A 56,497-nucleotide genomic window follows, 5' to 3' on the forward strand; every position below is an offset into this window, starting at 1 on the left:
AAGGTGCACGCCGTTCTGGACCGGATGAGCGCCTTCGCCGCGCGGGTCCGCTCCGGTGAGTGGACCGGGCACACCGGCAAGCGCATCCGCAACGTCGTCAACATCGGCATCGGCGGCTCGGATCTGGGCCCCGCGATGGCGTACGAGGTGCTGCGCGCCTACACGGCCCGGGACCTGACGTTCCGTTTCGTCTCCAACGTCGACGGTGCCGACCTGCACGAGGCCGTCCGCGACCTGGACCCGGCCGAGACGCTGTTCATTATTGCCTCCAAGACGTTCACCACCATCGAGACGATCACCAACGCCACGTCCGCACGGGCCTGGCTGCTGGACGCGCTCGGTGACGAGGCGGCGGTCGCCAGACACTTCGTGGCGCTGTCGACGAACGCCGCGAAGGTCGCCGAGTTCGGCATCGACACGGCCAACATGTTCGAGTTCTGGGACTGGGTCGGCGGGCGCTACTCCTACGACTCCGCGATCGGGCTGTCGCTGATGATCGCCATCGGGCCGGACAGGTTCCGCGAGATGCTCGACGGCTTCCGGACCGTCGACGAGCACTTCCGCACGGCGCCGGCCGAGACCAATGTGCCGCTGCTGCTGGGGCTGCTGGGCATCTGGTACGGCAACTTCCACGGCGCCGAGTCGCACGCGGTGCTGCCGTACTCGCACTACCTGTCCAAGTTCACGGCGTATCTGCAGCAGCTGGACATGGAGTCCAACGGGAAGTCGGTCGGGCGGGACGGTCGGCCGGTGGAATGGCAGACGGGCCCGGTGGTGTGGGGCACTCCGGGCACCAACGGGCAGCACGCGTACTACCAGTTGATCCACCAGGGGACCAAGCTGATCCCGGCGGACTTCATCGGGTTCGCCGAGCCGGTGGCGGAGCTGGGCGACGGGCTCAAGGCGCAGCACGACCTGCTGATGGCCAACTTCTTCGCCCAGACCCAGGCGCTGGCCTTCGGCAAGACGCCCGAGGAGGTGCGCGCCGAGGGGGTGCCGGAGGAGCTGGTGGCCCACAAGACGTTCCGGGGCAACCACCCGACGACCACGATCCTCGCGCGGGAGCTGACGCCCTCGGTGCTCGGGCAGCTGGTCGCGCTGTACGAGCACAAGGTGTTCGTGCAGGGCGCCGTGTGGGGCATCGACTCCTTCGACCAGTGGGGCGTGGAGCTGGGGAAGGTGCTGGCCAAGCGGGTGGAGCCGGCGCTCACGGAGGGGGCGGAGGTGGAAGGACTGGACACGTCCACACGCGCGCTGGTCGCGACGTACCGGTCGCTGCGGGGGCGCTGAGGGAGAGCGCCGGCGTGAGGGGACGGAGCCTCTCAGTACCCCGGCTTGAGGGGGACCTCCCCCCTCAAGCCACCGCCCCTCTCAACCCACCGCCCAGGCCTCATGCCACCGCGCTCAACGTGTCCGCCAGGCGGCGGCGGGCCGCTCGCGCCGCCGGGATCGCGGCCAGGCAGGCGGCGCCGGCGATGGCCGTCGCCGCCGTGGTGAGCAGGACCGCCGGGGACGGGGTCTGGGCGATGCCCGCCCCGATGCCGCTGGTGGTGCCCTGGGTGTCGATCAGCAGATGGGCGAGGGGGAGGCCCAGGGCCAGGGCGGCGGCCGTCGCCGTGAGGGCGGTGAGGGCCGTCGCCGTCACGGTGATCGTCGTGATCTGGCGGGGGGAGAGGCCGATGGCCTTCAGGGCGAGCAGGTCCCGTTCGCTCTCGCGGACCGTGGCCCCGATCGCGGTGAGCAGTTCGACGACCCCGATCAGGGCCAGTACGGCGATCAGCCCGGCCACCACGCCGCGCAGCGGCGACAGGCCGTCGGCCGGGTTGGTCACCCGGTGCACGTCCAGGTGCCCGCGCGCCGCCGTGGCCAGCGAGGCGGCCACCGCGTCGGGGTCGGCGCCCTCGCGCAGCCGGAGCTGGTACAGGCTCGGGCGCAGGTCGGGGTCGTTCTCGCGGAGGGTGTCCAGGGAGGTGGAGATGACCCGGCCGGCGTTCTCCGGTTCGATGCTGCGGCCCACGATGTGCAGGATCTGGGGCCGGTCTCCGACGGTCATGCGGACCCAGTCGCCGACGCCGACGTCCAGCAGGTCGAGCAGGCCCTGGCCGGCCACCGCCTCGTCGGGCCCGTGGGCGGGGCGGCCCTCGGCGAGGGTGTACGGGTAGGGGGAGGCATGGGTGCCGAGGCCGCGCAGGGCGATCGTCGCCGTCTGGCCGGGCACCAGCGCGGCCACCTCGACGCCCGGGTAGGCGGCGGCGACCTGCGGCGTGCGGGCGAGCAGGGCCCGGGTGGCGGTGTCGGTCATGCTCGCGTCCGAACGAACGGTCAGCGAGGCCGGCAGCCCCATCCGGTCGGGGGCGGTGTGGAAGCGGTCGATCGTCGTCCAGGCGCTCAGCGCCACCACGACCAGCAGCAGGGGCAGGGCCAGGCGGGCGATCGTCGCCGCTGCGCGCGGGCGGCGGGTGAAGGCGCGGTGCCAGCCGAGGACCAGGGCGGGCGGCACCCGCAGGCCCAGCGCCCGGCGGGCGAGGCGGGGCAGCCGGCCGCCCCCGGGGGCCGCCGGACGCGGCACGGGGACCGGCGGGACCCGGCCCGCCCGCCACGCCGCCAGCCCGGTGACCGCCGCGATGAACAGCACCGCCACGACCGGCACCCCGAGCAGCGAGGCGGTGTGGCCGGGCAGGCCCTGCCACACGCCGACCGCGTCGCCCAGCCGGCCCGGCAGACCGCTGCCCAGGCTCTGCACCAGCACGGCCGCCGCCACCGCGCCGAGCAGGGCGTAGGCCACGTGCTGGAGCAGGAAGATGCGGACCACCTGGCCGGGGGTGAAGCCGATCGCCTTCAGCACGGAGATGTCACGCAGATGGCCGCGGATGCGGGTGGCGAGCGCGCCGTGCACCGCGAGACCGGCCGCGAGCAGCGCGCCCAGCCCGAAGAGTCCCAGCACCTGGCCCAGCAGCCGGGTGTCGCCCTGGGCCTCGGCCCGCGCCTGCTGCCAGGTGGCGACCTCGCCGACCGTGCCGGCGCCCAGCGCGGTCACGGCCCGCTGCACCGCGTAGTCGGTGTCGCCGGGGTCCGTCAGCCGCAGCCCGACGACCTCGCCGCCCGGGGAGCGGACGGCGGACGGCGGGGCCCAGACCAGGCCGGGCCGCTCGCCGGGACGGTAGCCGGGTTCGGCGCTGTCGGCGATGCCCACGACGGTCAGGGTCCGCGTCGTGCCGGGCAGCGTGAGGGTGTCCCCGGGCTCGGCCAGCAGCGCGCGGGCGAGCCGGCCCTCCAGCACCACGCCGTCGGGGTCAGCGGCCCGCAGCCACTGCCCGGAGGTCAGCAGGGGCCGGCCCACCGAGGGGCGGCCGTCGGTGGCGCGCAGTTCGACCGAGGCACGGGTGCCGCGGGCGGCGACGGTGACCGACTCGGTGGCGTAGGGCCCGGCGACGGAGGCGACGCCGTCCAGCCGGGAGAGCCGCTGGGTGTCGGCCGTGGCGGTGGTGTGCAGCCACACATGCGCGCCACGGGACTGGGTGAACACGCGCTGCCAGGGATTGGTGGCGTACCCGAACAGGGCCGTGGCCAGCAGCAGCGACGCGACGATCCCGGCGGTGGCCAGCACGATGAACAGGGCCTCGCCGCGGTGCGTGCGCAGATCGGAGTGCGCCCAGCGCAGAGTCGCTCGCACCGGCCTCAGCTCCTCGTCCCGGACGGGAAGGACGCGTGTGCCGGGCCGGCGGCGGATGCGTGCACCGGGCTCGGGTCGGACGTGTTCACCGGGCTCGGGAGGGACGCGTGCACCGGGCTCATTCCTTCAGCTCCAGCACGCCCGCCGTCCCGCGCCCCCGCGTGGGCGCCGCGCCGTCCAGGGTCGCGTCGTCGACGATCCGGCCGTCGAAGAAGCTGATCACCCGGTCCGCGGCGCTCGCCAGCCGGGCGTCATGGGTGACCAGCACGATCGTCTGGCCGCGCTGGTGGAACCGGGACAGCAGCCGCATCACCTCACGGGTGCCCTTGCTGTCCAGGCTGCCGGCGGGCTCGTCGGCCAGCAGCAGCGGCGGATGGTTGACCAGCGCGCGGGCGAGCGCGACGCGCTGCTGCTCACCGCCGGACAGCTCGCCCGGCATGCTGCGCTCCTTGCCGCTCAGGCCCAGCTCGGCCAGCAGCTCCTCCCGCTCGGCGCGGGCCCGCTTCGGCGGGACGCCGGCGAGCAGGGCGGGCAGCTCGACGTTGTCGGCGACCGACAGGTTGGAGACCAGGTTGAAGAACTGGAAGACGATCCCGATGCGCTTGCGGCGCTCCACCGCCCAGCGGGCCTCGCTCCAGGTGTCGGTCCGGGAGTCGCCCAGCCACACCGTGCCCTGGTCGGGGCGCTGCAGCCCGCCCAGCAGGTGCAGCAGCGTCGACTTGCCGGCGCCGGAGGGGCCCGTGACCGCGACGAACTCACCCCTCGCCACGCTCAGGTCAACCCCGCGCACGGCATGCGCGGGGGCGCCCTCGCCGTGGTGGGTCTTGACCAGGCCCTCGGCGCGCAGCACGGGAGCCGGGGACTGCGTACCCTCGCTCACTCCAGCTCCTCCAGCTCTTCCTGACACCGCTCCAGCCAGTCCAGGTCGGCCTGCAGATGCAGCATCGCGCCCTCGATCAGCAGATGCGCGATGCGGTTCTCCCGGCTCTCCGACGCCGCCAGCTTCGACAGGCTCCGCATGGTGTTGAGGTACTGGCGCCGCTGGCGGTTGATGAGGGCGATCTGGTCGGCGAGACCGGTCTGCGGGGCGAGCGCCAGTTTCATGAAGAACTCGTCCCGCACCCGCGGCTCGTCCTCGGTGTCCTCGAACCAGGTGCTCAGCGCCTCCCGACCGGCGTCGGTGAGGTGGTAGATCTTCTTGTTCGGCCGGCTGGACTGCTCGACCTCCTCGCCCTCGATCAGCCCTTGCTTCTCAAGGCGGCCGAGGGTCACATAGATCTGGCCGATGTTCGGCTGAGGGTACGCGGAGCCCAGCAGCTGCTCAAGGTCCTGCTTCAGCTCGTAGCCGTGGGCCGGACCACGGGCCAGGAGTGCCAGGAGGGGCAGGCGCACGCCGTCGGTCCTCCTGTCTCGTCCAATGTGCTCCAGGCCCTAGTATCGCGCATACCTAACAGGTATACATGGCCTCTGACCCCGGGCGAGGATGCCCGTGGCCGGTGTACAGGGAGGAACCTATGCGGTGGATACGTGCCGCGGGTAGGGGCCTCCTCGTTCTCCTCGTGGTGCTCACCGGCTACGTCGCCTCCGGAGCCCGTGCCGACGAGGGGGCCGCGGGTGGCCGAGGGCCGCTCACCCTGGCCACGGCCGGGGATCTCACCGGCTACCTCGGCCCCCTTCTCCAGGGCTGGAACCGCACCCACCCCGGCGAGAAGGTCACCCTCGTCGAACTGCCCGACTCCGCCGATGAGACCCGCGCCCAGATGGTCACCGATCTGCGCGGGGGCGACCGCGGCCGGTTCGACGTGCTCAACATCGACGTCGACTGGACCTCGGAGTTCGCCGCGGCCGGCTGGATCCGCACGCTGCCGCGTGAACGCTTCCCGCTGGAGAGCTTCCTGCCGCCGGTCGTGGACACGGCGACCTACGACGGACGGCTGTACGCCGTGCCGTACGTGACCAACGCGGGACTGCTGCTGTACCGCAAGGACGTCCTGGCCAAGGAGGGCCTGCCGCCGCCGCGCACCTGGGCCGAACTGGAACGGGACGCGAAGACGGTCGCGCCGAAGTACGGCCTCGACGGCTACGCCGGCCAGCTCCTGCCCTACGAGGGGCTGACCGTGAACGCGGCCGAGGCGGTCTACTCGGCCGGCGGCACCATCCTCGGCGACGAGGGCGCCCGGGTCACCGTGGACTCCGCCGCGGCCCGCGAGGGCATCGGCTTCCTGGCGCGCGGGCTGCGCGAGGGCTGGATCCCGAAGGCGGCGCTGACCTACAAGGAGGAGGAGTCCAAGCAGGCCTTCCAGGACGGCCGGCTGCTCTTCCTGCGCAACTGGCCCTATGCCTACGCCGTCGCCTCCGCCCCCGGCTCCAAGGTCGCCGGGAAGATCGGCGTCGTACCGCTGCCGGGGCCGGACGGTCCCGGCACCAGCGTGCTCGGCGGGTCCAACCTGGCCGTCAACGCCCATGCCCGGCACCCGGAGTCCGCCGAGCGCCTGATCGCGTACCTGACCAGCGAGCGCGTCCAGCGCCAGGTCCTCACCCAGGGCGCGCTGCCGCCCGTGCGCGCCGACCTCTACGACGACCCCGCCCTGGTGCGGCGGTTCCCGTATCTGCCGACGCTGCGCGAGAGCGTGCTGAACGCCGCCCCGCGCCCCAAGAGCCCGCACTACGACCAGGTCAGCCTGGTGGTGCAGGCGGTCGTGCACGACGCGCTGACCGGGCGCCAGACGCCCGCGGCGGCGGTGCGGCGACTGGCCCGGGAACTGGCGGCCGTCTCCCGCTGATAGTTACCTGTTAGGTAACGCGGATATCTCATCTGCCGAAGAAGCGCCCCATTGTGTCCGTGTTTGTCGCGCCAACTCGGCGGTAGCTTCTGTTCTTTTCATTGACACCCTCGCGACACAGATACCTAACATGCATGCATGTTGAGTAAGTACCGCTGGTGGCGTGACGCGGTGATCTACCAGGTGTATGTCCGCAGCTTCCTGGACAGCACCGGCGACGGCATCGGCGATCTCGCGGGCGTGCGGGCCGGACTGCCCTACCTGAAGAAGCTCGGCGTGGACGGGATCTGGCTGAGCCCCTTCTACCCCTCGCCGCAGCACGACCACGGCTACGACGTCGCCGACTACTGCGACGTCGACCCGCTCTTCGGCGACCTCGCCGAGTTCGACCTGCTGATCGCGTCCGCCCGGCGCCTCGGGATCAAGGTCCTGCTGGACATCGTCCCCAACCACTGCTCCAGCGAGCACCCCTGGTTCCGCGAGGCACTGGCCGGTGAGCCCGGCAGCCCGGCCCGCGCCCGGTTCCACTTCGCCGACGGCCGCGGCCCGGACGGCAGCGAGCCGCCCAACAACTGGCACGCCATGTTCGGCGGCCCGGCGTGGAGCCGGGTCGACGACGGCCAGTGGTACCTGCACATGTTCACCCCCGAGCAGCCCGACTGGAACTGGCGCAACCCCGAGATCGCCGCCGAGTTCGAGCGCGTGCTGAAGTTCTGGCTGGACCGGGGCGTCGACGGCTTCCGCATCGACGTGGCCGCCGGCCTGTACAAGCACCCCGAGCTGCCCGACTCCGACGACCCGGAGGCCGACGCCCGCACCCGCGACTCGGTCAACCCGCTCGCCTGGAACCAGCCCGAGGTGCACGACGTGTGGCGGCGCTGGCGGTCCATATGCGAGGAGTACGCGCAGCGCGACGGCCGTGAGCGCCTCCTGGTCGGCGAGGTCTCCGTGCCCACCGCCCGCGAGCACGCCCAGTACGTGCGCCCCGACGAACTGCACCAGGCGTTCTTCTTCGACCTGCTCGGCGCCCCCTGGGACGCGGACGCCTTCCGCAAGGTCATCACCGAGGCCATGCAGGACATCGCCGGCACCGGCTCCACGGTCACCTGGGTCCTCAACAACCACGACCAGGTCCGCACCGTCACCCGCTACGGCGAGCCCACCCCGCACGGCAGCGGCCTCGGCGCCGCCCGCGCCCGCGCCGCCGCGCTGCTGATGCTGGCGCTGCCCGGAGCGGCGTACATCTACCAGGGCGAGGAGCTGGGCCTGCCCGAGGTCGTCGACCTGCCCGACGACGTGCTCACCGACCCGATCTTCCGGCGCACCGGCAGCCGGGCCCGGATCCGCGACGGCTGCCGGGTGCCGCTGCCCTGGTCCGGGCAGGCGTCCCCGTTCGGCTTCACCCCCGGAGCCGAGAGCGCCAAGCCGTGGCTGCCGCAGCCGGACTACTTCGCCGAGTACGCCACCGACCGCGCGCTCGCCGACACCCGCTCCTTCTGGCACCTGTACCGGGACGGCCTGCAGCTGCGCAAGGAACTCCCGCAGCTGGGGGAGGGCCCGCTGCACTGGCTGGACACCCCGCCCGGCGTCCTCGCCTTCACCCGGGGCGACGGCCTGGTCTGCGCCGTCAACTTCACCACCGCCCCGGTCCCCGCCCCGGTCCCCGGCACCCCGCTGCTGGCCAGCGGGGCCTGCCCCACCCCCGGTGAGCTGCCCGGCTCCACGGCCGCCTGGTGGATCGCCGACCACTGATTTACGTCACTCACCCGCCCCCCGAAGGGACATCAACGATGATGCGACGCCGTACGACCCTGCTCGCCGGCTGCACCGCCCTCGCCCTCGCGCTCGGCGCCACCGCCTGCGGCGGCTCCACCCCGGTCTCCGCCGGCGGCGGCGACAAGGCGCTCAGCGGCAAGACCGTCACCGTCGCCGGTGTCTGGACCGGCACCGAGCAGAAGAACTTCCAGAAGGTGCTGGACGCGTTCAGCGAGAAGACCGGCGCCAAGACGCAGTTCGTCTCCACCGGCGACAACGTCTCCACCGTCGTCGGCAGCAAGATCGAGGGCGGCAACGCCCCCGACGTCGTGATGGTCCCGCAGGTCGGCGTGCTCCAGCAGTTCGCCAAGAAGGGCTGGCTCAAGCCGCTGTCACCGACCGCCCAGCAGGCGATCGGCGCCGACTACGCCCCCGTGTGGAAGACGTACGGCAGCGTCGAGGGCACCCTCTACGGCCTGTACTTCAAGGCCGCCCACAAGTCGACCGTCTGGTACAGCCCCGACGCGCTCACCCAGGCCGGCGTCAAGCCGCCGGCGACGTACGACGAGATGCTCAAGGCCGGGCACACCGTCTCCGACTCCGGGCTCGCCGCGTTCGCGGTCGCCGGACAGGACGGCTGGACCCTCACCGACTGGTTCGAGAACATCTACCTCTCCCAGGCCGGCCCCGAGAAGTACGACGCCCTCGCCGCCCACAAGCTGAAGTGGACCGACGCGTCCGTGGTCAAGGCGCTGCAGACGCTGGGCAAGCTGTTCAAGGACAAGCAGCTCGTCGCAGGCGGCCAGAGCGGGGCCCTGAACACCGACTTCCCGGGCTCGGTGGAGAAGGTGTTCGGGCCGAAGCCGCAGGCCGGCATGGTCTACGAGGGCGACTTCGTCGCCGGTGTCGCCAAGGACCAGTACGGCAAGAACATCGGCCAGGACGCGAACTTCTTCCCCTTCCCGGCGGTCGACGGCGGCAAGGCCCCGGTGGTCAGCGGCGGCGACGCGGCCGTCGTCCTCAAGGACGGCAAGAACGCCGACGCCGGCATGAAGCTGCTGGAGTACCTGGCCACCCCCGAGGCGGCGGCCGTGTGGGCGAAGGCCGGCGGCTTCCTGTCCCCGAACAAGAAGCTCGACTTCGCCGAGTACGGCGACGACGTCACCCGCGCCACCGCCAAGTCGCTGATCGCCGCCGGTGACTCCGTCCGCTTCGACATGTCCGACCAGGCACCCGCGGCCTTCGGCGGCACCAAGGGCGTCGGCGAGTGGAAGCTGCTCCAGGACTTCCTGCGCGACCCGTCGAACCCGCAGGCCACCGCCGCCAAGCTGGAGGACGCGGCGGCCAAGGCGTACCAGGGCTGATCGCCGATGACCGCCACCCTCACCCAAGAGGCCAGCCCGCCCCGCGGCGGCGCCCCGGGCGCCACGCCCGCCCGGCGCCTGAAGCGGCGCGGGAAGATCATCGCCGTACTGTTCGTCCTCCCCGCCCTGCTGCTGCTCGGCGCGCTCGTCGTCTACCCGGTGCTGTTCTCGATCGGGCGCAGCTTCTTCGACGCGTCCGGCACCCGCTTCGTCGGCGGCGACAACTACGCCGAGATGTTCCGCGACCCGGCGACCCTCAAGGCCATCCGCAACACCACGATCTGGGTGGTGGTGGCCCCCGCCCTGCTCACCGGGCTCGGCCTGATCCTGGCCGTCCTGGTGGAGAAGGTCCGCTGGGCCACCGCCTTCAAGCTGCTGCTGTTCATGCCGATGGCGGTGTCCTTCCTCGCCGCCGGCATCATCTTCCGCCTCGCCTACGACGAGGACCCCGACAAGGGCGTCCTCAACGCCGCCGTCGTCTCCGTCCACGACGCCTTCAAGGGGACGTCGTCCTACCCCACGGCCCGGGTCCGCGACGGGCAGGGCCTGGAGCAGGGCCGGGACGGCTCCTACCTGACGACCGCGAGCGTGCGGCCGGGGCAGAGCGCCGCGCTCGGCGTGGTCGGCGTCCTCCCCAAGGACCTGCCCGCCGACGCCCGGCCCGCCTACGGCGCCGCCGCGCGCACGGCGGCCGCCGGTGAGGTGCGCGGTGTCGTCTACCTCGACTTCACCCCCGGCGGGGGAGGGCGGCAGGGCCGGGTCGACCCCAAGGAGAGCGGGCTGCCCGGCATGAAGGTCGAGGCGGTCCGCGACGGCAGCACGGTGGCGAGCGCCACCACCGCCGCCGACGGCTCCTTCCGCTTCGCCGGACTCGACGACGGCCCGTACACGCTGAAGCTGCCCAAGTCCAACTTCGCCCCGCCCTACCAGGGCGTCTCCTGGCTCGGGCCGACCCTGGTCACCCCGGCGATCATCGGCGCGTACCTGTGGATCTGGACCGGCTTCGCGATGGTCCTGATCGGCGCCGGCCTGTCCACGCTGCCCCGGGACGCGCTGGAGGCCGCCCGCATGGACGGCGCGAACGAGTGGCAGATCTTCCGCCGCATCACGGTTCCCCTGCTCGCGCCGGTCCTCACGGTCGTCTTCGTCACCCTCGTCATCAACGTGATGAAGGTGTTCGACCTCGTCTACATCATCGCGCCCGGACCGGTGCAGGAGGACGCGACCGTGCTCGCCACCCAGATGTGGCTGGTGTCCTTCGGCGGCGGCAACAACCAGGGCCTCGGCAGCGCCCTCGGCGTCCTGCTGCTGCTCCTGGTCATCCCCGCGATGGTCTTCAACGTCCGCCGCTTCCGAAGGAGTCAGCGATGAACGCGGTCAGGCGCGGCCTCGGCAGCGCTGTGGTGCAGGCCTTCCTGGTGGTGGTCGCCCTGGTCTGGGTGACCCCGCTCGCCGGACTGTTCCTGTCCTCGCTCAGGTCGGCGTCGGACACGGCCAAGGGCGGCTGGTGGACGGTGTTCACCAGCCCCGGCCAGCTGTCCTTCGACAACTACTCCGCGCTGCTGAAGAACGCGGGCATCACCCAGGCCTTCTGGAACACGGTGGCGATCTCGGTGCCGACGACCGTCCTGGTCGTCGTCCTCGCCGCGCTCGCCGGATACGCCTTCGCCTGGCTGGACTTCCCGCTGCGCGAACCGCTGTTCCTGCTCGTGGTCGCGCTGCTGGTGGTGCCGGTGCAGATCGGCCTGCTGCCGGTCGCCAAGCTCTTCGGCCAGCTGGGCCTGTTCGGCACGATCCCCGGCGTCGTCCTCTTCCACGTCGCCTACGGCCTGCCGTTCGCGGTGTTCCTGCTGCGCAACTACTTCGCCGAGATGCCGAGGGAGATGCTGGAGGCGGCCCGCATGGACGGCGGCAGCGAGTGGCGCATCTTCACCCGGCTGGTGCTGCCCGTGGGCCGGCCCGCCATCGCCTCACTGGCCATCTTCCAGTTCCTGTGGGTGTGGAACGACATGCTGGTCGCGCTGCTCTTCGCGGACAGCTCCTCGCAGCCGCTGACCGTACAACTGCAGTCGCAGATCCGGCAGTTCGGAAGCAACATCGATGTGCTGGCGCCGGGCGCGTTCCTGTCCCTGATCGTGCCGGTCGTGGTGTTCTTCGCCTTCCAGCGGCACTTCGTGCAGGGCGTGATGGCCGGGTCGGTGAAGTAGACCGGAGACCGGAAACCGGAGAGGGAGACCGGAGAGCGGAGGCAACACCCCACGGCCCGTGGGGTGTTGCCTCGCCGGTGCTGAGTACGCGTACTCATGTGCCGTGGCGAGCGCCTCCGGAGACTGTCCGCATGCCTCGAACTCCCGCCCCGCGCCGGTCCGGTCTCGCCCTCGCGGTCATCGCGCTCCCCACCCTGGCCCTCGCCGCCTGCGGCACCGACCGCACCGGCGCCACCGCCGCGGGGAAGAGACCCGCCGACGCCGTAGGAGCCCGGCCCGCCGGCGCACCACCCGCCACCGACCCACAGGTGGCCTTCATGGAGCTGCTGAACACGGTCGGCGAGCCCTGCTTCCCGCACCCGCCGACCGGGCCGGAGCCGTCCGCACCGACCGAGCAGCCGCGCACCGCTCCCGTCCCCGTACAGCTGCCGGTCGATCCCGCACCGCCCACCGAGGCCGCCCCGGCGTCCACCCCCACCGGGGCACCGCCCGCCGCCGAACTGACCCCCGCCGAGCAGTGCGCGGCCCGCCGTCACGCCGAGCGCATCACCAAGGCCCTCGGCACTCTGCCCGACCCCACCCCCGCCCAGGTCAGGGCCGCCCTGCGCGGACTGGGCTACCTCGACGAACGCATCCACGGCCCGGAGCGGTCCGGCGCGGTCGCGCGGTTCTTCCTGGACCTGCGCCTCATGGACAGCCCGCTCTGCCTGAAGGGAACGGTGAGGGACGGAAAGACCGTCATCGAGACGTACGGCGTCCCCGCGAACGAGCCCTTCCGCCCGATGTGAGACGAGCGGAAAAGACGCCGGGCGGACCGGTTCCCCGGCCCGCCCGGCGCCTGTGCGTCAGGAGCTTCAGGTGCCCGCGCTCACGGCGACGCCGGCGGGTAGAGCGACCTCGGCAGCTGCGAGGCCGCCGCCGAGTCCAGCAGCCACAGGGTGCGGGAGCGGCCCCGGGCGCCCGCCGCCGGGGCCTGGATCTCGCCCGCGCCCGACAGCGCCATCGCCGCGGCCTGCGCCTTGTCCTCGCCGGCCGCCAGCAGCCACACCTCGCGGGCCGCCCGGATCGCGGGCAGCGTCAGGGAGATCCGGGTGGGCGGCGGCTTGGGAGCGCCGTGCACCCCGACCACCGTCCGCTCGGTCTCCCGCACCGCCGGCAGCTCCGGGAACAGCGACGCCACATGCGTGTCCGGGCCGACGCCCAGCATCAGCACGTCGAACGCCGGGACCGGACCGTGGTTCTCCGGCCCCGCCGACCGCGCCAGCTCCTCCGCGTAGGCGGCGGCCGCCGCGTCCGCGTCGTTGCCGTACGGTCCGTCCGAGGCCGGCATCGCGTGCACCCGCTTGGGGTCCAGCGGCACGGCGTCCAGCAGGGCCTCGCGGGCCTGGGTGACGTTGCGTTCCGGATCGCCCTCGGGCAGGAACCGCTCGTCACCCCACCACAGGTCCAGGCGCCCCCAGTCGATCGCGTCCCGCGCGGGCGCGGCGGCGAGCGCCGCCAGGACGCCGTTGCCGTTGCGGCCGCCGGTGAGCACGATGGACGCCGAACCCCGGGACGTCTGCGCGTCCACGATCTTCGTGATGAGACGGGCCGCGGCGGCCTGCGCCATCAGCTCCTTGTCGTGATGCACGACCAGCTGAGGGGTGCTCACTTCGCCGCCGCCTTCCTCGCCGGGGACTTCCGCGCGGACTTGGCCGTCGCCTTCTTCGCCGGCGCCTTCGCGGCCTCCTCCACGGGGGTCTCGACGGCTACGGCTTCCTCCGCGGCCTCTGCCGTGTGCGGTGCGACCGGGTCCTCGGCGGCCACCGGGTCGTCCGCCGCGGCGGGCTCCCCGGCGGCCGGCGCGTCCTTCGCGGCACCGCTGTCCAGCCGCTCCACCCCGTACCGCAGCGCGGAGGCGTACGTGTCGTCCGGGTCCAGCCGGCGCAGCTCCTCCGCGATCAGCTCGGAGGTCTCCCGGCGCTTGAGCGCCACCGCCCGGTCCGGCTGTCCCTGGATGGACAGCGTGGCCAGCGTGCCGTCCGCGCGGTCCAGGACGATCGGCCCGCAGTCGGTGTCCATCCGGACCGCGGTCAGACCGGGACCGGCCGACAGCGACCGCTTCACCGGCACGTCCAGCCGGTCCGCGAGCCACATCGCCAGCAGCTCGCAGCTCGGGTTGAACTCCTCGCCCTCCACCTCGACGGCCTGGACCCGGCAGGTGACCTGGTCCAGCGCGGCCGCCAGCATGGAGCGCCACGGCGTGACCCGGGTCCAGGACAGGTCGGTGTCGCCCGGCGTGTAGGCGCGGGCGCGCGCCGCCAGCTCCCGTACCGGCTCCTCCGCCGCGTAGGAGTCGGTGACCCGGCGCTGCGCGAGCGCGCCGAGCGCGTCGCCGGCCGGGTCGAGCGGGCCGTTCACCGGCCACCACACCACGACCGGCGCGTCCGGCAGCAGCAGCGGCAGGACCACCGACTGTGCCTGGTCGACGATCTCGCCGTACAGGCGCAGCACGACCGTCTCACCGGTGCCCGCGTCCGCGCCCACCCGCACCTCGGCGTCCAGGCGGGACTGGGTGCGGTCGCGCGGGGTGCGCGAGACCCGCTTGATGACCACCAGCGTGCGCGAGGGGTGCTCGCGTGAGGCGTCGCTGGCGGCCTTCAGGGCGTCGTAGGCGTTCTCCTCGTCGGTGACGATGACCAGGGTGAGCACCATGCCGACGGCCGGCGTGCCGATGGCACGCCGCCCCTGCACCAACGCCTTGTTGATCTTGCTGGCAGTGGTGTCCGTCAGGTCTATCTTCATGGCCGGCGCCAGCTCCGTCCGTCTCGCTGCAGCATCTCGTCGGCCGCGTCGGGCCCCCAGGTGCCGGCCGGGTACTCGGCAGGCCTGCCGTGCGCCGCCCAGTACTCCTCGATCGGGTCGAGGATCTTCCAGGACAGCTCGACCTCCTCCGTGCGCGGGAAGAGGTTGGCGTCGCCGAGCAGCACGTCCAGGATGAGGCGCTCGTACGCCTCCGGGCTGGACTCCGTGAACGACTCGCCGTAGGCGAAGTCCATGGACACGTCCCGGATCTCCATCGACGTGCCGGGCACCTTCGAGCCGAAGCGGACCGTCACACCCTCGTCCGGCTGGACGCGGATGACGATCGCGTTCTGGCCCAGCTCCTCCGTCGCCGTGGTGTCGAAGGGGGAGTGCGGGGCGCGCTGGAAGACGACCGCGATCTCGGTGACCCGGCGGCCGAGCCGCTTGCCGGTGCGCAGATAGAAGGGGACGCCCGCCCAGCGGCGGTTGTCGATGCCCAGCTTGATCGCCGCGTAGGTGTCGGTGGTGGAGCCGGGGTCGATGCCCTCCTCCTCCAGATAGCCGACCGCCTTCGCGCCGCCCTGCCAGCCCGCCGTGTACTGGGCGCGCACCGTGTCCCGGCCCAGGTCCTTGGGCAGCCGGACCGCGCCGAGCACCTTGGTCTTCTCCGCCGCGAGCGCGTCCGCGTCGAAGGAGGCGGGCTCCTCCATCGCGGTCAGCGCGAGCAGCTGGAGCAGATGGTTCTGGATGACGTCACGGGCGGCGCCGATGCCGTCGTAGTAGCCGGCCCGGCCGCCGATGCCGATGTCCTCGGCCATCGTGATCTGCACGTGGTCGACGTAGGACCGGTTCCAGATCGGCTCGAACATCTGGTTGGCGAAGCGCAGCGCCAGGATGTTCTGGACCGTCTCCTTGCCCAGGTAGTGGTCGATGCGGAAGACCTGGTCCGAGGCGAACACCTCGTGCACGATCGCGTTGAGCTCCTCGGCCGACTTCAGGTCGTGGCCGAACGGCTTCTCGATGACCGCGCGCCGCCAGGAGCCCTGCTTCTGGTCGGCCAGACCGTGCTTCTTCAGCTGCTGGATCACGACCGGGAAGGACTTCGGCGGCACCGACAGATAGAAGGCGAAGTTCCCGCCCGTGCCCTGCGCCTTGTCCAGCTCCTCGATCGTGCCGCGCAGCCGCTCGAAGGCCTCGTCGTCGTCGAAGGTGCCCTGGACGAAGCGCATCCCCTGGATGAGCTGCTGCCAGACCTCCTCGCGGAACGGCGTGCGGGAGTGTTCCTTGACGGCGTCGTGCACGACCTGGGCGAAGTCCTCGTGCTCCCAGTCGCGCCGGGCGAAACCGACCAGCGAGAACCCCGGCGGCAGCAGACCCCGGTTGGCGAGGTCGTACACGGCCGGCATCAGCTTCTTTCGCGACAGATCGCCCGTGACGCCGAAAATGACCAGACCCGACGGCCCCGCGATACGCGGGAGCCGTCGGTCTGCGGGGTCACGCAGCGGGTTGCTGCCCGAGAGCAGCGAAGTGCTGCTTGACAAAGTTTCAGCCCTCCGAGGGAGCCAGGCGCTCAAGCTCCGCCTGCGTCGACTTCAGCAGGTCGTTCCAGGACGCCTCGAACTTCTCGACGCCCTCGTCCTCCAGCAGCTGCACCACGTCGTTGTACGCGATGCCGAGCTTCTCGACGGCGTCGAGGTCGGCGCGGGCCTGCTCGTAGGTGCCGGCGATGGTGTTGCCGGTGATCTCGCCGTGCTCCTCGGTGGCGAAGAGGGTGGCCTCCGGCATCGTGTTCACGGTGTTCGGCGCGACCAGCTCGTCGACGTACATCGTGTCCTTGTACGCCTTGTCCTTCACACCGGTGGAGGCCCACAGCGGACGCTGCGTGCGGGCGCCGGCCTTCTCCAGCGCCTGCCAGCGGTCCGAGGAGAAGACCTCCTCGTAGGCCTGGTAGGCGAGGCGGGCGTTGGCGACGGCGGCCTTGCCGCGCAGCGCCTTGGCCTCGTCGGTGCCCAGCGCGTCGATCCGCTTGTCGATCTCGGTGTCCACACGGGACACGAAGAAGGACGCCACCGAGCGGATCTGCGACAGGTCCAGGCCGCGCTCCTTGGCCTTCTCCAGGCCGGACAGGTACGCGTCCATGACCTCGCGGTAGCGCTCCAGCGAGAAGATCAGCGTGACGTTGACGCTGATGCCGAGGCCGATGACCTCGGTGATCGCCGGCAGGCCCGCCTTGGTGGCCGGGATCTTGATCAGGGTGTTCGGGCGGTCGACCAGCCAGGCCAGCTGCTTGGCCTCGGCGACGGTGGCCCTGGTGTCGTGGGCCAGGCGCGGGTCGACCTCGATGGAGACCCGGCCGTCCTGGCCGTCGGTCGCGTCGAAGACGGGGCGCAGGATGTCGGCGGCGTCCCGGACGTCCGCGGTGGTGATCATGCGGATCGCCTCTTCGACGGTCACCTTGCGGGCGGCGAGGTCGGCGAGCTGCTGGTCGTAGCCGTCGCCCTCGGAGATCGCCTTCTGGAAGATCGTCGGGTTGGTGGTGACGCCCACGACGTGCTGCTGGTCGATCAGCTCGGCGAGGTTGCCGGACGTGATCCGCTTGCGCGACAGGTCGTCCAGCCAGATCGCGACGCCTTCGTCGGAGAGGCGCTTGAGTGCGTCTGTCATGGAAATTACATCTCCTACGTGTCGTATGTGAGCGTCAGCGCTGGGCGGCTTCGAGGGATTCCCGGGCCTTGGCGGCCACGTTCTCGGCAGTGAAGCCGAACTCGCGGAAGAGCACCTTGCCGTCGGCGGAAGCACCGAAGTGCTCCAGGGAAACGATGCGGCCGGCGTCCCCGACGTACTTGTGCCACGTGAGACCCACACCCGCCTCGACGGCGACACGGGCCTTCACGGACGGGGGCAGCACGCTGTCCCGGTACCCCTGGTCCTGCTGCTCGAACCACTCCACGCACGGCATGGACACGACCCGCGTCGGGATGCCGGCCGCCTGGAGCTGCTCACGCGCCTCGACGGCCACGTGCACCTCGGAACCGGTCGCGATCAGCAGGACCTGCGCGTCGCCGCCGTCGGCCTCGAACAGCACGTAGCCACCGCGGGCCGCGTCGTCGTTCGGCTCGTAGGTCGGCACGCCCTGGCGGGTGAGGACCAGACCGTGCGGCTGGCCCTTGCCGAACTCCTTCGTCCAGCGGCCGAGGATCTCGCGCCAGGCGATGGCCGTCTCGTTGGCGTCGGCCGGGCGGACCACGTTCAGGCCCGGGATGGCGCGCAGCGAGGCCAGGTGCTCGACCGGCTGGTGGGTCGGGCCGTCCTCGCCGAGGCCGATGGAGTCGTGCGTCCACACGTACGTCACCGGCAGGTGCATCAGGGCCGACAGCCGCACCGCGTTGCGCATGTAGTCGGAGAACACCAGGAAGGTGCCGCCGTAGATGCGGGTGTTGCCGTGCAGCTGGATGCCGTTCATCTCCGCGGCCATCGCGTGCTCGCGGATGCCGAAGTGGATGGTGCGGCCGTACGGGTCGGCCTCCGGCAGCGGGTTGCCCGCCGGGAGGAAGGACGACGTCTTGTCGATCGTCGTGTTGTTGGAGCCCGCGAGGTCGGCCGAGCCGCCCCACAGCTCCGGGATCACCGCGCCGAGCGCCTGCAGGATCTTGCCGGAGGCGGCGCGGGTGGCGACACCCTTGCCCGTCTCGAAGACCGGGATCTTCTCCGCCCAGCCGGTGGGCAGCTCGCCCTTGGCGATGCGGTCGAACTCGGCGGCGCGCTCGGGGTTGGCGTCCCGCCACTCCTGGAAGGACTTCTCCCACTCCGCCTTGAACTGGCGGCCGCGCTCCAGCGCCTGCCGGGTGTGGCCGATGACCTCGTCGGAGACCTCGAAGGTCTGCTCCGGGTCGAAGCCCAGGACGCGCTTGGTGGCCGCGACCTCCTCGTCGCCGAGCGCCGAGCCGTGGGCGGCCTCGGTGTTCTGCGCGTTCGGGGCGGGCCAGGCGATGATCGAGCGCATCGCGATGAAGGACGGCCGGTCGGTGACCGCCTTGGCCTCCTGGATCGCGGCGAAGATCGCCTCCGGGTCCAGATCGCCGTTGGCCTTGGCCTCCACGCGCTGCACGTGCCAGCCGTAGGCCTCGTAGCGCTTGACGGTGTCCTCGGACACGGCCGTCTCGGTGTCGCCCTCGATCGAGATGTGGTTGTCGTCCCACAGCAGGATCAGGTTGCCGAGCTTCTGGTGGCCGGCCAGCGAGGACGCCTCCGCGGAGATGCCCTCCTGCAGGCAGCCGTCACCGGCGATGCAGTAGATGTAGTGGTCGAACGGGGAGGTGCCGGGGGCGGCCTCCGGGTCGAACAGACCGCGCTCGTAGCGGGCGGCCATCGCCATGCCGACCGCGTTGGCGACACCCTGGCCGAGCGGGCCGGTGGTGGTCTCCACGCCGGTGGTGTGGCCGTACTCCGGGTGACCCGGGGTCTTCGAACCCCAGGTGCGGAACGACTTCAGGTCGTCCAGCTCCAGGCCGAAGCCGGCCAGGTACAGCTGGGTGTACAGGGTCAGGGAGGAGTGTCCGGCGGACAGCACGAAGCGGTCACGCCCGACCCAGTCCGCGTCGGCGGGGTCGTGCCGCATCACCTTCTGGAAGAGGGTGTAGGCGGCCGGAGCCAGGCTCATCGCCGTGCCGGGATGGCCGTTGCCGACCTTCTGTACGGCGTCGGCGGCCAGGACGCGGGCGGTGTCCACGGCCCGCTGGTCCAGTTCGGTCCACTCGAAGTCTGTGGTGGTCGGCTTGGTGCTCACCCTTTTCAGGGCTCCTCTCCACATGTCGAATACCGGTCTGGTCGGGCTTGTGCCCACCGGTCGCCGGTGCACTGGGCGCCCACCGGCCGCTGTCGAGCCTACCCCCGTAAAGACGTGCGTTTTTCCCCGTCATTACAGACTGCCGGGACTGAGTGCGATCCGCCTCCTGACTGGGCCGTAAGGCATTCAGCACATGAATACGGAGCCGCTCATCTGACCGCTCAATCGAGCTTCGGTATGCGCGGAAGAACGCATTCCGCAAACGCGCCGGCGAGGCCGGGAACGATCACCGGCGCAGGGCGGTCGCCGGACCCGGACGATCATGCCCCGCCAACACGACCCCACCCCCGCGAAGGCCGGGGTATGGGCAACGTCTAAAGTGGCGTGGTACGCGCGAGCCTTTACCGCCACTTCACACGGGGAGGCTTGCTGGGATGTCTCTGTCAGGGGTGTTCGTGACGGCCGTTGAATCCCGTCCAGCGGGGGTGCTAGGGGAGCACCCGACCCACCGGCCGTTCGGGGCCCGTGTCAAGGCGTTCGTGGCGCTGACCAAGCCGCGGATCATCGAGCTGCTGCTCATCACCACCGTTCCGGTGATGTTCCTGGCGCAGCAGGGCGTGCCCGACCTCGGGCTGGTGCTGCTCACCTGCGTGGGCGGCTACCTGTCCGCCGGCGGCGCCAACGCGCTGAACATGTACATCGACCGCGACATCGACGCGCTGATGGACCGCACCTCGCAGCGTCCGCTGGTCACCGGCATGGTCAGCCCGCGCGAGTGTCTGGCCTTCGGCATCACCCTCGCGGTGGTCTCGACGCTGCTGTTCGGCCTCACCGTGAACTGGCTGAGCGCCTGGCTGTCCCTGGGCGCGCTCCTCTTCTACGTCGTCGTCTACACGATGATCCTCAAGCGCCGCACCGCGCAGAACATCGTCTGGGGCGGCATCGCCGGCTGCATGCCGGTGCTGATCGGCTGGACGGCGGTCAAGGACTCCCTGTCCTGGGCCCCGGTCATCCTCTTCCTGGTCATCTTCTTCTGGACGCCGCCGCACTACTGGCCGCTGTCGATGAAGGTCAAGGACGACTACGCGCGCGTGGGCGTGCCGATGCTGCCGGTGATCGCCTCCAACAAGGTCGTCGCCAAGCAGATCGTGATCTACAGCTGGGTGATGGTGGCCGTCTCGCTGCTGCTGACCCCGCTCGGCTACACCGGCTGGTTCTACACGGCGGTGGCGCTGGCCTCGGGCGGCTGGTGGCTGTGGGAGGCGCACGCCCTGCAGAACCGGGCGAAGGCCGAGGTGACGGGCGCGAAGCTGAAGGAGATGCGGCTGTTCCACTGGTCCATCACCTATGTCTCGCTGCTGTTCGTGGCGGTGGCGGTGGACCCCTTCCTGCGGTAGACGCAGCATTCGGACATTCCGGGCGGTGGGGGTGCCCCCTGCTCGAAGAGCTTGGGGGAGTGGCGCATGCCACGCACCCCGCCCGTCGCCGTTTGATCTACCGCTGAGTAGCATCCTGACCATGGCAGACACGCAGCAGATTGACGCGAAGGCCGAGCGCACGGCTCAGAAGCTGGCCCGGCGGATCAGCGCCTTCGCCAAGGCGCACGGCGGTGCCGAGGGCCAGGTGGCCTACATCGGCGAGCGCGGCGCGCGGATCGTCCTGGTGGGCGAGGACGGCGGCTGGGGCGACGTGGTGGCACCCTCCTACGAGATCGCCGAGAAGGCCGTGGAGAAGTCCGGGATCACGGCCCACGAGTCCTTCGACGGCGAGTTCGCGGCGAAGGTGAAGACGGGCCCGTACGAGTGGAAGCGCATGGCGGGCATTCAGATCGGCGGCTGAGCGACGCGCCCCAAAGGGGCGCGGGGAACTGCGCGATCGACCACAACGGGCCGAGAGCCGCCCAACAACGCGCATTCCCGGGCTCATCCGCGACCTGGGACCCCGTTCACCCGTTAGGCCGGTCAAGCCAGCGCAGCGGGGAGTCCGGATGATCGAAACGCCGTCCCTCGTGGACCAGTACTGTCACGGCGTGCTGAGAACGGAGCTGGGCCTCGGCACCTTCGAGGCCCAGCTGGCCCGTACCGAGGGACCACCCGCCCCCGGCACCACCCTCTTCGACACCCAGACCGGCTTCGCCGTACGCCGCTGGTGTCCGCCCCTGCTCGGCCTGGAGCCGCACTGCCCTCCGGCCCGCTATCTGGCCCGGCGCCGCGAACTGGGCGTCCTGGAGGCCGGCCGCAGGCTGCTGAGGGGCAGCGGCATCACCACGTACCTGGTGGACACGGCCCTGCCCGGAGACCTCACCGGCCCCGCCGAGATGGCCACCGCCGGTGCCGCCACGGCCCACGAGATCGTGCGCCTTGAGCCGCTCGCGGAGCAGGTCGCCGACACCTCCGGGACCGTCGAGTCCTTCCTCGCCAACCTCGCCGAATCCGTGCACGGCGCCGCCGAGCACGCCGTCGCCTTCACCTCGGTGGCGGGCGTACGGCACGGTCTGGCGCTCGCGCCGGAGCCGCCCGGGCCGGGGGAGGTGCGGGGCGCCGCCGGGCGCTGGCTGGCCGGGCGCCGGGCCGGGGACGAGCTGAGCGACCCGGTGCTGTTACGGCACCTGCTGTGGATCGCGGTGGCCTCCGGGCGGCCGCTGCAACTGCACGCGGGGCTGGGAGAGCCGGGCCGGCGCACCGACCGCACCGATCCGGTGCTGCTGACGGACTTCGTGCGGGCGACCGCCGGCCTCGGTACCGACCTGGTCCTGCTGCACGGCTACCCCTACCACCGGCACGCCGCCCATCTGGCCGGGGTCTTCCCGCACGTCTACGCCGACGCGGGCGCCGCACTGGTGCGCACCGGGGCCCGCGCGGCGAACGTGCTCGCCGAGGTCCTGGAGCTGGCCCCGTTCGGCAAGATCCTCTTCTCCAGTGGAGCCAGAGGGCTGCCCGAGCTGCACGTGGTCGCGGCCCGCCTGTTCCGCGAGGCCCTCGGCCGGGTGCTGGGCGGCTGGGTCGCCGAGGGCGCGTGGTCCCTGGCGGACGCGCAACGGGTGGCGAACCTGCTGGCGTCGGGGAACGCGGGGCGGGTGTACGGGCTTCAGTGACCCGGCCCGCCCGGGGGGCGGGTGTGCGGGCTCCAGTGACCCGGCCCCGCCCGGGTAAGGCCACCGGACTTCGGTGGCCTGGCGGCTCAGGCCTTGGCGAGCTTCGCCTCGGCCGACGGACCCGGCAGGTCCGCCTTGACCTCCTCCGGCCTCTCCCGCAGCGCCAGCAGCACGCGCAGCACCCCGATCCACACCAGCGCCGAGCCGAACATGTGCAGACCGACCAGCAGCTCCGGGAGCTTGGTGAAGTACTGGATGTAGCCGATGACACCCTGCGCCAGCAGGATCAGGAACAGATCCCGCGTCCGGGCCAGCGGACCGCGCGGCGCGTCGACCGCCTTCAGCACGAACCACAGCGCGAAGGTCAGCGTGACCACGATCCAGGCCAGGACGGCGTGCAGCTTGGCGACGCCCTCCCAGTCCACCGGGATGCGGTCCACCTCGCTGGAGTCACCCGCGTGCGGGCCGGCGCCGGTCACCACGGTGCCCACCGCGATCAGCAGCGCCGAGGCGGCCACGAGGAACCACACCAGCTGCACGACGGCCTTGCCGACCAGCGGCCGGGGCGCCCCGTCGCCCTCGCGGCTGCGCTGCCACATCAGCGTGGCCACGGCGATCAGCGCGGTGGACAGCAGGAAGTGCGCCGCGACCGTGTACGGGTTCAGGCCCACGAGCACGACGATGCCGCCGAGCACGGCGTTGCCCATGACCACCCAGAACTGGGCCCAGCCCAGCCGGGTCAGGCCGCGCCGCCACGGCTTCTCCGAACGCGCGGCGATGATGGCCCAGCCGACCGCCGCGCACAGCACGTACGTCAGCATGCGGTTGCCGAACTCGATCGCGCCGTGGAAGCCCATCTCGCTGGTCGCGGTGAGGGAGTCGGCGGTGCACTTGGGCCAGCTCGGGCAGCCGAGCCCGGAGCTGGTCAGACGCACGGCGCCGCCGGTGACGACGATGACGACCGACATCACGAGCGCGGACAGGGCCGCCCGCTGGACCGTCCTCGGGGTCGGCGTCCAGCGTTCGGCGATGAAGGCGAGCGGGTTGCGCACGGCCGCGGTGGCGTCGGCGCGGGTCAGCTTTGGCACGGGCTCCATGGTAGGCGCCTGCTTGTGCACGCTTTCACGAGGGTCCATCGCCAGCTACTCCCAGCGGAAGAACTTCCCCGCGGCCGCGAGCCCCGCGACCGCCCACACGGCGAGGATGCCGAGGTCGCCCCAGGGCATCCCGGCCCCGTGCTGGAGCACGTCCCGCAGGCCGTCGGACAGGGCGGAGATGGGCAGCAGGCTCAGCACGTCCTGGACACCGGAGGGGAACTTGTCCAGCGGCACGATCACCCCGCCGCCGACGAGCAGCAGCAGGAAGACCAGGTTGGCGGCGGCCAGCGTGGCCTCGGCCTTGAGCGTGCCGGCCATCAGCAGTCCGAGCCCGGAGAAGGCGGCGGTGCCGGCGATCAGCAGGAGCAGTACGGCCAGCGGGTTGCCGTGCGGCGACCAGCCCAGCGCGAAGGCGATCACCGTCAGCAGGATCACCTGGAGCACCTCGGTGACCAGCACGGACGCCGTCTTGGCGGTCATCAGGCCCCAGCGGGGCAGCGGCGAGGACGCCAGCCGCTTCAGCACGCCGTAGCGCCGCTCGAAGCCCGTGGCGATGGCCTGGCCGGTGAACGCCGTCGACATCACGGCGAGCGCCAGGATGCCGGGGGCGAGGAAGTCGACGGCCTCGCCGGCGCCGGTGTCGACGATGTCGACGGAGCTGAAGAGCGCCAGCAGCAGGGTGGGGATGATCACGGTGAGCAGCAGCTGTTCGCCGTTGCGCAGCAGCATGCGCGTCTCCAGCGCCGCCTGCGCCGCGATCATGCGGGACAGCGGCGCCGCCCCGGGCTTCGGGGCGTAGGTGCCGGTGGCGGTCACGAGCGCAGCTCCTTGCCGGTCAGTTCGAGGCGGTGCTTTCCCGGGGGACGACCCCCGGACCCCCGGCCGATCTCGGTGCTGACCGGAATCATGCGCGCAACTCCTTGCCCGTGAGCTCAAGAAAGACGTCTTCGAGGGTGTGCCGCTCGACGGAGATCTTGTCCGGCATCACCCCGTGCTGGGCGCACCAGGAGGTGACGGTGGCCAGCAGCTGCGGGTCGACCTTGCCGTTCACCCGGTACGAGCCGGGGGTCAGCTCGGCGGCCGAGCAGTCGGCCGGGAGGGCCTTGAGCAGGGAGGCGACGTCGAGTCCGGGGCGGCCGGAGAAGCGCAGGGTGTTCTCGGCGCCGCCCTTGCACAGCTCCTCGGGGGAGCCCTGGGCGATCACCTTGCCGGCGTCGATGACGGCGACGTCGTCGGCGAGCTGCTCCGCCTCCTCCATGTAGTGCGTGGTGAGGATCACGGAGACCCCGTCGGCGCGCAGGTCGCGCACCAGGTCCCAGGTGGCCCGGCGGGCCTGCGGGTCGAGGCCGGCGGTCGGCTCGTCGAGGAACACCAGTTCGGGGCGGCCGACGACGGCCATGGCGAGCGCGAGCCGCTGCTGCTGGCCGCCGGACAGGCGCCGGTAGCTGGTGCGGCCGCAGGAGCCGAGCCCGAGCCGCTCGATGAGCGCGTCCACGTCGAGCGGGTTCGCGTGCAGCTTGGCCATGTGCCGCAGCATCTCGTCGGCGCGGGCGCCGGAGTAGACGCCGCCGGACTGGAGCATCACGCCGATCCGGGGCCGCAGGGCGGCGGAGTCCGCGACCGGGTCGAGGCCCAGGACGCGCACCGTGCCGGCGTCCGGCTTCCGGTACCCCTCGCAGGTCTCGACCGTGGTCGTCTTGCCGGCGCCGTTGGGACCGAGGACGGCGGTCACACCCGCCCGGGCCACCAGGTCGAGGCCGTCCACCGCGGTCTTCGGGCCGTACCGCTTCACCAGGGCCTGCACCTGGACGACGGGCTCACTTCGCATGGGACCCGAGTCTAGGGAGCCGGGAAGGCTCTCGGACGCGCGGGTCCGGTTCGCTCCAGCGGCCCGGTCCCGCGGACGAGCCCCCTCGCCACCGCCCGTTTGATCGATCAAAGATCGTTTCCGCAGGTCACGTTAGGTATGCCTAAGTGACGCAGGGCACCATCGGCTCGTCCGGACGTCGCTTGTCACGCTCGCGAGAATTACGCAACAATGGCGTTGTGAAAAACGTCGGCGAGGTTCGGGAGACCCCCACGGGGGCCCCGCACGAGGAGCTCGCGACCGGGGAGCGCTCGACGCGCAACCGGGTCGCGCGGTCGATCCTGGACCACGGCCCGTCGACCGTCGCAGAGCTGGCCGCCCGGCTGGGCCTGACCCAGGCCGCCGTACGACGCCATCTGGACGCGCTGGTCGCCGACGACGTCGTGGAGGCACGCGAGCAGCGCGTGTACGGCACGCGCACGCGCGGGCGTCCCGCGAAGGTCTTCGCGCTCACCGACTGCGGCCGGGACGCCTTCGACCAGTCGTACGACAAGCTCGCCGCCGACGCCCTGCGCTGGATCGCGCAGCAGGAGGGCGGCCGCGACGCCGTCGCCGCGTTCGCCCGCGCCCGGATCGCCGCGCAGGCCGGCGCCTACCGCGAGGCGGTCGAGGCGGCGCCCCCGGAGAAGCGGACCGAAGCGCTGGCCAAGGCCCTGAGCGGCGACGGGTACGCTGCTACCGCGCGGAGCGCGCCCGTCGGCGAGCAGCTGTGTCAGCACCACTGCCCGGTCGCCCACGTCGCCGAGCAGTTCCCGCAGCTGTGCGAGGCCGAGACGGAATTTTTCGCCGAGCTTCTCGGTACGCATGTGCAGCGGCTCGCGACGATCGCCCATGGCGACGGTGTCTGCACGACGTTCATCCCCAAGAACGACCCCAAGATTTCCACTGACGCATCTGCAAGCACGGCCGGGAGGAACCCCGCATGACTCTCCCCACGGAGACTGCCCACCCTGAGCTGGAGGGCCTGGGCAAGTACGAATACGGCTGGGCCGACCGCGACGAAGCCGGTGCGTCGGCGCGGCGTGGTCTGAACGAGGACGTCGTCCGTGACATCTCGTCCAAGAAGGACGAGCCGGAGTGGATGACGAAGCTTCGCCTCAAGGGCCTGCGTCTCTTCGAGAAGAAGCCCATGCCGAACTGGGGCTCGGACCTGTCGGGGATCGACTTCGACAACATCAAGTACTTCGTGCGCTCCACGGAGAAGCAGGCGGAGTCCTGGGAGGACCTGCCCGAGGACATCAAGAACACCTACGACAAGCTGGGCATCCCGGAGGCCGAGAAGAAGCGCCTGGTCGCCGGTGTCGCCGCCCAGTACGAGTCGGAGGTCGTCTACCACCAGATCCGCGAGGACCTGGAGGAGCAGGGCGTCATCTTCCTCGACACCGACACCGCGCTGAAGGAGCACCCGGAGCTCTTCAAGGAGTACTTCGGCACCGTCATCCCGGCCGGTGACAACAAGTTCGCCGCGCTGAACACCGCCGTGTGGTCGGGCGGCTCCTTCATCTACGTGCCGAAGGGCGTGCACGTGGAGATCCCGCTCCAGGCCTACTTCCGGATCAACACCGAGAACATGGGCCAGTTCGAGCGGACCCTGATCATCGTCGACGAGGGTGCCTACGTGCACTACGTCGAGGGTTGTACGGCCCCGATCTACAAGTCGGACTCGCTGCACTCCGCGGTCGTCGAGATCATCGTCAAGAAGAACGCCCGCTGCCGTTACACGACCATCCAGAACTGGTCGAACAACGTCTACAACCTGGTCACCAAGCGCGCCGTGGCCTACGAGGGCGCGACCATGGAGTGGGTCGACGGCAACATCGGCTCCAAGGTGACGATGAAGTACCCGGCCGTCTACCTGATGGGCGAGCACGCCAAGGGCGAGACCCTGTCCATCGCCTTCGCCGGCGAGGGGCAGCACCAGGACGCCGGCGCCAAGATGGTGCACATGGCGCCGAACACCTCGTCCAACATCGTCTCCAAGTCGGTGGCGCGCGGTGGCGGCCGTACGTCCTACCGCGGTCTGATCGAGATCGGTGAGGGCGCCGCCGGGTCGAAGTCCAACGTGCTGTGCGACGCGCTGCTGGTGGACACGATCTCCCGGTCGGACACCTACCCCTACGTCGACGTCCGCGAGGACGACGTGTCCATGGGCCACGAGGCCACCGTCTCCAAGGTCTCCGAGGACCAGCTCTTCTACCTGATGAGCCGCGGTCTCGCCGAGGACGAGGCGATGGCGATGATCGTGCGCGGCTTCGTCGAGCCGATCGCCAAGGAGCTGCCCATGGAGTACGCGCTGGAGCTCAACCGGCTGATCGAGCTGCAGATGGAGGGCGCGGTCGGTTAATCCCCGGCCCGGGCCGCAGACCGCTGCGGCCCGCCGTCCCCGTCAAGCCCCATACGTAACGGAAAGCGAGCACTACGACAGCCATGGCTGAGGCCCAGAACATCCCCGTGGGGTCGACGACCTCCGGCGCCATCGCGGTGGCCGGGGAGTCCACCGTCGCCACCCGCATGAGCGCCCCGCCCTCCTTCGACGTCGCGGACTTCCCGGTCCCGCACGGCCGCGAGGAGGAGTGGCGGTTCACCCCGCTGGAGCGCCTGCGCGGGCTGCACGACGGCACCGCCACCGCCACCGGCGACGGCGTGAAGGTCGACGTGCAGGCCCCCGAGGGCGTCACCGTCGAGACCGTCGGCCGCGACGACGCGCGGCTCGGCAAGGCGGGCACCCCGGTGGACCGCGTCGCCGCGCAGGCGTACTCCGCCTTCGAGAAGGCCTCGGTCGTGACCGTGCCGAAGGAGACCGTCCTGGCCGAGCCGATCCGCATCGCGGTACACGGCGAGGGCGGCACCGCCTTCGGCCACCAGGTGATCGAGCTGGGCGCGTTCGCCGAGGCCGTCGTGGTCATCGACCACACCGGCGACGCGGTGCTCGCCGCCAACGTCGACTACGTCCTCGGCGACGGCGCCAAGCTGACCGTCGTCTCCGTGCAGGACTGGGACGACAAGGCCGTGCACGTGGGCCAGCACAACGCCCTCGTCGGCCGGGACGCCACCTTCAAGTCGGTCGTCGTCACCTTCGGCGGTGACGTGGTGCGTCTGCACCCGCGCGTCGCCTACGCCGGCCCCGGCGGCGAGGCCGAGCTGTTCGGCCTGTACTTCACCGACGCCGGCCAGCACCAGGAGCACCGCCTCCTGGTCGACCACAACGTGCCGCACTGCAAGTCCAACGTCGTCTACAAGGGCGCGCTGCAGGGCGACTCGGCGCACGCGGTGTGGATCGGCGACGTGCTCATCGAGGCCAAGGCCGAGGGCACCGACACCTACGAGATGAACCGCAACCTCGTCCTCACCGACGGCGCCCGGGTCGACTCCGTGCCGAACCTGGAGATCGAGACCGGTGAGATCGTCGGCGCCGGCCACGCCTCCGCCACCGGCCGCTTCGACGACGAGCAGCTGTTCTACCTGATGGCCCGCGGCATCCCGGAGCACGAGGCCCGCCGCCTGGTCGTGCGCGGCTTCTTCGCCGAGCTGGTCCAGCAGATCGGCGTCGCCGACATCGAGGAGCGCCTGATCGCCAAGATCGAGCAGGAGCTGGAGGCGTCGGTCGCATGACCTTCGTACGCGCCTGTGGCGTCAGCGAGCTGGAGGAGGACACCCCGAAGCGGGTGGAACTCGACGGCACGCCGCTGTCCATCGTGCGGACCGAGGGCGAGGTCTACGCGATCCACGACATCTGCTCGCACGCGAACGTCTCCCTCTCCGAGGGCGAGGTCGACGACTGCCACATCGAGTGCTGGCTGCACGGCTCGCGCTTCGACCTGCGCTCCGGCAAGCCCGACAGTCTTCCGGCGACGCGTCCCGTCCCCGTATACCCCGTAAAGATCGAAGGGGACGACGTGCTCGTCTCCCTCTCCCAGGAGTCCTGAGGCACCCATGGCAACGCTTGAAATCCGAGACCTGCACGTCACCGTCGAGGCCGACAACGCCACGAAGGAGATCCTCAAGGGCGTCGACCTGACCGTGAAGCAGGGCGAGACGCACGCCATCATGGGCCCCAACGGCTCGGGCAAGTCGACCCTCGCCTACTCGCTCGCGGGTCACCCGAAGTACACCATCACCGGCGGCACCGTCACCCTCGACGGTGAGGACGTCCTGGAGATGTCCGTCGACGAGCGCGCCCGCGCGGGCCTGTTCCTGGCGATGCAGTACCCGGTCGAGGTCCCCGGCGTCTCGGTCTCCAACTTCCTGCGCACCTCCGCCACCGCCGTGCGCGGCGAGGCCCCGAAGCTGCGCACCTGGGTGAAGGAGGTCAAGGAGGCCATGGAGCGCCTCAACATGGACCCCTCCTTCGCCGAGCGCAACGTCAACGAGGGCTTCTCCGGCGGTGAGAAGAAGCGCCACGAGATCCTCCAGCTGGAGCTGCTCAAGCCGAAGGTCGCGATCCTCGACGAGACCGACTCCGGCCTGGACGTCGACGCGCTGCGGATCGTGTCCGAGGGCGTCAACCGCGTCCGCGAGACCGGCGAGGTCGGCACCCTGCTGATCACGCACTACACGCGCATCCTGCGCTACATCAAGCCCGACCACGTTCACGTGTTCGCCGGCGGCCGCATCGTCGAGTCCGGCGGTCCGGAGCTCGCGGACAAGCTGGAGAACGAGGGCTACGAGTCGTACGTGAAGGGTGGCGCATCCGCGTGACACAGCTGCCGGGCCTCCTCGACACCGAGGCGCTCCGTAAGGATTTCCCGATCCTGGACCGGGTGCTCCACGACGGCAAGAAGCTGGTGTACCTGGACAACGCGGCGACCTCGCAGACGCCGCGCCAGGTCCTCGACGTACTCGCGGAGTACTACGAGCAGCACAACGCCAACGTCCACCGCGGTGTGCATGTGCTCGCCGAGGAGGCCACGGCGCTGTACGAGGGCGCGCGCGACAAGGTCGCGGAGTTCATCAACGCGCCCAGCCGCGACGAGGTGATCTTCACCAAGAACGCCTCGGAGTCGCTGAACCTCGTGGCCAACATGCTCGGCTGGGCCGACGAGCCCTACCGGGTGGACTCCGAGACCGAGATCGTCATCACGGAGATGGAGCACCACTCCAACATCGTGCCGTGGCAGCTGCTGGCACAGCGCACGGGCGCGAAGCTGAAGTGGTTCGGCCTCACCGACGACGGCCGCCTCGACCTGTCCAACATCGACGAGATCATCACCGAGAAGACGAAGATCGTCTCCTTCGTGCTGGTCTCCAACATCCTGGGCACGGTCAACCCGGTCGAGGCGATAGTGCGCCGCGCCCAGGAGGTCGGCGCCCTGGTGTGCATCGACGCCTCCCAGGCCGCGCCGCACATGCCGCTGGACGTGCAGGCGCTGCAGGCCGACTTCGTGGCCTTCACCGGTCACAAGATGTGCGGCCCGACCGGCATCGGCGTGCTGTGGGGCCGCCAGGAGCTGCTGGAGGACCTGCCCCCGTTCCTGGGCGGCGGCGAGATGATCGAGACCGTCTCGATGCACTCCTCCACCTACGCCCCGGCGCCGCACAAGTTCGAGGCGGGCACCCCGCCGATCGCGCAGGCGGTCGGTCTGGGCGCCGCGATCGACTACCTCAACTCGATCGGCATGGACAAGATCCTCGCCCACGAGCACGCGCTCACCGAGTACGCGGTCCAGCGCCTGCAGCAGGTCCCCGACCTGCGCATCATCGGCCCGACCACGGCCGAGGACCGGGGCGCGGCGATCTCCTTCACGCTCGGCGACATCCACCCGCACGACGTGGGCCAGGTCCTCGACGAGCAGGGCATCGCGGTGCGCGTGGGTCACCACTGCGCGCGTCCCGTGTGCCTGCGCTACGGAATTCCTGCGACCACGCGAGCGTCGTTCTATCTGTACTCCACGCCGGCCGAGATCGACGCACTGGTCGAGGGGCTGGAGCACGTACGGAACTTCTTCGGCTAGGAGCGGGTGTGAAGCTGGACTCGATGTACCAGGAAGTCATCCTGGACCACTACAAGAACCCGCACGGGCGGGGCTTGCGGGATGGCGACGCCGAGGTGCACCACGTCAACCCGACGTGCGGCGACGAGATCACGCTCCGTGTGAAGTACGACGGCACGAAGATCGCGGACGTCTCGTACGAGGGCCAGGGCTGCTCCATCAGCCAGGCCTCGGCGTCCGTCCTGAACGAGCTGCTGGTCGGCAAGGAGCTGTCCGACGCGCAGAAGATCCAGGAGACCTTCCTGGAGCTGATGCAGTCCAAGGGCAAGATCGAGCCCGATGACGCGATGGAGGACCTGCTGGAGGACGCGGTCGCGTTCGCCGGGGTCTCCAAGTACCCGGCTCGGGTCAAGTGCGCCCTCCTCAGCTGGATGGCGTGGAAGGACGCGACGGCTCAGGCGCTGAGCGGCGCCGAGGCCGAAAGGAAGACGGCATGACCGACACCGCTGAGATGAAGCCGGCCTCGGAGGAGGAGCTCCGCGAGGCGTTGATGGACGTCGTCGACCCCGAGCTGGGCATCGACGTCGTCAACCTCGGACTGATCTACGGCATCCACATCGACGACGCCAACATCGCGACCGTCGACATGACCCTGACGTCGGCGGCCTGCCCGCTGACCGACGTCATCGAGGACCAGGCCAAGTCCGCCACGGACGGCCTCGTCAACGAGCTGCGCATCAACTGGGTCTGGATGCCGCCGTGGGGCCCCGACAAGATCACCGACGACGGCCGCGAGCAGCTGCGGGCGCTCGGGTTCAACGTCTGACGCGAGATCGTCTGAAAGGTCGTCACCGACCTGGTGAAAACGGCGAGGTCCGGAGCACGGGCCTCGCCGTTTCGCGTGTGTACGCTCGGCCCATGGGTTACCTGCTGCTGATCGCAGCCATCGCCGCCGAGGTGGCCGGGACGACCGCGCTGAAGTACAGCGACGGCTTCAGCAGGCTGGTGCCGTCGCTGCTCACCCTCGCCGGATACCTGCTCTCCTTCTACCTGTTGGGCCTCACCCTGAAGACCCTGTCCGTGGCCACCGCCTACGCGATCTGGTCGGGGGTGGGCACGGCGGCGATCGCCGCGATCGGCATCCTGTTCCTCGGGGAGGGGATGACCGCCGCCAAGGCCGCCGGGATGGCGCTGATCATCATCGGCGTGGTGGTGCTGAACCTCGGCGGGGCGCACTGACGCCTCGTCACATGCCCTGCCGTACGGCCGACAGCGCGGCGCCCACGCTGCCGGCGACATCGGTGACCGGGTACTGCACATGGCGCACGACGCGGCCCCGGTCCACCACCAGGGTCAGCCGCTTGAGCCGGGTCGCGCCCGCCGCGCGGAACGTCGGCAGCCGCAGCGCGGTGATCAGGGACAGCTCGGCGTCGGACAGCAGCCGCTGGCCCAGCCGCTCCTTCTCGGCGAACGCCCGCTGCTCGTCGGGTCGTTGGGTGGAGATGCCGTGGACCGTGGCGCCGGCCGCGGTGAAGTCGGCGAGCCGGTCGCGGTAGGTGCACGACTCCAGGGTGCAGCCGGGGGCGCCGGGGATGTCGGACCAGCCCGGGGGATAGGCGTCCGCGCGGGCGTAGGCGCCGGGGAAGCAGTACAGCACCGTGAACGGGGTGTCCTGGGCGACCGGGTCGCGGGGTGCGCCGGTGTCGTCGAGGAGCGTCAGCTCGGGCACGCTCGTGCCGACCAGCTCGTGCACCCGGTGGGCTTCCGCCGAGGCCTCCCCGGCCGTGGCCGACGTGGTGCCGTCGCCCAGCACCCAGGCGTCCCCCCAGTCCTGCAGGGCGACCAGCACCGGCAGCAGGGCGCGGCCGCGCGGGGTGAGCCGGTACTCGTGGCGCACCGGGCGCTCCTGGTACGGCACACGCGCGAGGACATCGGCCTCGACCAGCAGGCGCAGCCGCTCGGTGAGGACCTTCCGCGACATGCCGAGCTCGCGCTGCAGCTCGTCGAAGCGGTGCACACCGCGGGCGGTGTCCCGCACGATCAGCAGGGTCCACCAGTCGCCGACCACGTCCAGCGCCTGGGCGATGGCGCAGGTGGAATCCTCCAGGCTCGTTCTGCGGGCCATGACCCTCCACCTCTTCGTCCACCGGTTCGTCGTTGACCCGAGGCTGCCATGCTGACATAGTCAGTTCCCAAAAGAAACTTATTGGGGGGAGCTGGGCGGGGTGCGAGGTCTGAGGGACGTTCCGCGGGCGGTGTGGCTGCTGGCCGCCGGCACCTTCGTGAACATGACCGTGAGCGTGACCTTCGCCTACCTCTTCCTCTACCTGACCGGCCCGCGCGGCCTGGACCCCGGCCGGGCGGGCCTGCTGGCCGGCGTGGGGGGAGCGGGCCTGCTCGCCGGCAACCTCACCGGCGGCTTCTTCGGCGACCGGTTCGGGCACCGCCCGGCCCTGCTCGTCTCCGCCGCCACCGGCGGGCTGCTGCTGGCCGCCGTACCCGTGCTGCCGACCCCCGCGCTGTACGCCGCGCTGCCGCTCGCCCAGTACGCGGCCGGGGTGCAGCGCGCGGCGACCTCCGCGCTGGTCGCGGTGATCGTGCCGGAGGGATCGCGACGGCAGGCGTACGCGGTGATGCGGGCGGCGGGCAACGGCGGCTTCACCGTCGGCCCGCTGCTCGGCGCCCTGGTCGCGACCGGGCTGTCGTACGACTGGCTGTACGTCGCCGACGGGCTCGGCAGCGTGGGGCTGGCCTGGTGGACGGCGCGGGTGGTACCGGCGGCCGTGAGCCCGGTGCGGGTGAGCCCGGTGCGCCGGGAGACGGCGCGGGCCGGGAAGGCGGCGGGCGGTGCGGGGCTGTGGGCGGTGCTGCGGACGCGTCCGGCGGTGCTGCTGCTGCTCGGGGCGATCGGGGTCGTCGACGTCGTCTACCGGCAGCAGTACACGACCTTCCCCGTCTTCCTCGCCGACCACGGCCTGGACACCGGTGTCTACGGCGCGCTGCTGGCCGTCAACGGCGCCGTGCTGCTGTGCCTTGAGCTACCCGCCGCGCTCGCCCTGGGCCGCCGCTCGCCGCTGCCGGTCGTGGCGACGGGGCTGCTGCTGGTCGCGGCGGGGTACGCGGCGCTGCTCGCGGGCGCGGGAGCCGGTGCGGCGGTGGTGATGATGACCCTGCTGACCCTCGGCGAACTGCTGTACAAGAGCACCGCCACGGCGTACGTCGCCGACCGGGCCCCGGCCCATGTCCTGGGCCGCTTCCAGTCGCTGTACGCCGGCGCGTCCATCACGGGCGTGGTCCTGGCCGCACCGCTCGGCGGCGCGCTGTACCAGGCGGCCCCGGACCTGCTGTGGCCCCTGTGCGCGCTCGCCGCCGCGGTGGCCGGCTGCGCGGTGCTGGCCGGGTCGCGGCTGGAGGGCGAGCGGGAGGACACGCGGGAGGTGCCGGAGTGGGCGGTGGAGGTGACCGGGGAGCGGGAGCGGCCCCCGGCGGCCGTGCCCGGCGCGGGCCGACGACGGAACCCGCCGCTGTGAGGACCGCTTCTGGTGACCGCTTCTGAGAACTGCCGGCGAGGGCCGCTTCCGAGGGCCCGCCGAGGAATCCGTCCGCCCGCCACCTGAGACACCGGGCCGCTGGTTGGCCTCCGCGGCCCCCGGCCGGTTAGGTTGCCCTCATGACCGACTCGACTGCTTCTCGCACCACCGGCGCCGTCGCCGCCGGCCTCGCCACCATCGCCTCCGACGGCACCGTGCTCGACACCTGGTTCCCCGCGCCCGAGCTGGTCGAGCAGCCCGGCCCCGCCGGCACCGAGCGGCTGACCGCCGAGCAGGCCGCTCAGCTCCTCGGCGGCGGCGCGACCGCGGCGATCGGCCCGGACGCCCGCCGGGGTGTCGAGGTGGTCGCGGTGCGCACGGTCATCGCCTCCCTCGATGAGAAGCCGATCGACGCGCACGACGTCTACCTGCGTCTGCACCTGCTCTCGCACCGCCTGGTCAAGCCGCACGGCCAGAGCCTGGACGGCATCTTCGGCCACCTCGCGAACGTCGCCTGGACCTCGCTCGGCCCGGTCGCCGTGGACGACGTCGAGAAGGTCCGCCTGAACGCCCGCGCGGAGGGCCTGCACCTGCAGGTCACCTCGATCGACAAGTTCCCGCGCATGACGGACTACGTCGCGCCGAAGGGCGTGCGGATCGCCGACGCGGACCGGGTCCGCCTGGGCGCGCACCTCGCCGAGGGCACCACGGTCATGCACGAGGGCTTCGTCAACTTCAACGCCGGCACCCTCGGCACCTCCATGGTCGAGGGCCGCATCTCCGCGGGCGTCGTCGTCGGCGACGGCTCCGACATCGGCGGCGGCGCCTCCACCATGGGCACCCTGTCCGGCGGCGGCAACGTGATCATCTCCATCGGCGAGCGCTGCCTGATCGGCGCCGAGGCCGGCGTCGGCATCGCGCTCGGCGACGAGTGCGTGGTCGAGGCGGGTCTGTACGTCACGGCCGGCACCCGGGTCACCATGCCCGACGGCCAGATCGTCAAGGCCCGCGACCTGAACGGCGCGTCCAACATCCTCTTCCGCCGCAACTCGGTCACCGGCGCCGTCGAGGCCCGCCCGAACAACGCGGTCTGGGGCGGCCTGAACGACATCCTGCACAGCCACAACTGACGCAGCGCACGCGGCTGAGCGCCCTTCCGCCGATCGGTGGGAGGGCGCTCGTTCGTGTCAGGCGGGTTCGGTCACGACGAGGTGGTCGTATGCCTCCCGGAGGGCCGTCGTCGTGGTCGCATTCGCCGGACGTAGGGGTGGGCGGACCGGGCCCGCGGGGAGGGCGAGGGTTGTCAGGAGGGCCTTGGCTGTGACCGTGCCGGGGAGGTTCGAGGACATCATCCGGTTGATCAAGGGGGTCAGGCGGCGCTGGAGCCGGGTCGCCAGGGCCGTGTCGCCCGCGTCGTAGGCGTCCAGGACGGCGCGGATCTCGCGCGGGGCCACGTTCGCGACCGTACTCACGCAGCCCGCCGCGCCCACCGCGTACAGGGCGAGGTTGTGCTCGTCGCAGCCGGCGTAGTACGCCAGGTCCGTGGCGGCCAGGACCTTCTGGGTGCCGAGGAAGTCGTAGGAACAGTCCTTCACCGCCACGATCCGGGGGTGCTCGGCCAGGCGGATCATCGTCTCCGGCTCGATGCGTGTGCCGGTGCGGCCGGGGATGTCGTACAGCATCACCGGCAGCGCCGTCGCGTCCGCGACCTCGCGGAAGTGGGCCTCGACCGCGTCCTGGGGCGGCCTGCTGTAGTACGGCGTGACCAGCAGGACGCCGTCCGCGCCCGCCTTCTCCGCCTCCAGGGCCAGATTCACCGTGTGCCGGGTGTCCGCCGTGCCCACCCCGGCGACGATCGACGCCCGCTCGCCCACCGCCTCGCGCACCGCGCGGATCAGCTCCGCCTTCTCCGCGTCGCTCGTCGTCGGCGACTCGCCCGTCGTGCCGGACAGCACCAGGCCCTCGCAGCCCTGCTCCACCAGATGCGCGGCCAGCCGCCGCGCCCCTGCGACATCGAGGGCACCCTCCTCGGTGAAGGGCGTGATCATCGCGCACAGGGTGCGGCCGAAGGGCGGCGGCGAGGAGGCTGCGTAGGTCATGGGATCAGTCTCGGCAGCGCGATCGTGAAGCTCCACTTAAATCTGCTACGAGGTATCGGTAAGGAATGCTGCGTCACGAGACATGACCTCGCGGGCCGGCCGGCCGCCGCCCTATGTCCAAGTCGGGGCCCGATGAGTCACCATGGCCTTCACGACGGTCATGCACTCACCGCTACGGGAGGCGTCATGAAGCTCGGCAAGGCATTGGCCACCGGCGTCGCGGAGGAAGAGCCGCAGAGCATCCGCGCCGAGGAACCCGAACCCGCCCAGGAGATCACGGACGTCGAGGTCTCCCTGCCCGAAGAGGTGCCCGCCGCCCGATGAGGCTGCGGCTCCCGCAGGAGCACCCGTCCGAGCCGCCGACCGGCTACAAGATCGCCCACCCGGTGCTCTCCCAGGACGGCACCCGGGCCGGCTTCACCGGCGTATCGCTCGGCGGGGCGCTCCCGTACGGCGTCCTGGCCGACGCCTCCTGCGTCTACGGCCGCCGGCACCGGCCGCCCGCCCGGCTGTGCGACTGCGGCTTCCACTGCGTGCACGACCGCGCGGACGCCGAGGCGCTGCTCAGCACCGCCGAGCACCGGGCCGCCGTCCTGCTGGAGGTGTCGGTGCTCGGCGCCTACATCCGCTTCGAGCGCGGCTTCCGCAGCGCCCGCCAGCGGGTGCGCACGGCGACCGTCGGGCCATGTGCCTGCGGAGCGCCGGCGGTGGCGCTGGCCGACGCCGGCTGGGGCCGGCCCGGGTGGCGCGCGCTCGCCCCGTCCTGCGCGGGCTGCGTGCGCGCCCGTACGTCCCTGTCGCTCACCGCCTTCGCCCGGCTGGCCGGGGAGGGGCTGCGGGTCGTCGCCGCGGCCGGCCCAGAACCCCGGCAGGAGGCCGGGTCGGGGCTCGACGTTCCCGAACTCGTGGCCGAGGCCGCCCTGTTGCAGGCCCGGCTCGACTGGTTCCAGACCCAGCTGGCCCGACTCGGCGAGCGGGGGAGCGGCAGCGCGTCGCAGGGGTAGTGACTGGCGGTAGGGGTACCCGGGAGCCTCCGTGACCGAGAGGAGGCGGAACACCGTGACCGGGACCATGGACACCCGGCCCGTGCGCGAGGAGCGCCGGACGCCGATCGACGGCACGCACCACTCCGTGGGCGAACTCGTGGGACAGGCCACCGAACAGCTCTCCCGGCTCGTACGGCAGGAGATCGGCCTGGCCAAGGAGGAACTGGCAGAGAAGGGCCGCCGGGCCGGACGCGGCGGCGGCATGCTGGGTGCCGCGGGCGCCTTCGCCTACGCCGGCCTGCTCGCCGCTGCGGGCACAGCCATCGCCGCGCTCTCGCTGGTGCTGTCCGTGTGGGCCGCCGCACTCATCGTGACGGCGCTGCTGTTCGCCGTCGCCGGGGTGCTGGCCGTCGCCGGCCGCTCCCAGCTGCGCCGGGCCACACCGCCCGCGCCGGAGGAGGCGCTCGGCAGTGTCAGGGCCGATGTGGAGGAGATCAGGGAAAGGGCGCATCGATGACGGACGCGAGCAACGGCTCCGCCGGCAAGGCCACCGGGGGAGCCAAGGGCCCCGATGAACTGCGCCGGCAGATCGCCGAGACGCGCAGCCAGCTCGGGGACACCGTGGAGGAGCTGGCGGCCAAGGCGGACCTCAAGGGCCGCGCGCGGACCCGTGCCGCCGACCTGCGCGACAAGGCCGGCGCGATGACGGTCCAGCTGCGCAGCACCGCCGCACAGGCCGGGCACGCGATGCAGGACAAGGCGTCCCGGGCCGGGCACGTCATGCAGGAGCGGGCCTCGCACGCCGGCCACACCCTCCAGGAGCGGGCCTCGCACGCGGGTCACACCCTGCAGGAACGGGCCTCCCACGCGGGTCACACCCTGCAGGAGCGGGCCTCCCACGCGGGCCATGCGGCGCGGGACGGGGCCTCCCGTGCCGGTGACGCCGCGCAGGAGCGGGCGGTCCAGGGCCGCGACACCGCCGAGGACCGGCTCCCGCGGCCGGTGCGCACGCTCTTCGTGACGGGACGGCGCCACCCCGGACTGGCGTGGGCCTCGCTGACGGCGATGGCCGCGCTCGGCGCATGGCGGGCGTGGCGGGTGTACCGGCGCACGCGCTAGCGGCGTCGGCGGTCCGGTGGAGCGCCGGCGCCTACCCGACGCGTGCGGGAGCGCGACCGACGGCTGAGCGGACAAGAACCGGTGCGGTGAGTGTCCGCACCGGCGCACACGGGTCGCGGCCCGGGCCGATGGACGTACGGTCCGGGTCGCGGCGCTGTCCTGGTGCGGCCCGCTCTCGCCCCGCGGTTGACCTCAACCGCGCTTGACGTTGGAGGGTGGTCATCGCACGCATCCGATGCCGATCACCGGAGGCCGCCATGACCCGTCGTACCGACGCCCACCCCGATCTCACCGACCCGCGCGTCGGCGCCCCGTTCTTCAGCACCTGGCGCGTCGGCACGCCCGAGCGGCAGCGCCGGACCGTCGAGGCCATCGCCGGCACCTGGGAGCGCCGGCCCTGGCCGGCCGGCGACCTGCTGAGCTACCACGTCTACACCGGTCACGACGGCACCACCCTCATGCACTACTCGCAGTGGACGAGCGAGCAGGCCTACGAGGCGTTCGTGCGCACGCACCGCCAGGAGCGGGTCGACGAGATCGACACGGCCGTGCCGGACATCGAGCGGGTCGGCCTGTCCCGCTACCGGTACCACCGCAGCCGGGAACGCGCGGCCGGCGACCGGCGGGTTCCCGGCCTGATCGTGGCCGTGCGCATCGACTTCGAGCCGGCCGCGGCGGGGGAGCGGCGCGACTGGGTCGACATGGTGCTGAAGGCACTCGACGACGACCCCGTCGGCCACCAGGGACTGATCTCCGCCCACTTCCACCTCAGCACGGACGGCGGCCACGTCCTCAACTACGCCGAGTGGGAGAGCACCGCCGCCTACGACGCGGTGCTGGCCGCGCCCGGCGAGGGCATCGGCGCACCGACCGAGCAGTGGGAGCGGGTCCGGACGTACCCGGGCGTCAGGGGCTTCACCCCCGCCCGCTACGAGCACGCCGTCGGTCTCCTCCCCGCCTGACCCGGGGAGGAGACGGGCGCCCACCGTCACAGGGTGGACCGCCGGCCACCGTCACAGGTGGAGCGACGGCCACCGTCACAGGTGGACCGCCGGCAGCGTCACGGGTGGAAGCGCAGCACCTGCGGGTCGTGGTCACTGATCTGGTCGTGGAACTCCGAGTTCAGATGCACGCTGTCGTACTCGAAGTCACACCCGCGCCGGATCGCCGGGCTGATCAGGATCTGGTCCAGCACCTGGCTGTTGCCCTGGTAGTCGTAGGTGTACCGCTCGCTCTTCGGCAGCGACTTGATCGCCGACCACAGCTCGCCGTCGCCCTCCAGGATCTTCGCCGTGTCGGAGAACTCGAAGTCGTTGAGGTCGCCGAGCGCGATGACGTCCGCGTTCTTCTGCACGTCCAGCAGGTCCTTGACGAAGGCGTTGACCTCCGCCGCCTGCTGGTGGCGCTGCGTCTCGGAGCTGCGCACCGGGGGCTGGTACTGGGAGGTCAGCCCCTGGTCGCCGCCCTTGGAGTTGAAGTGGTTGGCGATCACGAAGACCGTGCGGCCCCGGAAGACGAACTCGCCGACCAGCGGCTTGCGGCTGGACTTCCAGGCGTCGGACGCCGGGTCGATCCGGCCGGGGGAGACCGTCAGCGCCGCCTTGCCGTGCTCCCGGGTGACGCCGACCGCGGTGGTCGCGTCGCCGCCCGGACGGTCGGTGAAGGACACCCGCTGCGGGTTGAAGAGGAAGACCTGGCGGATGTTGCCGCCCGGCTCGCCGCCGTCGGTGTCGTTGGACGGGTCGATGGAGCGCCAGTCGTAGCGCGGGCCGCCCGCGGCGACGATCGCGTCGATCAGCTTGGTCACGGTCACGTCGGCGGCGGTCGTGCCGTCGTCCTTGGCGCCGTTGTTGTCCTGGATCTCCTCCAGCGACACGATGTCGGGGGAGGAGAGGTTGTTCACGATCGCGTCGGCGTGCGCGGCGAAGGTGCCGTCCGACGGGTCCAGGTTCTCGACGTTGTAGGTGGCGACGGCCAGTTCGCCGTTCTGCTGCCGGCGCGTGGCCTCCCGCTCCAGCCCGCCGCTCTCCAGCGTGCCGATGCGGCTCGCGACGAGCGTGTAGCCGCCGAACTGGTTGTAGTCCAGCGGGCCGGTGGTCGCGCCGGCGAGGGTGTCGCCGACGTTCGCGGCGGGGAAGTCGGCGGTGGAGCCCAGGGACTGGATCTGCAGCCGGCCGGTGTTCTGCGAGTCGTAGGAGCCGTAGACGGTGCCGCCGCGCCGGCTCGCGTGCTCGTCCGGCTTCACCGTCACCCACAGCTCGGTGTACGGGTCGCTGGCGCCGACCACCCGGGCGTCGCCGACCTCGACGTTCATGCCCTCCAGGGACTCGTACAGATCGAGGGCGTACTGGCCGGGACGCAGCGGCAGGCCGTTGACCGAGTTGTTCGCCGCGCTGTCCCCGGCCGGCGCGTAAGCGTCGGGTACGGCGTCCTCGTCGAGGACCACGGGGGCCGGGACCGGGTTGGCGGAGGAGACGACGGTGACGGCCGGCTTGGTGATCTCGGTGATCGACTGGTTGCCGGAGGAGGTGCCGCCGGGGACGTACTCCGAGACGGTGCCGGACACCTTCACCGCGTCGCCGACGGCCACGCCCTTGGGCGTGGAGCTGGTGAAGACGAAGACGCCCTCGCTGGTCGCGGGGTCGGCGTCGGGGCTCGGGTCCTGGATCCAGAAGCCCTTGGACGAGCCGTAGGTGCGTATACCGGTGACGATTCCGGCCACATCCGCGACCTTCTGACCGGCGTACGGCGAGATCCGGGTCGTGCCCTGGATGTCGTGGATGCGCACCGAGTCCGCGTGCGCGGGGGCGGACAGGACGACGGTGGACGCCGCGGAGCACACGGCGGCGACGGTGAGCGCGGCGAGGCGCGCGGACGACTTGCTCGGCAAGGGATTCCCTCCGGGGACGTGACTTCGAGCGCCGGGACGAGGGTGGAGCAGGGCGGCCCGTGACGCGCGTAGAAGCGAGTGAACGGTCGTTCCCTTCTTTCTACGCGCGTCAATTTCCAGCCTGGCCGGGGCAGTTGTCAAGGTTTCGGCCATGTACGGCCGTCGACGGGGAGATGAACCGGACGGCATGGGTCGAAATCCGTCTAGGCTGAACCCGAGTGGCACATCGCGTCCTAGGAGAACCCGCCCATGTCAGACAGCTCCTCCCTGCCGCCGGTGCGGCTGACCTCCGAAGCGGAGCTGGCGCGCGACGCCCTGTCCACGCCCCTGCTCGCCCGGGCCGCGAAGCTCGCCCGCTGGGCCGGGCCCGACACCCGCGTGGACGCCGGGGGAGCGCTGGTGGAGGAGCAGCTGCCGGGCGCGGCCGAGGAGCTCGGGCTGACCGGGGACGACGCGGCCGCCTACGCCAGCGAGGCCTGGCGGGTCGCCGTCGACACCGGGCTGGTGGAGATCACCGACGAGGAGGCCGGCACCGTGGCCGCCGGGCAGGACCTGGCGCTGCTCACCGGCTCCCCGCAGGACGTGCTCGGCATCTGGCAGGGCGCCCTGGAGACGGTCATCGCGGACGCGAGCGTGCCCGACCTCGACGACCTGGTCGACGCCCTGGAGGAGGGCGGGGAGGTCGACTTCTCCCAGCTGGACTGGGACCCCGAGGCGGAGGCCGCCTTCCTCGACGGCGTCCTCGGCAACCTCTACCTGCTGACCGTGAGCGAGGACGGGCCCGGCGACGGACCGGTGCCGCTGCCCGCGCTCGCCGCGTCGATGATCGTGCCCGGCGACATGGCGGAGCCCACCAACGACGTGCTGGAGCAGGTCTCCGACGCGATGATGCGCCTGGACGACCAGTTCCGGTTGCTGGAGCCGACCGGGCTGGTGGAGTACCAGCCGGTCGACGAGGCCCTGATGGCCGAGGCCGACGAGGAGAGCGCCGCGCCCGTCGACGACACGGACGTCGCCCGCTACGGCATGGTCCGGCTCACCCCGCTCGGTCTGTACGGGCTGCGGTCGCGGCTGCTGGAGGCCGGGTTCGCGGCGCCGGTCCTCGGCGAGCTCGCCGACAAGGGCGCCGACGCGCTGCTGGACGGCACCGCCGCGTACGGCCCCCGGGCCGCGCGCGCCGAGACCGAGCTGTGGCTCACCCGGCGCGAACCGCTCGCCGCGGCACGGGAGTTGCTCGCCGCGGCCCGTGGCGGCGACGCGGGCGCACCGCTGCGCCGGCTGCGCTGCCAGGAGGCGCTGTCCCTGGTCGGCACCGCCGCCGAGCCCGCGCTGCGGGAGGTCCTGGACGACCCCGAACTGGGCGGCCTGGCCCGGGTCTGGCTCACCGAGCACGGCGCGCGGGACGTGCCCTCGCCCTCCCCGGACCTGATCTTCTGGCTGACCATCGACACCCTGGCCGCGCAGCTCGCGGCCGAGGGCAACTCGGACGAACTCCAGGGCCTGGTGGAGGGACTGGCCGCGCAGCACGACGGCTTCTTCGCGGCGGCCTGGCGCGTGGACCACCCGGCCACGGCCGACGTGCTGGAGGCGATGGGGCGGCTGCACCCCGACAAGAAGGTGGCCAAGGAGGCCCGCAAGGCGGCGTTCAAGGCGCGCTCCCAGCAGGGGGGTTGAGACGCCGGAAGCCCGGGTGCGGCCGGTGCGGCGCCGCCCGCGCAGGGACTTGCGGGGACGCACCGACGAGGCGCGTGGTCTCGCGTACGGGCGGTGGGGCGCCCGGATTCCCAGGCAGGGCCCGGCGTATGCCGTGGCAAAGCGCCGGGTTCCGGCGCCCCTGTCCTGCGCACGTGGTGGTGAAGCGCCCGCCCGCGTACGGGGCGGCGGAGCGCCCGGATTCCCAGGCAGGGCCCGGCGTATGCCGTGGCGGGGCGCCGGGTTCCGGCGCCCCTGTCCCGCGCACGTGGTCGTGAAGTGCCCGCCCGGCGAACGCGGTGGCGGAGCGCCCGCGTCACGGGCATGCCGGGTTCGGATGCGCGGGCGATCGTGGCGCCCCGGGTTCGGACGCGCCGGTGTTTCGTGGCGCCCCGGGCTCGGATGCGCCGGTGTTCCGTGGCGCCCGGGTTCGGGGACTCCTGGGTTCGGGAGCCCCCAGTTCAAGGGCGACGGGTTCCGGAGCACCGGTTCCGAGGCGCCCGTATCCTGGCGTGTCCGTGTCCCCGGACGGCCGTCACCCGTACGCGGTGTCCGGGGTGCCCGGGGTCCGCGGCGCGTCTAGCGTCCGGAAAGGGGATCACTGAGCGGTCGCATCCGCGCCGGTGGCGTGCGCGCGGCCCTTCCCTTTCCGGAGGAACACATGAGGACAGGACGCTCGGCGCCCCGCGGCGGCACGAGAGGACGCATACGCCTGGTCGCCCTGGCGTCGGGACTGGCCGCCGTCGCGGCGACGGCCCTGGCCGGGACGGCGGCCCACGCCGGCGGCGCCGACCCCAGCCCGACCACCACCTACAGCACCGAGCAGCTCGCCGCCGTCGAGAAGGCCGTCGCGGGCGCCGATGTGGCCGGCACCGCGTGGACCGTGGACACCGCGTCCAACCGGGTGCTGTTCGCGGCCGACCCCACCGTGTCCAACGCCACGCTCCAGGCCGTCAAGAAGCGGGCGGGCGCCAACTCCGGCGCGCTGCGCTTCGAGCGCCTGCCCGGCAAGCTCATGAAGTACCTCACCGGTGGGGACGCCGTCTACAGCAGTGACCCGACAGGCCGGTTCCGGTGCTCGCTCGGCTTCAACGTCCGTGACACCGACGACGCCAACGCCAGGTACTACTTCCTCACGGCCGGCCACTGCACCAACGGCGCCACCGACTGGTACTCGGACCAGTTCGTCACGCACATCGGCACCACCGCCGGCTCCAGTTACCCGGGGAACGACTTCGGCCTCGTCAGGTACGACAGCGACGACCCGGCCCCGCCCGGCACCGTCGACGGCCAGGACATCACCAGCGCCGGCAACCCCCGTGTCGGCCAGGCGGCCTGCCGCCGCGGGTCCACCACCGGCACGCACTGCGGACGCATCACCGGGCTCAACTGGACCGTCAACTACGGCGACGGCCCCGTGTCCGGCCTGATCCGCGCCAACATCTGCGCCGGCCCCGGCGACAGCGGCGGGCCCCTGTACTCCGGCACCCAGGCGCTGGGCCTGACCTCCGGGGGCGCCAACGCCAACGCCGGGTGCGGCAGCACCGCCGGCACGACGTGGTACCAGCCGGTCACCGAGGCGTTGAACACCTACGGCCTGCACGTGTACTGAGCGACGCGGCGGGGCCCGGTGCGCGGACGGATTCACGCACCGGGCCCCGCCGACGTCGTACGGTGTTCAATTCCCGTTCAGCAACGGGCGCGACGGTGTCGCCGAAACCAGAGGTCCGCCACCCTCCACGGCACACCCACCGTCTCAGGAGACACCATGTCGCTCACCCGCAGGGACTTCGCCAGGAAATCCGCGGTCACCGGTGCCGGGGTCGCACTGGCCGGCAGCGTCGGCGCCCTCGCCAGCGCGCCGAACGCCCTGGCCTTTGCCGAGACCGACACCGAGGCCGCGGACGAGGCGTCGGCGGAGAACCACGGCGTCGGCTACGGGCCGCTCGTGCCCGACCCGAAGGGCATCCTCGCCCTGCCCGCCGGTTTCTCCTACCGGATCATCACCCACAGCGGGAAGACCACACTGGAGTCCGGCGAGTTCACCCCGTCCAACCACGACGGCACCGCCACCTTCGACGGCCCGCGCGGTGCGACCCTCCTGGTGAACAACCACGAGCTGAAGGGCCCGCGGGCCAACTGGAAGTACCCGGTGCCGCTCACCGAGGGACTCGTCTACGACCCGGCCGCCTCCGGTGGCTGCACGGTCGTCGAGGTGCGCCGCGACCACGTCGCCGAGTGGGTCGGCATCGCCGGCACCTCCACCAACTGCGCCGGCGGCCGCACCCCCTGGGACACCTGGCTGACCTGCGAGGAGACCGAGGACAAGGCCGGCCAGAACGGCATGACCAAGGACCACGGCTACGTCTTCGAGGTCGACCCCGAGGACCGGCGGGCCAACCGCGACCCCAAGCCCATCAAGGCGCTGGGCCGCTACGCCCACGAGGCCGTCGTCATCGACCCCAAGCGCGGCCACGCCTACCTCACCGAGGACGCCTCCGGCCCCAACGGCCTGCTCTACCGCTGGACCCCGCCGGAGGGCTTCGAGCACGGCCGCGGCCGGCTGCGCACCCTCGCCGACGACGCCGGCGTGCTCCAGGCGTTCAAGTGCTTCGACTCCGGCGGGCAGTTCGTCGACGACCTCTCCCGCGCCACGAAGACCGGCACGGTCTACGGCGTGGACTGGGTCGACGTCCCCGACCGCGACGCGAAGACCGTCTCCGTGCGCAAGCAGTTCGGCGCCGGCCAGGTCACCCGCGCCCGCAAGCTGGAGGGCATGTGGTGGGGTGACGGCGGCGCCTACATCGTCTCCTCCTTCGCCCGTGCGGAGAGCCCGATCCAGCACGACGGACAGGTCTGGTTCTACGACCCCAAGCGCCGCACCCTGACGCTGAAGGTCCTGCTCGGTGTGAACCCGGACCCGGCGAAGGACGGCGCCTTCGACGGCCCCGACAACATCACCGTCTCCCCCTACGGCGGCCTGGTGATCGCCGAGGACGGCGAGGGCGTGCAGCACCTGTTCGGCGCCACCGAGAGCGGCCGCACCTACCCCATCGCCCGCAACGAGCTGAACATCGGCACCGCCGAGAAGCCCGAGTACAGCGAGTTCACCGGCGTCACCTTCTCGCCCGACGGCAAGACCCTCTTCGCCAACATCCAGGAGCCGGGCATCATGCTGGCGATCACCGGTCCCTGGAAGCGGCAGCGCCGCTGAGGCCCGGTCTTCGCGGGGTCCTTGCCGGGACCTCGCGGCGCCCTCAGTCCGCCGGTGGCCGCGTCCTCGTGCCGGCCACCGCGGAGGCGTCCATGTAGTCGCGGACGTGCACGAGCAGACCGTCGCGGACCCGCATCACCAGCAGGCCCGGGACCTCGAAGGGCTTCCCGGTGGTGGCCAGTGCGCCGGTGACGGTCTGCTCGACGACCAGGACCTCCGGGTCGGTGGACTCGTGCACGGCCACCTCCCGCACCTGCTCCGGGCGGGCCGGGCTCGCGGCCCACAGGGCCCGGTAGCCCGCGCGGATCTCCTCGCGCCCGTGGTAGCGCGCGGGCAGACCCGGGAAGGCGAACGGGAACTCGTGCACGGCGTCGGCCGCGTAGAGGCCGGCCAGCGCGTCCGCGGACCGGTCGAGGATCGCCCGGCGATAGCGGGCGACCACCTCGCGCGGGCCGGGGGCTGGCGGGGAACTGCTGACCATCCGCGCGGACTCCGTTCGGACGCGTAACCGGGGACTGTCTCCGGTTGCCTGGCCGGTACGCTACGGAGTTGGTCTCCGGTTGGCAAGGAGTGTCTGGATGTCGCAGGACAGGCCCATGCGGGCGGACGCCCGGCGCAACTACGAGCGGTTGCTGAAGGTGGCGGCTGAGGCCTTCGCCGAGCACGGGGAGAACGCGTCGCTCGACGACATCGCCAAGCGCGCCGGAGTCGGCTCGGGCACCCTGTACCGGCACTTCCCCAACCGCCGGGCGCTGCTGGAGGCCGCCTACGTCGACCGGATCGAGGCCATCGCCGCCCGCGCCGACGAGCTGGCGGACGGCAGGGCGCCGGGCGAGGCCCTGCGGGAGTGGCTCCACGAGCTGTGCGTGGGCTCGATCCAGGTGCGCGGACTCAAGGCCCTGCTCGGATCGGCCGTCACGGACGGTGCGCCGGGCGCGGTCACCGCCTGCGCCACCTCGATCAAGGGTGCGGCGACCCGGCTGGTGGCGGCGGCCCAGCGGGACGGCTCCCTGCGCCCCGACATCGAGCCGGTGGAGCTGCTGCGGCTGGCGCACGGGGTGGCGACGGCGGCGGAGCTGGCCGACGAGCACGGCGGGCAGATCAGCCGGTACCTGGCCCTGCTGATGGAGGGGCTCGGGCCGGGTGGCACAGGGGCGCCCTCCGGCCGAGGGCGCCCCTGACCGCCGTAGGGCCGACTACAGCGCCTGCGCCGCCGGCTTGACCATGTTGCGGACCGTGCGGGCCTTGACGAAGTCGCCCATCGCCGTCATCTCCCACTCGCCGGAGAACTGGCGGATGAGCTTGGCCATCATCACGCCGGTCTGCGCTTCGGCGTGGGTGAGGTCGAAGCGGACCAGTTCCTCGCCGGTGGCCGCGTCCATCAGGCGGCAGTAGGCCTTGGCGACCTCGGTGAACTTCTGGCCGGAGAAGGAGTTGACCGTGAAGACCAGGCCCGTGACCTCCTGCGGGAGGCGGCCGAGGTCGACCACGATCACCTCGTCGTCGCCCGCGCCCTCGCCGGTGAGGTTGTCGCCGGAGTGCTTGACCGCGCCGTTCAGGATGGACAGCTTGCCGAAGTAGCAGCTGTCGAGGTGGTTGCGCTGCGGGCCGTAGGCGATGACCGACGCGTCCAGGTCGATGTCCGCGCCCCGGAACGCCGGCTCCCAGCCGAGGCCCATCTTGACCTGCGAGAGCAGCGGACGGCCGCCCTTGACCAGCGACACGGTCTGGTTCTTCTGCAGGCTGACCCGGCCCTTGTCGAGGTTGATCTTCCCGGCCCCCGGCGCGGGGGCCGGGGGAGCGGGCGGCGCGGCCGGGGTCTGCACGGGGGCCGGGGGCGCCATCGGCTGCGGCGGTGCCGCCGGTTGCGGCGGGGCCGCGGCGGGGGCGGGCTCCTCCACGCTCACGCCGAAGTCCGTGGCGATGCCGGCCAGGCCGTTGGCGTACCCCTGGCCGACGGCGCGGGCCTTCCACTGGCCGCCGCGCAGATAGATCTCCATGACGACCAGCGCCGTCTCCGTGCCCAGCTGCGGGGGCGTGAAGGTGGCCAGCACCGAGCCGTCGTCCGCGTTGCGCAGGGTGGCCGTCGGCTCGATGCCCTGGAAGGTCTGCCCGGCCGCGTCCGGGCTGGCGGTGACGACCACCTTCTCGATGCCCGGGGGCAACGCGGTCGTGTCGACCGTGATCGCGTCCGGGGACGCACCGCCGCCGGAGCGGTAGGTCACGCCCGGGCCGGCGGGCTGGTTGTAGAAGATGAAGTCGTCGTCGGAGCGCACCTTGCCGTCGGCGGTGAGCAGCAGGCCCGACACGTCGAGCCGCACCGGCGCGGCGACGTCCACCGTCACGCGCGCGACCGGCAGAGGGATGTTCGAGCCAGGGGTCATAGCTGTCATGCCGGGTGAACGAACGACATCGCTTTACCGTTCCCTTACCAGCCCCGTTCGGCCCCGCCCCGCCGCGCGGAGCGTCACGGCACCACCACGATCTTCCGCCCCACCCCCGCCGCGAACTGCTCCAGCGCCTGCGGGTAGCGCTCCAGCGGCAGCCGGTCGCTGATGAAGACCTCCGGGTCCAGGACGCCGCCCGCGAAGAGTTCCGCCGCCCGCTCGAAGCTGTGCAGCACCGCCATCGAGCCGGTGATGGTGATCTCCTGGTTGTAGATCCGGTACGGGTCGATCGTCACCCGCGTCGCGTAGTCGGCCACCCCGAACTGCAGGAAGGTGCCCGCCTTCGCCACCCGGTCCAGGCCGTCCTGGATCGCCGCCGCGTTGCCGGTGGCGTCCACGACGACGTCCCAGCCCTGCGGGCGCTCCAGCTCGTCGGCGTTCGCGGCCGACGCCGTCACGCCGAGCCGGCGGGCCGTCTCCAGGCGGGCGGGGTTCACGTCGACCATGTCCACGCTCGCCGCGCCGGTCCGCTTGGCCAGCTCCAGCATCATCAGGCCCATCGTGCCGGAGCCGTAGATCAGGACGTGGGCGCCCAGGCGGGAGCGCAGCACGTCGTAGCCGCGCACGGCGCAGGACAGGGGCTCCACCAGCGCCGCGTCCTCGGTGCGCACGTGCTCGGGCAGCTTCACGCAGTTCGCGACCGGCGCCACCGCGAACTGCGCGGCGCCGCCCGCCGTCGTCACCCCGATCGCCGCCCACCGCTCGCACAGGTTGTTGTGGCCGTTGCGGCAGTAGCGGCACTCGTGGCAGTACAGGGAGGGGTCCACGGCGACCCGGTCGCCCTCCGCCACCTCCGTGACCTGCCTGCCCACGGCGACCACCGTCCCCGCGAACTCGTGCCCCGGCACGATCGGCAGCTTCGGCGCGAACTCGCCCTGCAGGATGTGCAGGTCGGTGCCGCACAGGCCGCACGCGGCGACCTCGACGACGACCTCGCGCGGGCCCGGCGTCGGGTCCGGGACCTCGGTGACCACGGCACGGCCCACGGACTCGATGACGGCGGCCTTCATTTCACAGCTCCCAACGACAGGCCCTGGACCAGTTTGTCCTGGGCGGCGAACCCCGCGGCGAGCACCGGCAGGGAGACGACGAGCGACGCGGCGCACACCTTCGCCAGGAACAGGCCCTGGCTGGTGATGAAGCCGGTCAGGAAGACGGGCGCGGTCTCGGCGACGACACCGGTGAGCACCCGGGCGAAGAGCAGCTCGTTCCAGCTGAAGATGAAGCAGATCAGGGCGGTGGCGGCGATGCCGGGCAGGGCGATCGGCGCGACCACGCGGGCCAGGATCGTCGGCAGCCGGGCCCCGTCCACCCGGGCCGCCTCGATGACCGCCACCGGGATCTCGGCGAGGAAGGACTGCATCATCCACACCGCGATCGGCAGGTTCATGGAGGTGTACAGGACGACCAGCAGCCAGATGTTGTCCAGCAGGCCCGCGTTCTTGGCGAAGAGGTAGATCGGCAGCAGTCCCGCCACGGCCGGCAGCATCTTCGTGGACAGGAAGAAGAACAGCACGTCCGTCCACTTGCGCACCCGGCGGATCGACAGCGCGTACGCGGCCGGCAGCGCCAGCAGCAGCACCAGCGCGGTCGAGGCCACCGAGGCGACCACCGAGTTGATCAGCGCCGGCCAGGGGCTGGCCCCGCCGGCGGTGCCGAAGAACTCGCGGTAGCCGTCCAGCGTCAGCGACGCCGTGAAGGACGGCGGGTTGGTCGCCGCGTCCTGTTCGGAGTGGAAGGACGTCAGGGCCATCCAGGCGATGGGCAGGAAGAACACGATCCCGGCCAGCCAGGCCAGCAGGCCCGTGCCGCCTCGGCGCAGTACGGCGCTCATCCGCGCGCCACCTCCTCGCGGAACAGGGACGACACCACGCGCAGCGCGAGGGTCGCGATGACGATCGAGCCGATGACCACCAGCACGCCCGCCGCGGAGGCGAGACCGTTCTCGTGGGCCTGGTAGAAGCTCTGGTAGACGGTGTAGGGCAGGTTGGCGGTGCCCAGGCCGCCGGACGTGATCGTGAAGACCGCGTCGAAGTTCTGCACGATGTAGATCGAGCCGAGCAGGGCGCCCAGTTCGAGGTAGCGGCGCAGATGCGGCAGCGTGAGGTGGCGGAAGACCTGCCAGTCGCTCGCGCCGTCCACGCGCGCGGCCTCCATCTGCTCCGGGTCGCGGCTCTGCAGCCCGGCCAGCAGGATCAGCATCATGAACGGGGTCCACTGCCACACCAGGGACGCCTCGACCGCGAGCAGCGGGGTGTTCGAGATCCAGTCCGGCTGGGGTCCGCCGACGTAGTGCAACAGGCCGTTGAGCAGCCCGTATTCGGGGTTGTACAGGACGTGCTTCCACAGCAGGGCGGCGGCGACGGGCACGATCAGGAACGGGGCGATCAGCAGGGTGCGCACCACGCCCCGGCCGCGGAACCTGCGGTCGAGCAGCAGGGCGAGGGCCAGGCCCAGCACCAGGCTCACCAGCACCACGGCCGCCGTCAGCAGCACGGTCGTCCACACCGAGTGGCGCAGGGCGGCGTCGGTGAGGACCTGGTGGTAGTTGTCGAGGCCGGTGAAGCGGCGGGCCTTGGGGTAGAGGGCGTTCCAGTCGAAGAAGGAGATCACCAGCGTGGCCACGAACGGCAGCTGGGTGACGGCGATCATGAAGACCAGGGCGGGCAGCAGCGGGGCGCGGGTGGCCCAGGCGCGCAGCCGGGCGGAGGGCTGCCGTATCGCGCGGACGGGCGCTGCGGCCACGGGTGTCGTGGTGGTGGCGGTCATCGTCCCTCGTACTCCTTCGCGATGCGCTCGGCGAGCTGCTGGGACTTCTTCAGGGCCGTCTCGACGGACTGGCGTCCGGCGATGGCCGCGCTGATCTCCTGGGAGACCTTGGTGCCGAGGTCGGTGAACTCGGGGATGCCGACGAACTGGATGCCGGGCGCGGGCCGCGGCTGTACGCCGGGGTCGTGCGGGCGGGCGGTGGCGATGGCCTGGCGGGTCATCTCCTGGAAGGCGGCCGCCTCCTTGACGTAGGCGGGGTTGGTGTAGGTCGAGGCACGCTTGCCGGCCGGGACGTTCGACCAGCCGGACTCGTTGCCGACCAGTTGCTCGTAGCCCTTGCCGGAGGCCCAGGAGACGAACTTCCACGCCTTGTCGGGGTTGCGGGAGGCCTTCTGGATGCCCCAGGCCCAGGTGTAGAGCCAGCCCGCGGACTTCGTGCGCTCCACGGGGGCGGGGGCGTAGCCGACCTTGCCCTTCACGGGGGAGCCGGCGGCTTCCAGGGAGCCGGCGGCGGAGGTGGCGTCGTACCACATGGCGACCTTGCCCTGGGTCATGTTGTTCAGGCACTCGGCGAAGCCGGACTGGGCGGCGCCGGACTCGCCGTGGGCGCGGACGAGGTCGACATAGAACTTCGTCGCCTTCTCGAAGGCGGGCGAGTCGAGCCGGGCCGTCCAGTCCTTGTCGAACCAGGTGCCGCCGAAGGTGTTCACGACCGTGGTCAGCGGCGCCGTCAGCTCGCCCCAGCCGGGCAGCCCGCGCAGGCAGATGCCCTTCATGCCGGGTTCGGCGCCGTCCGCCCGCGCCGCGAGGTCGGCGACCTGCTGCCAGGTGGGGTGGGCGGGCATGGTCAGGCCCTTGGCCGCGAACACGTCCTTGCGGTACATGAGGAAGGACGACTCGCCGTAGAAGGGCTGGCCGTACGCCTTGCCGTCGTCGCCGGTGAGGGACTCGGCGATGGGCCGCAGCACGTCCTTCTCGTCGTACGCCGGGTCCTTCGCGACGTAGGAGTCCATCTCGTGCAGCCAGCCGTTGCGGGCGTAGATCGGTATCTCGTAGTTGGACAGGGTCGCCACGTCGTACTGGCCGGCCTGGTTGGCGAAGTCCTGGCTGATCTTGTCGCGGACGTCGTTCTCGGGCAGGACGGTGAAGTTGACCTTGATGCCGGTCTCCCGGGTGAAGTGGGCGGCCGTCAGCTTCTGCAGCTCCACCATCTGCGGGTTGTTGACCATCAGCACATTGAGGGAATCGCCGCCGGAACCGGACCCGCCCGCACCGGCCCAGCAGCCGGACAGCAGTGGGGCGAGCAGCATCCCTGCGGCGGCCATGGCGAGCGCGGCTCGCGGCCTCCGTCGGCTCGGGGTGCGCATGGATCGCTCCTGGAGGTATGGGGACATAAGGGGCGCCGCGGGGAAGGCGGCGTCCCGACAGGGGAGTTGACGCGGTTCAGACCCGGATGACCTGCGGGCCCAGCAGGGAGTAGCGGTGCGCCTCGGCCGCCGGGAGCTGGGTGCTCGTCACGATCGCCTCCACCACGCCGACCTCGGCGAACCGGCAGAAGCTGACCGCGCCGAACTTGGTGTGCACACCCGCGAAGACGGTACGGCGAGCGGCCCGGATGGCCTGCGCCTTGACCTCGCCGACCGCCGGGTCGGGCGTGGTCAGGCCGTGCTCGCGGGAGATGCCGTTGGCGCCGATGAAGGCGAGGTCGAGCACGAACCCGGCGAGCATCTTCGTCGTCCAGTGGTCGACGGTGGCCAGCGTGCCGGAGCGGACCCGGCCGCCGAGCAGCAGCACCGAGGTGTGCGGGGCCTCGGCGAGCGCGCCCGCGACCGGCAGGGACGCGGTGACCACGGTCAGCGGCCGGTCCCGGGGCAGCGCCTCGGCGATGAGCTGCGGGGTGAAGCCCTCGTCGACGAAGACCGTCTCGGCGTCCCCGAGCAGCCCGGCCGCGGCGGCCGCGATCCGGCGCTTCTCCGGGACGTGGCTGGTGGCGCGGAAGGCGAGCGTCGTCTCGAAGCCGGCGCTCTCCACCGGGTAGGCCCCGCCGTGGGTGCGGCGGACCAGCCCGTGGTCCTCCAGGGCGCGCAGATCCCGTCGTACGGTCTCCTTCGCCACGCCCAGCTCGGCGGCGAGCGCGGTGACGTCCACCGAGCCGGTGGCGCGCGCGACCCGGACGATCTCGCGCTGGCGTTCTTCCGCACTGTTCGTGGCCATGGCCGGCACACCTCCCTCACCACGGTGCCCGTTCGGGCCCTCGGAGGAAGTTCTACAGCGGGCGCGGGGCGCCGACCAGGTCTGTCGCGGGCCCGATGCTGCCCGGGTGTGCCCGTATCCGCCGTGCGGTGCCCGCCGCGGACCTGCGCCGCTGTACGGCGGGGGCGTGGGATCGGGCACGGCCGGTGCCCGAAAGAGGGGGCGGGCGGGCCCGTTCGGTGCCCGCCCGCCCCCTCGGGCGACGACTTCCGGCCGGATCAGTACGGCCAGATCGGCGGGTCGGTGACGAAGTGGCCGCCGAGGTAGGCGTGCGCCTCGTTGCCCGGCTCCAGCTCGCCCTGCTCGGCGATCAGCTTCTCGGCGTACGGCTCGGAGTCGTCCTGCGGCTCGTAGCCGAGCGCCCGCGCGGAGGCCAGGTCCCACCACAGCCGGGTGTTGGCGGAGGAGCCGTAGACCACGGTGTGGCCGACGTCCTCGGCGGTCAACGCGGCGTGGAAGAGGCGGGCGCCGTCGGCCGGGCTCATCCACACCGAGAGCATGCGCACGCTGGTCGGCTCGGGGAAGCAGGATCCGATGCGCACCGAGACGGTCTCCAGGCCGTGCCTGTCCCAGTACAGCTGCGCGAGGTCCTCGCCGAAGCACTTGGACAGGCCGTAGAAGGTGTCCGGGCGGCGCGGGGTGTCGACGGGGATCAGCGGGTCGTCGCCCTGCGGCCGGGGCGTGTAGCCGACGGCGTGGTTGGAGGAGGCGAAGACGATGCGTCCCACGCCCTCCTGTCGGGCGGCCTCGTACAGGTTGTAGGTGCCCTCGATGTTCGCGGTGAGGATCTTGGCGAAGGGGGCTTCCAGGGAGATGCCCGCCAGGTGGATGATCGCGTCGACGCCCCGGACGGCCTCCCGCAGCGCGTCGGCGTCGGCGAGGTCGGCGGTGATCGCGTCCGGTTCGCCCTCGATGGGGCGGACGTCGAGCAGCCGCAGCTCGTAGCCGTACCCGGGGAGCAGGTCCCGCATCAGGGTGCCGAGCCCGCCGGCGGCGCCGGTCAGCAGAACGGTGCGGGGAGCGGGCATCCTCGGTCTCCTTGCGTCACGAGCCGCGTGCATGGATGGCATTCACATGCATGGACACGCTAAAGATCGGCGCGGCGTGCCGTCAAGGGGCGCGCGGAGCCGTGGAATCCGCATGTTCTCGGAGTTCGACGCCTCGCTGCACACGCGGCACGTGCTTGACCGGCGCCGATGGCGCTCCCTAGGGTGAGGGTGTTCATGAATATGGACGACAATCAGAAACATGAGTGCCTCCAGGGAGTGCCCGTGACGTCAGCCCCCCTCGCCGCTCGACTCGGCATCCCCGGCGGGCCGCTGTTCTTCCCCGTCACCGCCTACGGCCCCGACGGCTCCGTCGACCTCGTCACCTACCGCACCCATGTGCGCCAGGGCGTCGAGGACGGGGCCGCCGCCGTGTTCGCCTGCTGCGGCACCGGGGAGTTCCACGCGCTCACCCCGGAGGAGTTCGCCACGTGCGTGCGCACGGCCGTCGAGGCCGCCGACGGACGCGTACCCGTCGTCGCCGGCACCGGATACGGCACCGCCCTCGCCGTCACCTACGCCCGGCTCGCCGAGGACGCCGGGGCCGACGGGCTGCTCGCCATGCCGCCCTACCTCGTCGTCGCCGGGCAGGAGGGGCTGCTGCGGCACTACCGGGAGATCGCCGCCGCGACCACGCTGCCGGTGATCGTCTACCAGCGCGACAACGCCGTCCTCACCCCGCAGACCGTCGTCGAGCTCGCCCGCACGGACGGGATCATCGGCCTCAAGGACGGCCTCGGCGACCTCGACCTGATGCAGCGCACGGTCAGCGCGGTGCGCACCGAGGTCCCCGGCGGCTTCCTCTACTTCAACGGCCTGCCCACGGCCGAGCTGACCCAGCCCGCCTACCGTGCCGTCGGCGTCCCGCTGTACTCCTCCGCCGTCTTCTGCTTCGCCCCCGACATCGCCCTCGCCTTCTACCGGGCGCTCCAGGACGGCGACCAGGAGACGGCCGGCCGGCTCCTGGACGGCTTCTACCGTCCCTTCGTCGAGCTGCGCTCCCGGGGGCGCGGGTACGCCGTCTCCCTGGTCAAGGCGGGCGTGCGGCTGCGCGGCCTGGACGTGGGGGAGGTGCGGCCGCCGCTGCACGAACCGGCCGAGGATCATGTCAA

General features: G+C 71.8%; 53 protein-coding genes (1 of these 53 cut by a window edge). 31 read left to right on the plus strand and 22 right to left on the minus strand.

Translation table 11 applies throughout. The annotated features are described in order from the left end of the window. A partial coding sequence (gene pgi, locus C3489_RS24425) for a glucose-6-phosphate isomerase (RefSeq protein WP_103784197.1) occupies positions 1-1,290 on the plus strand: 1,290 nt, incomplete at its 5' end. A gap of 100 nt (positions 1,291-1,390) precedes the next feature. Here pgi and C3489_RS24430 read toward each other — a convergent pair. From C3489_RS24430 to C3489_RS24440, 3 genes are all read right to left on the minus strand, one after another. Continuing rightward, entirely contained in the window at positions 1,391-3,673 is a 2,283-nt protein-coding gene (locus C3489_RS24430; protein ID WP_103784198.1) for an ABC transporter permease, read from the minus strand. A 118-nt stretch (positions 3,674-3,791) separates the two neighbouring features. Continuing rightward, positions 3,792-4,553, minus strand: coding sequence for an ABC transporter ATP-binding protein (locus C3489_RS24435; RefSeq protein WP_103784199.1), 762 nt, complete (start codon positions 4,551-4,553; stop codon positions 3,792-3,794). Further along, positions 4,550-5,065: a PadR family transcriptional regulator gene (locus C3489_RS24440; RefSeq protein WP_103784200.1), complete on the minus strand. Its 516-nt coding sequence runs from the start codon at positions 5,063-5,065 to the stop codon at positions 4,550-4,552. Before C3489_RS24440 ends, C3489_RS24435 begins: the two co-directional genes overlap by 4 nt. 122 nt (positions 5,066-5,187) lie before the next feature. Between C3489_RS24440 and C3489_RS24445 the strand changes: the two genes are divergently transcribed. The 6 genes from C3489_RS24445 (at position 5,188) to C3489_RS24470 (ending at position 12,570) form a co-directional block, all read left to right on the plus strand. Further along, complete coding sequence (locus C3489_RS24445) at positions 5,188-6,456, plus strand: ABC transporter substrate-binding protein (RefSeq protein WP_103784201.1); 1,269 nt, start codon at positions 5,188-5,190, stop codon at positions 6,454-6,456. 138 nt (positions 6,457-6,594) lie between these two features. Next, complete coding sequence (locus C3489_RS24450) at positions 6,595-8,208, plus strand: glycoside hydrolase family 13 protein (RefSeq protein WP_181139823.1); 1,614 nt, start codon at positions 6,595-6,597, stop codon at positions 8,206-8,208. A 38-nt stretch (positions 8,209-8,246) separates the two neighbouring features. Then, positions 8,247-9,575 (plus strand): ABC transporter substrate-binding protein, encoded by a 1,329-nt coding sequence (locus C3489_RS24455; protein ID WP_103784202.1) that lies wholly within the window; start codon positions 8,247-8,249, stop codon positions 9,573-9,575. A 6-nt stretch (positions 9,576-9,581) separates the two neighbouring features. Then, complete coding sequence (locus C3489_RS24460) at positions 9,582-10,946, plus strand: ABC transporter permease subunit (protein WP_103784203.1); 1,365 nt, start codon at positions 9,582-9,584, stop codon at positions 10,944-10,946. Continuing rightward, positions 10,943-11,782 (plus strand): carbohydrate ABC transporter permease, encoded by an 840-nt coding sequence (locus C3489_RS24465; RefSeq protein ID WP_103784204.1) that lies wholly within the window; start codon positions 10,943-10,945, stop codon positions 11,780-11,782. The genes C3489_RS24460 and C3489_RS24465 overlap by 4 nt, the downstream gene beginning before the upstream one ends. A gap of 131 nt (positions 11,783-11,913) precedes the next feature. Further along, the gene (locus C3489_RS24470) at positions 11,914-12,570 is read left to right on the plus strand and encodes a hypothetical protein (RefSeq protein WP_103784205.1); all 657 of its coding nucleotides are present in this window, start codon (positions 11,914-11,916) and stop codon (positions 12,568-12,570) included. A gap of 80 nt (positions 12,571-12,650) precedes the next feature. Here C3489_RS24470 and pgl read toward each other — a convergent pair whose 3' ends face one another. The 5 genes from pgl to tkt are packed head-to-tail and all read right to left on the minus strand — an operon-like array spanning position 12,651 to position 19,352. Further along, positions 12,651-13,433: a 6-phosphogluconolactonase gene (gene pgl, locus C3489_RS24475; RefSeq protein WP_103784206.1), complete on the minus strand. Its 783-nt coding sequence runs from the start codon at positions 13,431-13,433 to the stop codon at positions 12,651-12,653. Next, positions 13,430-14,566, minus strand: coding sequence for a glucose-6-phosphate dehydrogenase assembly protein OpcA (gene opcA, locus C3489_RS24480; RefSeq protein WP_103784207.1), 1,137 nt, complete (start codon positions 14,564-14,566; stop codon positions 13,430-13,432). The genes pgl and opcA overlap by 4 nt, the downstream gene beginning before the upstream one ends. Further along, the gene (gene zwf / locus C3489_RS24485) at positions 14,563-16,089 is read right to left on the minus strand and encodes a glucose-6-phosphate dehydrogenase (protein ID WP_103784250.1); all 1,527 of its coding nucleotides are present in this window, start codon (positions 16,087-16,089) and stop codon (positions 14,563-14,565) included. Before zwf ends, opcA begins: the two co-directional genes overlap by 4 nt. A 22-nt stretch (positions 16,090-16,111) precedes the next feature. After that, a complete protein-coding gene (gene tal, locus C3489_RS24490; RefSeq protein ID WP_103784208.1) occupies positions 16,112-17,230 on the minus strand; it encodes a transaldolase in 1,119 nt (372 codons plus the stop codon). Positions 17,231-17,264: 34 nt separating this feature from the next. Then, positions 17,265-19,352, minus strand: a complete 2,088-nt coding sequence (gene tkt / locus C3489_RS24495; RefSeq protein ID WP_103784209.1) for a transketolase — start codon at positions 19,350-19,352, stop codon at positions 17,265-17,267. A gap of 434 nt (positions 19,353-19,786) precedes the next feature. Between tkt and C3489_RS24505 the strand changes: the two genes are divergently transcribed. The 3 genes from C3489_RS24505 to C3489_RS24515 all read left to right on the plus strand — a co-directional run bounded on the left by C3489_RS24505 (position 19,787) and on the right by C3489_RS24515 (position 22,446). Next, the gene (locus C3489_RS24505; protein WP_374936775.1) at positions 19,787-20,749 is read left to right on the plus strand and encodes a heme o synthase; all 963 of its coding nucleotides are present in this window, start codon (positions 19,787-19,789) and stop codon (positions 20,747-20,749) included. 121 nt (positions 20,750-20,870) lie between these two features. Then, positions 20,871-21,191 (plus strand): hypothetical protein, encoded by a 321-nt coding sequence (locus C3489_RS24510; protein WP_103784212.1) that lies wholly within the window; start codon positions 20,871-20,873, stop codon positions 21,189-21,191. 148 nt (positions 21,192-21,339) lie between these two features. Then, on the plus strand, positions 21,340-22,446 hold the full coding sequence (locus C3489_RS24515; RefSeq protein WP_103784213.1) for an amidohydrolase family protein: 1,107 nt from the start codon (positions 21,340-21,342) through the stop codon (positions 22,444-22,446). Between the two features lie 86 nt (positions 22,447-22,532). Here C3489_RS24515 and C3489_RS24520 read toward each other — a convergent pair whose 3' ends face one another. The 3 genes from C3489_RS24520 to C3489_RS24530 form a co-directional block, all read right to left on the minus strand. Beyond that, positions 22,533-23,543 carry a heme A synthase gene (locus tag C3489_RS24520; RefSeq protein WP_103784214.1) on the minus strand — a complete coding sequence of 337 codons (1,011 nt, stop codon included), beginning with the start codon at positions 23,541-23,543 and terminating at the stop codon, positions 22,533-22,535. A gap of 45 nt (positions 23,544-23,588) precedes the next feature. Continuing rightward, a complete protein-coding gene (locus C3489_RS24525; protein ID WP_103784215.1) occupies positions 23,589-24,359 on the minus strand; it encodes an ABC transporter permease in 771 nt (256 codons plus the stop codon). Between the two features lie 88 nt (positions 24,360-24,447). Next, positions 24,448-25,371: an ABC transporter ATP-binding protein gene (locus C3489_RS24530; protein WP_103784216.1), complete on the minus strand. Its 924-nt coding sequence runs from the start codon at positions 25,369-25,371 to the stop codon at positions 24,448-24,450. Positions 25,372-25,589: 218 nt separating this feature from the next. Here C3489_RS24530 and C3489_RS24535 point away from each other — a divergent pair, with 218 nt between their 5' ends. The 9 genes from C3489_RS24535 to C3489_RS24575 all read left to right on the plus strand — a co-directional run bounded on the left by C3489_RS24535 (position 25,590) and on the right by C3489_RS24575 (position 32,579). Next, a complete protein-coding gene (locus tag C3489_RS24535) occupies positions 25,590-26,336 on the plus strand; it encodes a metalloregulator ArsR/SmtB family transcription factor (RefSeq protein WP_103784217.1) in 747 nt (248 codons plus the stop codon). Continuing rightward, entirely contained in the window at positions 26,333-27,754 is a 1,422-nt protein-coding gene (gene sufB / locus C3489_RS24540) for a Fe-S cluster assembly protein SufB (RefSeq protein ID WP_103784218.1), read from the plus strand. The genes C3489_RS24535 and sufB overlap by 4 nt, the downstream gene beginning before the upstream one ends. An 83-nt stretch (positions 27,755-27,837) precedes the next feature. After that, the gene (gene sufD / locus C3489_RS24545; RefSeq protein ID WP_103784219.1) at positions 27,838-29,022 is read left to right on the plus strand and encodes a Fe-S cluster assembly protein SufD; all 1,185 of its coding nucleotides are present in this window, start codon (positions 27,838-27,840) and stop codon (positions 29,020-29,022) included. After that, positions 29,019-29,336 carry a non-heme iron oxygenase ferredoxin subunit gene (locus C3489_RS24550; RefSeq protein WP_103784220.1) on the plus strand — a complete coding sequence of 106 codons (318 nt, stop codon included), beginning with the start codon at positions 29,019-29,021 and terminating at the stop codon, positions 29,334-29,336. Before sufD ends, C3489_RS24550 begins: the two co-directional genes overlap by 4 nt. Before the next feature lie 7 nt (positions 29,337-29,343). After that, positions 29,344-30,108, plus strand: a complete 765-nt coding sequence (gene sufC / locus C3489_RS24555) for a Fe-S cluster assembly ATPase SufC (protein WP_103784221.1) — start codon at positions 29,344-29,346, stop codon at positions 30,106-30,108. Further along, positions 30,105-31,361, plus strand: coding sequence for a cysteine desulfurase (locus tag C3489_RS24560; protein WP_103784222.1), 1,257 nt, complete (start codon positions 30,105-30,107; stop codon positions 31,359-31,361). Before sufC ends, C3489_RS24560 begins: the two co-directional genes overlap by 4 nt. An 8-nt stretch (positions 31,362-31,369) precedes the next feature. Further along, positions 31,370-31,837 (plus strand): Fe-S cluster assembly sulfur transfer protein SufU, encoded by a 468-nt coding sequence (gene sufU, locus C3489_RS24565; protein WP_103784223.1) that lies wholly within the window; start codon positions 31,370-31,372, stop codon positions 31,835-31,837. Then, entirely contained in the window at positions 31,834-32,166 is a 333-nt protein-coding gene (locus C3489_RS24570) for a metal-sulfur cluster assembly factor (protein WP_103784224.1), read from the plus strand. Before sufU ends, C3489_RS24570 begins: the two co-directional genes overlap by 4 nt. Before the next feature lie 92 nt (positions 32,167-32,258). Further along, complete coding sequence (locus tag C3489_RS24575) at positions 32,259-32,579, plus strand: multidrug efflux SMR transporter (RefSeq protein ID WP_103784225.1); 321 nt, start codon at positions 32,259-32,261, stop codon at positions 32,577-32,579. A 7-nt stretch (positions 32,580-32,586) separates the two neighbouring features. Here C3489_RS24575 and C3489_RS24580 read toward each other — a convergent pair whose 3' ends face one another. Next, entirely contained in the window at positions 32,587-33,465 is an 879-nt protein-coding gene (locus C3489_RS24580) for a winged helix-turn-helix transcriptional regulator (protein ID WP_103784226.1), read from the minus strand. Between the two features lie 91 nt (positions 33,466-33,556). On the opposite strand from C3489_RS24580, the gene C3489_RS24585 reads away from it, so the two are divergent. Both C3489_RS24585 and dapD read left to right on the plus strand, forming a co-directional pair. After that, complete coding sequence (locus C3489_RS24585) at positions 33,557-34,870, plus strand: MFS transporter (RefSeq protein WP_181139827.1); 1,314 nt, start codon at positions 33,557-33,559, stop codon at positions 34,868-34,870. 140 nt (positions 34,871-35,010) lie between these two features. After that, the gene (dapD, locus tag C3489_RS24590) at positions 35,011-36,000 is read left to right on the plus strand and encodes a 2,3,4,5-tetrahydropyridine-2,6-dicarboxylate N-succinyltransferase (protein ID WP_103784228.1); all 990 of its coding nucleotides are present in this window, start codon (positions 35,011-35,013) and stop codon (positions 35,998-36,000) included. A gap of 57 nt (positions 36,001-36,057) precedes the next feature. Here dapD and dapA read toward each other — a convergent pair whose 3' ends face one another. Further along, a complete protein-coding gene (gene dapA, locus C3489_RS24595; protein WP_103784229.1) occupies positions 36,058-36,969 on the minus strand; it encodes a 4-hydroxy-tetrahydrodipicolinate synthase in 912 nt (303 codons plus the stop codon). Between the two features lie 186 nt (positions 36,970-37,155). Here dapA and C3489_RS38785 point away from each other — a divergent pair, with 186 nt between their 5' ends. From C3489_RS38785 to C3489_RS24615, 5 genes are all read left to right on the plus strand, one after another. After that, a complete protein-coding gene (locus C3489_RS38785) occupies positions 37,156-37,293 on the plus strand; it encodes a hypothetical protein (RefSeq protein WP_181139824.1) in 138 nt (45 codons plus the stop codon). Next, positions 37,290-37,973, plus strand: a complete 684-nt coding sequence (locus tag C3489_RS24600; RefSeq protein ID WP_103784230.1) for a hypothetical protein — start codon at positions 37,290-37,292, stop codon at positions 37,971-37,973. Before C3489_RS38785 ends, C3489_RS24600 begins: the two co-directional genes overlap by 4 nt. Positions 37,974-38,028: 55 nt before the next feature. Next, positions 38,029-38,472: a phage holin family protein gene (locus C3489_RS24605; protein WP_374936776.1), complete on the plus strand. Its 444-nt coding sequence runs from the start codon at positions 38,029-38,031 to the stop codon at positions 38,470-38,472. Further along, positions 38,469-39,074, plus strand: coding sequence for a DUF3618 domain-containing protein (locus C3489_RS24610; protein WP_103784231.1), 606 nt, complete (start codon positions 38,469-38,471; stop codon positions 39,072-39,074). Before C3489_RS24605 ends, C3489_RS24610 begins: the two co-directional genes overlap by 4 nt. A 257-nt stretch (positions 39,075-39,331) precedes the next feature. After that, positions 39,332-40,036: an antibiotic biosynthesis monooxygenase gene (locus C3489_RS24615; RefSeq protein ID WP_103784232.1), complete on the plus strand. Its 705-nt coding sequence runs from the start codon at positions 39,332-39,334 to the stop codon at positions 40,034-40,036. Positions 40,037-40,134: 98 nt separating this feature from the next. Here C3489_RS24615 and C3489_RS24620 read toward each other — a convergent pair whose 3' ends face one another. After that, positions 40,135-41,964, minus strand: coding sequence for an endonuclease/exonuclease/phosphatase family protein (locus C3489_RS24620; RefSeq protein ID WP_103784233.1), 1,830 nt, complete (start codon positions 41,962-41,964; stop codon positions 40,135-40,137). 249 nt (positions 41,965-42,213) lie between these two features. On the opposite strand from C3489_RS24620, the gene C3489_RS24625 reads away from it, so the two are divergent. The 3 genes from C3489_RS24625 (at position 42,214) to C3489_RS24635 (ending at position 46,870) form a co-directional block, all read left to right on the plus strand. Beyond that, positions 42,214-43,638 (plus strand): hypothetical protein, encoded by a 1,425-nt coding sequence (locus tag C3489_RS24625; RefSeq protein ID WP_103784234.1) that lies wholly within the window; start codon positions 42,214-42,216, stop codon positions 43,636-43,638. 679 nt (positions 43,639-44,317) lie between these two features. Further along, positions 44,318-45,268, plus strand: a complete 951-nt coding sequence (locus C3489_RS24630) for a S1 family peptidase (protein WP_103784235.1) — start codon at positions 44,318-44,320, stop codon at positions 45,266-45,268. Positions 45,269-45,424: 156 nt separating this feature from the next. Next, on the plus strand, positions 45,425-46,870 hold the full coding sequence (locus tag C3489_RS24635) for an alkaline phosphatase PhoX (protein ID WP_103784236.1): 1,446 nt from the start codon (positions 45,425-45,427) through the stop codon (positions 46,868-46,870). A 43-nt stretch (positions 46,871-46,913) separates the two neighbouring features. On the opposite strand, the gene C3489_RS24640 is transcribed toward C3489_RS24635, so the two are convergent. Then, complete coding sequence (locus tag C3489_RS24640; RefSeq protein WP_103784237.1) at positions 46,914-47,351, minus strand: nuclear transport factor 2 family protein; 438 nt, start codon at positions 47,349-47,351, stop codon at positions 46,914-46,916. A 97-nt stretch (positions 47,352-47,448) separates the two neighbouring features. Between C3489_RS24640 and C3489_RS24645 the strand changes: the two genes are divergently transcribed. Then, positions 47,449-48,051: a TetR/AcrR family transcriptional regulator gene (locus C3489_RS24645; RefSeq protein WP_103784238.1), complete on the plus strand. Its 603-nt coding sequence runs from the start codon at positions 47,449-47,451 to the stop codon at positions 48,049-48,051. A gap of 15 nt (positions 48,052-48,066) precedes the next feature. Here C3489_RS24645 and C3489_RS24650 read toward each other — a convergent pair whose 3' ends face one another. The 7 genes from C3489_RS24650 to C3489_RS24680 form a co-directional block, all read right to left on the minus strand. Next, positions 48,067-49,254 (minus strand): TerD family protein, encoded by a 1,188-nt coding sequence (locus C3489_RS24650; RefSeq protein WP_181139825.1) that lies wholly within the window; start codon positions 49,252-49,254, stop codon positions 48,067-48,069. Between the two features lie 83 nt (positions 49,255-49,337). Beyond that, positions 49,338-50,327: a zinc-dependent alcohol dehydrogenase family protein gene (locus C3489_RS24655; RefSeq protein WP_103784240.1), complete on the minus strand. Its 990-nt coding sequence runs from the start codon at positions 50,325-50,327 to the stop codon at positions 49,338-49,340. Further along, positions 50,324-51,151 (minus strand): carbohydrate ABC transporter permease, encoded by an 828-nt coding sequence (locus tag C3489_RS24660; RefSeq protein WP_103784241.1) that lies wholly within the window; start codon positions 51,149-51,151, stop codon positions 50,324-50,326. Before C3489_RS24660 ends, C3489_RS24655 begins: the two co-directional genes overlap by 4 nt. Further along, positions 51,148-52,086: a carbohydrate ABC transporter permease gene (locus C3489_RS24665; protein ID WP_103784242.1), complete on the minus strand. Its 939-nt coding sequence runs from the start codon at positions 52,084-52,086 to the stop codon at positions 51,148-51,150. The genes C3489_RS24660 and C3489_RS24665 overlap by 4 nt, the downstream gene beginning before the upstream one ends. Beyond that, the gene (locus tag C3489_RS24670; RefSeq protein WP_103784243.1) at positions 52,083-53,453 is read right to left on the minus strand and encodes a sugar ABC transporter substrate-binding protein; all 1,371 of its coding nucleotides are present in this window, start codon (positions 53,451-53,453) and stop codon (positions 52,083-52,085) included. Before C3489_RS24670 ends, C3489_RS24665 begins: the two co-directional genes overlap by 4 nt. A 76-nt stretch (positions 53,454-53,529) precedes the next feature. Then, on the minus strand, positions 53,530-54,300 hold the full coding sequence (locus C3489_RS24675) for a DeoR/GlpR family DNA-binding transcription regulator (protein ID WP_103784244.1): 771 nt from the start codon (positions 54,298-54,300) through the stop codon (positions 53,530-53,532). Positions 54,301-54,557: 257 nt separating this feature from the next. Continuing rightward, on the minus strand, positions 54,558-55,367 hold the full coding sequence (locus C3489_RS24680; protein ID WP_103784245.1) for an NAD(P)-dependent oxidoreductase: 810 nt from the start codon (positions 55,365-55,367) through the stop codon (positions 54,558-54,560). 243 nt (positions 55,368-55,610) lie between these two features. Between C3489_RS24680 and C3489_RS24685 the strand changes: the two genes are divergently transcribed. Further along, a protein-coding gene (locus C3489_RS24685; RefSeq protein WP_103784246.1) for a 5-dehydro-4-deoxyglucarate dehydratase crosses the window boundary here: on the plus strand, positions 55,611-56,497 show its 5' portion. 55 nt of this gene lie beyond the right edge of the window; the window shows 887 of its 942 coding nt (coding positions 1-887); its start codon is at positions 55,611-55,613; the stop codon falls past the right edge of the window.

It is taken from the genome of Streptomyces sp. Ru71 (genome assembly GCF_002920535.1).
GTDB lineage: Bacteria > Actinomycetota > Actinomycetes > Streptomycetales > Streptomycetaceae > Streptomyces.

Excerpts from the sequence above, each read along its gene's own strand:
- C3489_RS24445 (WP_103784201.1), top strand. The coding sequence starts at position 5,188 with ATGCGGTGGATACGTGCCGCGGGTAGGGGCCTCCTCGTTCTCCTCGTG.
- C3489_RS24450 (WP_181139823.1), top strand. The coding sequence starts at position 6,595 with ATGTTGAGTAAGTACCGCTGGTGGCGTGACGCGGTGATCTACCAGGTG.
- C3489_RS24455 (WP_103784202.1), top strand. The coding sequence starts at position 8,247 with ATGATGCGACGCCGTACGACCCTGCTCGCCGGCTGCACCGCCCTCGCC.
- C3489_RS24460 (WP_103784203.1), top strand. The coding sequence starts at position 9,582 with ATGACCGCCACCCTCACCCAAGAGGCCAGCCCGCCCCGCGGCGGCGCC.
- C3489_RS24465 (WP_103784204.1), top strand. The coding sequence starts at position 10,943 with ATGAACGCGGTCAGGCGCGGCCTCGGCAGCGCTGTGGTGCAGGCCTTC.
- C3489_RS24470 (WP_103784205.1), top strand. The coding sequence starts at position 11,914 with ATGCCTCGAACTCCCGCCCCGCGCCGGTCCGGTCTCGCCCTCGCGGTC.
- opcA (WP_103784207.1), bottom strand. The coding sequence starts at position 14,566 with ATGAAGATAGACCTGACGGACACCACTGCCAGCAAGATCAACAAGGCG.
- tal (WP_103784208.1), bottom strand. The coding sequence starts at position 17,230 with ATGACAGACGCACTCAAGCGCCTCTCCGACGAAGGCGTCGCGATCTGG.
- C3489_RS24505 (WP_374936775.1), top strand. The coding sequence starts at position 19,787 with ATGTCTCTGTCAGGGGTGTTCGTGACGGCCGTTGAATCCCGTCCAGCG.
- C3489_RS24510 (WP_103784212.1), top strand. The coding sequence starts at position 20,871 with ATGGCAGACACGCAGCAGATTGACGCGAAGGCCGAGCGCACGGCTCAG.
- C3489_RS24515 (WP_103784213.1), top strand. The coding sequence starts at position 21,340 with ATGATCGAAACGCCGTCCCTCGTGGACCAGTACTGTCACGGCGTGCTG.
- C3489_RS24520 (WP_103784214.1), bottom strand. The coding sequence starts at position 23,543 with ATGGAGCCCGTGCCAAAGCTGACCCGCGCCGACGCCACCGCGGCCGTG.
- C3489_RS24530 (WP_103784216.1), bottom strand. The coding sequence starts at position 25,371 with ATGCGAAGTGAGCCCGTCGTCCAGGTGCAGGCCCTGGTGAAGCGGTAC.
- sufB (WP_103784218.1), top strand. The coding sequence starts at position 26,333 with ATGACTCTCCCCACGGAGACTGCCCACCCTGAGCTGGAGGGCCTGGGC.
- sufD (WP_103784219.1), top strand. The coding sequence starts at position 27,838 with ATGGCTGAGGCCCAGAACATCCCCGTGGGGTCGACGACCTCCGGCGCC.
- C3489_RS24550 (WP_103784220.1), top strand. The coding sequence starts at position 29,019 with ATGACCTTCGTACGCGCCTGTGGCGTCAGCGAGCTGGAGGAGGACACC.
- sufC (WP_103784221.1), top strand. The coding sequence starts at position 29,344 with ATGGCAACGCTTGAAATCCGAGACCTGCACGTCACCGTCGAGGCCGAC.
- C3489_RS24570 (WP_103784224.1), top strand. The coding sequence starts at position 31,834 with ATGACCGACACCGCTGAGATGAAGCCGGCCTCGGAGGAGGAGCTCCGC.
- C3489_RS24575 (WP_103784225.1), top strand. The coding sequence starts at position 32,259 with ATGGGTTACCTGCTGCTGATCGCAGCCATCGCCGCCGAGGTGGCCGGG.
- C3489_RS24580 (WP_103784226.1), bottom strand. The coding sequence starts at position 33,465 with ATGGCCCGCAGAACGAGCCTGGAGGATTCCACCTGCGCCATCGCCCAG.
- dapD (WP_103784228.1), top strand. The coding sequence starts at position 35,011 with ATGACCGACTCGACTGCTTCTCGCACCACCGGCGCCGTCGCCGCCGGC.
- dapA (WP_103784229.1), bottom strand. The coding sequence starts at position 36,969 with ATGACCTACGCAGCCTCCTCGCCGCCGCCCTTCGGCCGCACCCTGTGC.
- C3489_RS38785 (WP_181139824.1), top strand. The coding sequence starts at position 37,156 with ATGAAGCTCGGCAAGGCATTGGCCACCGGCGTCGCGGAGGAAGAGCCG.
- C3489_RS24600 (WP_103784230.1), top strand. The coding sequence starts at position 37,290 with ATGAGGCTGCGGCTCCCGCAGGAGCACCCGTCCGAGCCGCCGACCGGC.
- C3489_RS24610 (WP_103784231.1), top strand. The coding sequence starts at position 38,469 with ATGACGGACGCGAGCAACGGCTCCGCCGGCAAGGCCACCGGGGGAGCC.
- C3489_RS24615 (WP_103784232.1), top strand. The coding sequence starts at position 39,332 with ATGACCCGTCGTACCGACGCCCACCCCGATCTCACCGACCCGCGCGTC.
- C3489_RS24625 (WP_103784234.1), top strand. The coding sequence starts at position 42,214 with ATGTCAGACAGCTCCTCCCTGCCGCCGGTGCGGCTGACCTCCGAAGCG.
- C3489_RS24630 (WP_103784235.1), top strand. The coding sequence starts at position 44,318 with ATGAGGACAGGACGCTCGGCGCCCCGCGGCGGCACGAGAGGACGCATA.
- C3489_RS24635 (WP_103784236.1), top strand. The coding sequence starts at position 45,425 with ATGTCGCTCACCCGCAGGGACTTCGCCAGGAAATCCGCGGTCACCGGT.
- C3489_RS24640 (WP_103784237.1), bottom strand. The coding sequence starts at position 47,351 with ATGGTCAGCAGTTCCCCGCCAGCCCCCGGCCCGCGCGAGGTGGTCGCC.
- C3489_RS24645 (WP_103784238.1), top strand. The coding sequence starts at position 47,449 with ATGTCGCAGGACAGGCCCATGCGGGCGGACGCCCGGCGCAACTACGAG.
- C3489_RS24650 (WP_181139825.1), bottom strand. The coding sequence starts at position 49,254 with ATGACCCCTGGCTCGAACATCCCTCTGCCGGTCGCGCGCGTGACGGTG.
- C3489_RS24655 (WP_103784240.1), bottom strand. The coding sequence starts at position 50,327 with ATGAAGGCCGCCGTCATCGAGTCCGTGGGCCGTGCCGTGGTCACCGAG.
- C3489_RS24660 (WP_103784241.1), bottom strand. The coding sequence starts at position 51,151 with ATGAGCGCCGTACTGCGCCGAGGCGGCACGGGCCTGCTGGCCTGGCTG.
- C3489_RS24665 (WP_103784242.1), bottom strand. The coding sequence starts at position 52,086 with ATGACCGCCACCACCACGACACCCGTGGCCGCAGCGCCCGTCCGCGCG.
- C3489_RS24670 (WP_103784243.1), bottom strand. The coding sequence starts at position 53,453 with ATGCGCACCCCGAGCCGACGGAGGCCGCGAGCCGCGCTCGCCATGGCC.
- C3489_RS24675 (WP_103784244.1), bottom strand. The coding sequence starts at position 54,300 with ATGGCCACGAACAGTGCGGAAGAACGCCAGCGCGAGATCGTCCGGGTC.
- C3489_RS24680 (WP_103784245.1), bottom strand. The coding sequence starts at position 55,367 with ATGCCCGCTCCCCGCACCGTTCTGCTGACCGGCGCCGCCGGCGGGCTC.